The following is a 56,374-nucleotide window of genomic DNA, read 5'->3' as shown; positions in this document are numbered from 1 at the left end:
GGCGCGCTTGGCTGCTGCGGGCGCGGTACGTGCGGGGTCGGCCGCTGGCGGCGGCGCACTGCCACCGCGGCCGAGCTGCTGTTCGGCGTGCTGCAGCGAGGCCTGGCGCTGCTCGCGGCCGTGCGCGGAGCCCCACAGCCACACGGCCGCAGCCAGCAGAACGGCGACGATGCTCAGCAGCAGGAGCGCGGCGGTGCCCATCTCAGAAATCTCCGTACAGCGACTCGCGCAGCTGCTGACGGAACGGCTCCAGCTTGCGCGAATGGGGCTGGAAGCCGAGGCCGATCCAGCGGTTGACCTCTGCCCCGTTCGCGTCCACCTGCACTTCGTGGCGGAACATCTCCTGGGTGGTGATCAGGTTGTCGCTGACCCCGGTGATCTCGGTGATGGACACCAGGACGCGGCGGCCACTGGGCAGTCGCGCGATCTGCACGATGAAGTCGATCGCGCTGGCGATCTGCCGGCGCAGGCTGTCCTCGCTGCCCTGGAAGCCGGCAAAGCCAGCCAGCATCTCGATGCGGTACAGGCAGTCGCGCGGCGAGTTGGCGTGGATGGTGGCCATCGAACCGTCATGGCCGGTGTTCATCGCCTGCAGCATCTCCAGCACTTCGGCGCCACGCACCTCGCCCACCACGATACGGTCCGGGCGCATGCGCAGGCTGTTGCGCACCAGGTCGCGGATGCCGACCGCACCATGGCCATCGGCACCGCCCACGCGGCTTTCCAGGCGCACCACGTGCGGGTGGTTCAGCGACAGCTCGGCGGTGTCTTCCACGGTGATGACGCGCTCGGTTTCCGGCACGTAGCTGGTCAGCGCGTTCAGCAGCGAGGTCTTGCCCGAACTGGTGCCGCCGGAGACCAGGATGTTGCAGCGGCCCAGCACCATGGCCTTGATCAGCGCCTGCATCGGTGCGTCGAAGGTGCCCTTGGCCAGCAGCTCGTCCGGGGTGAAGGGATCCTTGCGGAACTTGCGGATGGACACCATCGGCCCGTCCACGGCCAGCGGCGAGATGATGGCGTTGAGGCGGCCGCCGTTGGGCAGGCGCGCATCCACCATCGGATTGGAATCATCCAGGCGGCGGCCGATCGGGGCCAGGATGCGGCGCAGGATGCGCAGCAGGTGGGTGTCGTCGGTGAAACGCTGGGTCGCGCGCCGCAGCACGCCGCCCTGCGAAACATGCACGTCCTTGAAGCCGTTGATCAGGATGTCCTCGATCGTCGGGTCGTGCAGCAGGTCATCCAGCGGGCCGAAACCGGTGAGCTCCTTCACCAGCCCCTGGGCGACGGCCTGCATCTCCTCCTCGTTGATGGGGATGCGCCATTCCTGGATGAAGCTGACGGTCTGCACCTGCACCCAGCGCGCGATGGTGTCCGGCGCCCAGGAGTCGATGTCGATCCGCTCGTCTTCGATGCTGTTGAGCAGGTGCTCATGCGCGGCCGACAGCACCTTCTGGTACTGCTCGGTCTGCGCGAACGGCGGGCTGGCAGGTGCGCTGTCAGGCAGCACAACGCGCGCCATGGCATTGGGAAACAGGGTCACTTTGTCTTCCATGGCGTTCCACCCAGGGCAAGGGCAAGTCTTTCCCGCAGGCCGGGCGGCAGGGCCGGGCCGGCGGCCGGGTCCAGCCGCGCCACCAGCGGGGCGAGGGCGCGCAGGTACGGATCGCGCGGGGCATCCTGCAGCAGCAGATGGCCGTGGCTGGCCGCGGCCCGCACGCGCGGGCGCTCGGGCAGGGTGGCCAGCAGCGGCAGTTCGAAGCGGCGTGCGATCTGTTCGGGGGTCAGGCCGCTGTGTTCGTCATGACGGTTGACCACCAGCTGCAGCCGGCTTTCGCGTTCACGCTGTCCGCTCAGGTGCTTGAGGGCATGGTCGAGCGAGACCAGGGTGGCGATGGCGGTGTCGGCCACCAGCCAGATCTCGTCGGCCTGTTCCAGCAGCAGCGGCGGCAGCTGGCGCAGCGGGCAACCGCCGGCATCGCAGAGCACGCTCGTGAAGACCCCGCGCAGGCGCTGCAGCAGCGCGCCGGGATCGGAGGGCGGCACCGCATCGCTGCCGCTGGCGCGGTCGAGCAGGACCAGGCCGCTGGTGTGCCGGGCCATTGCGGTGCGTGCGAGCGTGGCGTCGATGCGGCTGGCGTTGCGCAGCGCATCTTCGTAGTGGAAGCGGCTGTCGAGGTTGAGGTACAGCGCGAGATCGCCCGCCGGCTGCGCCAGCTCCATCAGCAGGCCGTCGGTTCCCGTGGCATCGTCGCCCGCATGGCTGCGCTGCTGCTGGGCGAGCACGGCCAGATGTGCGGCCAGGGTGCTGGTGCCGACGCCGGCGCGGACGCCAAGCAGCAGCACGAACCGCGCGCGGTGCGACGGTTGCGGGGCGGCGGCGGTGCGCGGGGAGAGCGCCCGACGCAGGGCGGTTTCGATTGCGCCGTTGTCGCTGTCCAGGTCGAGCACATCGCGCAGACCGGCGCGCAGGGCCATCACCACGCCTTCCACCTGGCCGGTGCCGGTGGCGCCCACGGCCATCAGGTTCAGATCGGGCTGGGTCTGCTGCAGCTGCTCGGCCAGCACGGTTGAAGACGCGGCGTATTCCGGGCGGAAGTCGAGCAGCACCAGGCTGTTGGCACCCCGCTGCAGGTCCTGTGCCGAGGTCGGCTGCGTGCTGTCCTGCCAGTGCAGCACCGCCGATGCCGGCAGCCGCAGCGCCAGCCGCGGCAGCAGTTCACGATCAATACCGTACAGGACCAGGTTCATCGCTGGTCCCGTGGCATGCAGTGGCTGGGCGGTGGCGTAGGGCATGGGCGTGGGGTCGGCAGCATCGGGTCAGCGCGAGAAGCCTGGCACCGGGTCCTGGCTGACCGGGCCCAGCAGCCACGCACCCCATTCGGGCATGTGCGGGCGCGACTCGCGGTCGCCGGGCAGCGGCAGTTCGGTGTTGCGGGCCAGCGGCTGCACCAGGCGCGGGGTGACGATGATCACCAGCTCCTTGTCCTGGCGCTTGTAGTCGAGGTTGCGGAAGAACGAGCCGATGATCGGCAGATCGCCCAGCATCGGAATCTTGTTCACCGTGGACGCGACCGTTGAACTGACCAGGCCGCCGATGACGAAGCTTTCGCCGTCGCCCAGCTCGACCGTGGTGTCGGCGCGGCGCGTGCTGATCGAGGGGATCTGCACGCCATTGAGGGCGATGGCGTTGGTGTAGTCGAGGTCGCTGGCCTCCGGTGCCACCTTCAGTGCGATGCGGTTGGGCGACAGCACGGTGGGGGTGACGGTCAGGCCGATGCCGAAGGGCTTGTAGGTGACGGTGGTGGTGCCCAGGCCTTGCGGCTCGAGAATCGGCAGCTCGCCGCCGGCCAGGAAGCTCGCGCTCTGGCCGGACAGTGCAACCAGGGTCGGCTCGGCCAGGACGCGGGCCATGCCATTGCTCTGCAGCAGGTCGACGTCGGCATTCCACAGGCCCTTGGTCGAGCCGAACACCAACCGGAACGCGGAGGAGATCGGCGACTCTGCTTCATTGCTGCTGCCGCCTTCCGCCATTCCCGGCAACACGCCGGTGTTGCCCGGCAGGATGCCGCCGGGGCGGGCGAAGCCGTAGGCGAAGCCACCGTTGCGGTTCTGGAAGCTGATGCCGATCTGCTTCAGTGCGGTCTTGTTGAACTCGACCACCTTCACTTCCACCTGCACCACGCCGCCACTGGCGATGGTGGAGGCGTCGGCCAGCATGCCGTCCTTGCCCAGGGCCATGGCCGCGGTCTTCTGCTCCTGCATGTGGGTCAGCATGCTGTCGCTGCTTCCCTGCAGCAGTCCCTGCTGGTCCTGCTGGGTGAACACCAGGCCGTTGCGGCCGGCATCCGCGGCGCCCTGCACGGCGCTCTGTACGCGCACCTGCAGGCGCTGCGGCTCGCCCTGCTTCTTGTGCCACAGCAGCAGGGTGGTGGTGCCGGGCGCCTTGCCGACCAGCAGTGCCTGGCGCTGGCCGCGCAGCATCACCACGTCGGCCACGCCCGGATCGGCGATCGCCACCCGTTCGAGATCGGCCGGCAGCGTCCAAGGACGCTGCTCGCGGGCCTGCAGCACCAGCTCATCTGCCGCCACGCCCGTGCCGGGCGCCAGCAGCACCAGCAGCAGGGCCAGCCAGCGTTGGCGGGCGGTCGGGCGGGGATGCGGGCGATGTACGGTCATGGAAGGTCTCGGGGCAGGTCAAAGGGAACCGCGGGGGGCTGCACTGTCGCCACGGATGATCTCGATGCCGGCCGGGCGCGCGGCGGCGCGGCGCGGTGCGGCCGGGCGCGTCGTCGTCTCGGCCACCGGCCGCGGTCGGGCTGCGCCGCCGGCCAGGCCATCGCCGTCGATGCCGGCGTAGGCATTGTTCTCGGGGCGCTGCAGCGCTTCCTGTTGTTCGCTGTCGAGGCCGCGCAGCGGATCCAGCACGCCGCGTGCCTGCGGGAACAGGGCAATGTCGGGCAGGCCGGCATCGGCCGGGTTGCGCAGCGCCAGGAACAGCTTGCCCTGCTGCGCGCCCAGCAGCAGGCGGTTGGCTTCGTCCACCGGCACCGCCAGCACCGCGCTGCGTGCAGGCTGGGCGGTGTCGCTGCGGCTGCCCGTGCTGGCGCTGCCGGTGATGTCGTCGGCTCGCGGGTCGTCGCCCTGCGCGCTGCCGCTGTTTTCCGTGCCGGCCTGGGCCGTGTCCACGGCGATGTCCTGCTGGCCGTAGCTGAGCACGCGCAGGCGGGACAGCAGCAGGCGGGTCTGCGCCGGTTCCGGCTTGCCGTTCGTGCTGTTGTTGGCGCTGCGCAGGTTGAGGAAGACATCGACGAAATCGCCCGGCAGGATGCGGTTGCCCGCACCCACCAGCTCATCGACCGGCACCGCCAACGCGCGCTCGCCGGGGCGAAGCTGCAGCGAGAAACCCTGCGCTAGCAGGCCACGGCTGACCGTGGTGCCCTCGGCGATGTCCTGCACCGGCACCTTGCCGAGCACCGCGGCCAGGTCGGACGAGGCGCCCGGTTCGGCGCTGGTGCGTTGCGCCAGGCGTACGCCATCGGCGCGGATCGGTTCGCCGGCCGGCAGTCGTGCCACGGCTTCCACCACGGTGATGGTGCGTGCGTCGGTGGTCGAGGCCGCCATGGGCGCGGTCGCCGTGGTGGCGGGCTTGCGCCCCACCATGAACGCCACCACCGCAAGCAGCGCGGCCAGGGCGATCAGTGCGACGGCGGCGATGCGGGTCAACTTGAGCATGGAACCATCTCCTGAAACCGATCGTCAGTTGCTGCCGAGATCGAGCTGGGCGACCGCAACGCTGCGGATCGGGGCCTTCATCACCCAGCCGTACAGCGTGCCGGTGCCGGGAAGGAAGGGGTGGCTGGAATAGTCGTAGCTGACCGTGACGGTCACGCACTGCGCGCTGGCCAGGCCGCTGCACGCCGCCGGCGGCGAGACCACGATGGTGCCGCTGCTGCTGGCCGCGCTGCAGTCAGGCTCCTGGCCCGAGAAGCGCAGCAGCCATTGCATCGAGCGGCGTGCGGCCGAGCATGCGGCGACGCGACGTTCGGCGGTGCTGCCGAAGCGCAGCGATGCGCGCGCGCCTTCGGCCGATGCGGTCGCCAGCGTCTGCTGCGCGGCCATGATCATCACGCCGGAAAAGGTGAGCATCAGCAGCGGAAGGAAGCCGAGCATCATCATCAGTGCGTACTCGACGGTGATGACGCCGCGTTGGGATCGGATCGTCTTCATGGCAGTACTCCCAGGGTCGAGGCCGCGACCCAGCCGATGGCGGCGAAGGCGAGATAGGCGGCATAGGGGATGCCCTGGCGTCCCTGGCGGGCGAGGTGCATGTCCTTGATGGCCGGGCGCGCCTGCCAGTGTGCGCTCCATCGCGCGCAGTGCAGTTGCAGGCGTGGCGATACCCAGGGCATCAGCCGTCGCGTGCTGATCACCAGAATCGAGTGCAGGCCTGCCACCAGGCTTGCGGCGATCCAGATCGGCAGCAGGGCGTTCCAGCCCAGCAGCAACCCCAGCACGGCGAAGAACTTGACGTCACCGGCACCCATCCAGCCGAGCGCGTAGAAAGGCAGCAGCGATGCCAGCCCCAGCGCGGCGCCCAGCAGGTGCCCCCACCATGGCAGGTGCGGGCCGGAAAACTGACCGGCGACAATCAACGGGAGGGCAAGCGCGCACGCTCCGACCAGCCAGGCATTGGGGACACGGCGGGCATACAGATCGCTGATCGCGATGCGCAGGCTCACACCCATGGCCAACAGCCCCAGTAACGTCATCCCACACCCTCAGCGTCCATCAATGGACCGTTTCTGTTTCAGCACTTTCAGTTCTTTCAGCGATCCGCAGCCGCGGCCGCGTGGGCCGCGTGCGGACCGTGGCGGCGAGTTACCCGCCGGCGCCGACGCCGGCGGCCTTGTCAGCCAGATCGGTCAGGTTCGAGAAGAGTTTCTGGAAAAAGTCGGTGATCTCCTTGCCGCCGATGGCGATGATCACGCCGGCAATAACCGCTGCCAGCAGGCCATATTCCAGCGCGGTCACGCCGTCTTCTTCGTTGAGGAACTTGCGGATCGATGCGTTCATGACGGTTGTCTCCCTATACCAGTCAGGTTTACGTGTATTACCCAGGTTGAATGGGCGCCCGGCTCCGCCGGGTCCATCCATGGACCCCCGCCATCCTGGCAGGGGGACATGGCGGGACAGTCCCGCCATGGTCAATCAACGTGATCCCTGTCCCCGGGAGCAGCCTGCACACGAGCGCCATCGCGCGGCGTCCTGCCGCGGGTCAGCTGTGTGCGGGTGGCGTGCATCTGCATGTTTCCCCCTGGGTGAGGCCGATGTCGCGTGGCCGGATCACCATGGCATCGACTCTTGCCCGAATGGCGCGGTGCCGCAAGCCAAATCAATATGCAAATTCGGCAGAAAGCAATTTTCGCGTGAAGGAAAACGGCCGTTCAGGTGAAGAAAAAACGTTACCCGACAAATCCGTTCATTTGGATCGAGAAAATCGCCGGGAAGCCTTGCCGCATGCGAATTCCGTGCCATTCGTGGACCCATTTCGAAAGGCTGAACATTAATGGTTTACGTAATGCATCACTGTTTACGGACGCGCATTTACACGCAATACTCCAACGCAACCGAAACGTACGCGTGGCAGCCGGCCGCATTGCAGGCAGGGCTCGCTCGGCCACGATGAATGGATTGCGGCGCGCGCCCTGTCAGGCAGTGGGGGCGGCGGATACGGACTCATGGGGGACGACACTGTCATGGAAGGTGGGGTGGGCGATATCGAAGGCGGCCAGCTCGACGACGGTGAACTCCGGTCGATCGACCTGGCGACGCTGAGCGGTGTGCTTCGCGTCTGCGATGTGGAACTGCTGCTGCTCGACGGCAACGGGCCCAAGGCTGCCTTCTCTTCGCGCGTGCACGATGAAGCGCTGTTCTGCAGCATCACCTGCGGCTTCCATTGCCGTGGGCGCTTCATGCTGCCGCCGGACTGGGCGATGCTCGGCTTCGTGCATGCCACCGATGCAGTGCAGAGCTGGTGCCACGGCGTGCCGATGGTGGCGGGCATGTCGTTCACGGTGCTGCCCGAAGGCATCAGTGAGTTCACGCTCAGCGCCGGCACCCAGATCACCGTCATGCTGCTGCCCGTAGCGCGGGTGCAGCGCAAGCTCACCGAGCTGAGCCTGCGCAGCACGCCACCGGCCGGCCAGGCCCTGAGCCTGGTGCAGCTGCCCGTCGACAGCCAGGCGCTGGCCAACCATTACCTGCAGCTGCATGCGCAGCTGGGTCAGGGTGCGGCACTGCAGCCGGAAGAGACCGACCGCCTGCTGCACGAACACATCCAGGCGCTGCTGGCGGCCGGGCCTGCCGATCGCCCCGGCTTCACCCGCGCGCGGCGGACGCATTACCTCATTGCGCAGCGCGCCGAGAACTTCATGCGCCTCAACCTGCGGCGCAACATCTATATGAATGAAATCTGTGATGCGGCCGGCGTCAGCGAACGTGGCCTGCGCTACGCGTTCGAAGATCTGTTCGGCGTGTCGCCCAACCGTTACCTGTCGATGCTTCGGCTGTGCGCCGCATGCCGCAGCCTGTCGATGGCCGACTCCAGCCGCCGCTCGGTCAAGGCCATCGCACTCAGTTGTGGCCTGTGGGATCTCTCGCGCTTTGCCGACAACTACCGCAAGGTGTTCGGCGAACTGCCGCGCGACACGTTGATGCGCTCGCCGGCACAGATGGGCCAGCCGGCCTGAAACAGGCGCGCTGCCGAATCTGCATATCCGCCTGCCGAATCCGCCCGTGGCTTTGCCGGAATGCGCGATTGCCCTGCCGGAATGAAGTGCCCCACCCACGTTGAAGACGCTGAAATATCAGTCACGTGCCAACCGGCATGCCCACTGAATTTCAAGTCGTTCGTCAACGGGGGAAGTGCTCATGAACCGCATTTACCGGCGTGTATGGAACCGCCAGCTCAACGCTCTTGTTGTGGCCTCGGAACTGGCCACCGGCGATGGTGGAGCGACCACGCTCCGCGATCCGCAATCGAAACTGCTGGTGCCCAGTGCATTGGCCCTGGCGCTGCTGAGCGTTCTTGCCAGTGGCACCGCTGCCGCCAGTGAAGCCAACCAGTCGCTGCGCGACCTGCAGGCGCTGGCGGCCAAGTACACCCAGACCATGCCGGTCAAGGTGGATGCGGAAGTGGCCCTCGCCGCCGCTGCGCGCCAGGCACAGACCAGCCCGGCCATCAGTACCGATGCACGCATCGGCCTGCAGCTGAGCACCACCGGCCTGCCGGTCGTGCGCGATGTGCTGCCGGCCACCGTCAAGGTGTCGCTGGGTGCGGGCAACACGCCGCAGCAGGTGGCCGCACCCGTCGTGGCCGCCGATGTGCGCGCTTCGGTCGGGCTGGGCAGCAGCACCCGTGTCGACACCGCGCTCGGTGCGCAGCTGGCGCCGCAGGCACAGGCACCGCTGGCACTGTCCACCACTGCCGCCGCGAAGGCGCAGGTGGGCGTGGCCGGTACGCAGGTCGCCAGTCTTGATACCAAGGCTGCCGTTGCCGCCGATGTTGCGGCGACGCCTACCACTTCACTGTCCGGCCTGAAGGCCGCGGTCGATGGCCAGGTCGATGCGAAGCTGGCGCTGGCCGGCCATGCCATCGAAGGCCAGGGCCAGGTCGGCGCGACGGCGTCGGCCACGCTGCCGGCGAAGGAAGAGCTGCCGGGTGAAACCGAAGATCGCGCACTGACCGCCGGGCTCGATGGCTCCGTCGCGGGCAAGGTGCGCGTGCTCGGCCCCGATGGCGAAGCCGTCATCGCCGACCGCAACCTGAAGCTGGCCGGCACCTCGGTGGTGGGCGCGCAGACCAGTTCGCTGGGCCTGGGCGGCCTGCTCACCGGCGTCGGCAGTGCGCTGGACGGTGTCGGCGGCGCCGTCGGCAGCCTGGTCAACGGCGATCTCAACGGCACGGTCGGCAACCTCGGCGGTGCGGTGGGTGGCCTGCTCGGCAACACGCTGGGCGGACTCGGCCTGACCCAGCCGTCGCCGATCCCGACGGACAGCCCGAAGGCCCCCGTGGCCGTCGACCGCAATGCCGGTGTCATCGTCGGCACCGGTGGCCTGGTCGGTGGTCTCAGCTCATTGATCGGCCCGACCACCGCCAGCCTGTTCGGTGGCACCGGCTACCTGACCAACGGCAACCTCAATGTCAGCACCGCCAACGTCATGCAGACGTATTCGACGGTCAACCTGCTGGGCATTCCGCTGGTCAACGCCACCCCGGTCGGCACCACGCTGAATGGCCTGGGCGGTGCGGTCACCGGCGGCAACTCGCATCTCACCCTGATCGGTGGCGTGACGTCGGACAGCTACATCTACAACATCAACAACGGCAACCCGGGCGGCCTGCTCGGCCTGCTGCTGCCGGACCAGGCGCCGGACTGGGCGGCCAAGTGCCTGGACATCGGCCTGGCCAACATCTCCTGCTGGGCGGTCAACCCGGCACAGGACTACCAGGTGCTGATGGGTGACGGCGCTTATGCCAATGGCTCGCGGGAAGTGGTGATCGGCGCCAACGCGCGCCACGAACTGCCCCAGGTCGATGCCAGCATCGCCTTCCCCGGCAACGGCACCAACGATCCGACCAACCCCACCGGTGTCCCCACCGCCGACTACGCCGCGCGCATGGGCCATTCGGTGATCGTCGGCGACAGCGCCGTCGGCACCGCCAACGGGCAGACCCTGCTCGGTGCCGAGGCCACCTCGAACCAGGCCAACTCGGTGGCCCTGGGCTACCGCTCGGCCGCACTGCGCGGGGCGCAGGCCAGCTACACCGCCTTCGGCCTGACCGCTGCGCAGGTGTCCGCCGGTGAAGTGTCGGTGGGCAGTGCCGACGGTGGCGAACGGCAGATCACCAACCTCGCGGCGGGTAGTGCCAACACCGATGCGGTCAACGTCGCGCAGCTGCGGGGCGCGATCAGCCAGATCGATGCGCTCGGCGACGTCGCCGTCACCTACGACCTCGACGAAGCCGGTGACCCGGATTACCGCCGCGTCACCCTGGGCAACGGCACCGGCACCACCACGCTGTCCAACCTGGCGGCGGGCGCGATCAGCGCCGGCAGCACCGAAGCGGTCAACGGCAGTCAGCTGTTCACCAGCAACGATGCGATCACGCGCTTCTTCGGCGGCCGCACCGCCTTCGATCCGGCCACCGGCGCCTTCACCGCGCCGCTGTTCGAGATCAGCACCATTTCCGATGACGGCGCCATCGCGCAGGGCGCCTACGAGAACGCCACCGATGCCTTCGACGCGGTCGATGGCTCGCTGGTCAACCTCAACACGCAGATCAACGATATCCGCAATGGCGGCACCAAGTACCTGCGGGTGAACTCCACCGGCGTGGAAGCCGTGGCCACCGGCGCCGATTCCATCGCCGTGGGCAGCAACGCGCAGGCCACCGCTGCCAACAGCATCGCCGTGGGTGCCGGCAGCCTGGCCGACCGGGACAACACCGTCTCCGTCGGCGCTGCCGGTGCGGAACGGCAGATCACCCACGTGGCCGCGGCCACCGAGGCGACCGATGCGGTCAACCTGGGCCAGCTGCAGGCATCGGAGGAGGGCGCGCTGCGCTATGACCTCAACGCCGATGGCAGCGTGGACTACGCCAGCGCGACGCTGGGGCAGGGCGGTACCGCCACCACGCTGCGCAACCTGGGCCCGGGCGAGGTCAGCGCGCTCAGCAGCGAGGCCATCAACGGTGCGCAGCTGTTCGCCGCCAACCAGACCGTGGCCACCCATCTGGGCGGCGGCGCAGCGGTCGATGCCAACGGCGTGGTCACCGCGCCCACCTACACCATCAACAATGTGGCTGCCAACGGCACCATCAGCCAGGGCAGCTACAACGACGTGGGCAGTGCCTTCGATGCGGTGAGCAACTCGCTGGCCAACGTGGTCGACCAGACCGATGAACTGGACATGCGCGCAGTGAAATACGATGTGGATGCAAACGGCGACATGATGGATTCGGTCACCCTCAGCGGCACCGGCGGCGCAGCGGTGCGGCTGACCAACGTGGCGGCCGGCAGCATCCAGGCGGGCAGCAGCGATGCCATCACCGGCGACCAGCTGTTCGCCACCCATGCCACCATCGCCAACTACTTCGGCGGCAGTACCACCTACGACGGCACCACCTCGCAGTGGACCGCCCCGTCCTTCAGCATCTCCAGCATCGCCACCGACGGCAGCATCTCGCTCAACGACTACAGCAACGTCACGGCCGCGTTCTCGGCGGTCGATGGTTCGCTGCGCACGCTCAACCAGCGCATCCTCAACGGCAGCGCCAGCCCGTACCTGGCGGTCAACTCGGCGGCGGCCGCCGCCACCGCGACCGGCGATGAAGCCGTGGCGGTCGGCCCGCAGGCCAGCGCGGCCGGTGCCTCCAGCGTGGCGGTCGGCAACGGCGCCAGCGCCAGCGCCGACAACAGCGTGGCCCTGGGCAGCGGTTCGGTCGCCAGCGTCGGCGCGCAGACCGGCTACACCGGTGCCTACGGCGCGGCTGGTGGCAGCAATTCGGCCGGTGAAGTGTCGGTGGGCAGCAGCGGTGCCGAGCGCAAGATCACCAACGTGGCCGATGGCTCCGATGACCACGATGCGACCAACGTGGGCCAGCTGAACAACGGCGTGAACTACGCGATCGACCAGTCCAAGGCCTACACCGACCAGAAGATCCAGAACATCACCAACGTGGCCGGCAGCTTCCGCGCCAACAACAGCAACAACCTGGCCGACCCGGCCGCGACCGGCGCCAACTCCGCCGCCGGTGGTGCCGGTTCCACCGCCGCCGGGGCCAACTCCACCGCACTGGGCAACGGTGCGCAGGCGCAGGCCGACAACTCGGTGGCACTGGGCGCCGGCTCTGTCGCCGACCGTGCCAACACCGTGTCGGTCGGCGCCGCCGGTGCCGAGCGCCAGGTGGTCAACGTGGCCGACGGTACCCAGGCCACCGACGCGGTCAACGTGCGCCAGCTGCAGGCCTCGCAGCAGGGCACGTTGCGCTATGACACCACCACCAACGGCGATACCAACTACAACAGCGTCACCCTTGGCAGCAGCACCAGCGGGCCGACCACGGTGCGCAACGTTGCGGCCGGTACGGCGGGCACCGACGCGGTCAACGTCGACCAGCTGCGCGCCGGCATGTCGCAGACCCTGGACTGGTCCAAGGCCTACACCGACGAGCGCATGGGCGGCTTCGAGCGCGAACTGCGCAAGACCGACAACCGTGCCTCGGCCGGCATTGCCTCGGCGATGGCCACCGCAGCGCTGCCGCAGCCCAGTGAAGCGGGCCGCAGCATGGCCTCGTTCGCGGCGGGCAGCTACAACGGCGAATCCGGCATGGCCCTGGGCATTTCCGGTGTCTCCGAGGGCGGCCGCTGGATCTACAAGTTCAGCGGTTCCACCAACACCCGTGGCGAAGCCGGCGTAGCCGTCGGCGCCGGCATCCAGTGGTAAGTGCCCGGGCCGGGCTGCCCGTCAGCCCGGCCGTGCCCACCACATCGACAGGGGGAATCCCAATGACGTTCCAACGCACTTCGCGCCCCGGCCCGTTCGCCGCGTCGCTCGTCCTGGTCCTGGCCGCCGGCCTGCTGGCCGGTTGCCGCAGCACCGCATCCGCCGGCGACGCGCCGGTCGCCGACACACTGGTCAGCTTCCCCGAAGCCAGCAAGGCATCGCTGAAGGAAGGCACCTATCCCGACGTCGCAGACCTGCGCCGTTTCGCCCCCGGCATGAGCAAGCGCCAGCTGTACGCGCTGCTCGGCACGCCGCACTTCAACGAAGGCATGTGGGGCGTGCGCCAGTGGAACTACCTGTTCAACTTCCGCACCGCCCAGGGCGCGGAGTACTTCACCTGCCAGTTCCAGGTGCAGTTCGATGGCAAGGGCATCGCCCAGGCCGGGCACTGGAAGCCGCAGGCCTGTGCGGCGGTGCTGGATCCACCCGCGCCGCCGCCGGTGGCCGCGGCACCGGCACCGTTGCCGGCCCAGCCGCTGCGCCTGTCGGCCGATGCGCTGTTCGGCTTCGACAGCGACGTGCTCAGCCAGGCCGGCCAGTCGGCGGTGCAGGGCGTGCTTGCACAGGTGCGTGAAGCCAGCCAGGTGCAGTCGATCCAGGTGGTCGGCTACACCGATCGTATCGGCGGCGCCGACTACAACCAGCGGCTGTCGCAGCGACGTGCCGAGTCGGTGCGGGTGGCGCTGGTGCAGGGTGGGGTACCTGCACAGACCATCAGCGCGGAAGGACGCGGCGCCGCCGACCCCCTCGTGCAGTGCACGCAGCAGAACCAGCGCGAACTGATCGCGTGCCTGGCCCCGAACCGCCGCGTGCAGATCGCCGGCACAGCCCGGCGCGACTGAGTGCCTCGCCGGCCCTGCCGGCGCCCGTGTTTCCCCCCTGATCCGCCGGCCGGCGTGGATGCGTCTCCCCCGTCATCTCCGTCCGCCGGCGGGCCAGGTTTTTTCCATGGTGCGCGCGATGAATGCCCAATTCCTGCCCTTGTCCATGAAGACGGAAACCACAGTCAGCGTGTATGGCCAGCTCGGCAACCATTCGGTGGTGCGCATTCCCGGCCGGCGCCTGCCGGGCCTGATCCTGCAGGCCGACACCGTGGCCGGGTTCCTCACCCAGCTGCAGGACGCCCAGGCCTGCCTGCGCAGCGGGCGCGCGCAGCGTGCCGACGCAGAGTTGGACATGCTGATCGACACGCTGCAGCAGTGGTACGCATTGATCGAATCACGCCTGGCCGACGCCGGCGAAGCGCTGTAGCGGTCGCGGGTTCTGCCATCCACGCATGGCGTGGATCTACTGAACCAACCGGGTCCGTGGCAGTAGATCCACGCCATGCGTGGATGAAGGTCAATCGCTGTCTTCGACGCGCTCGCCCATCAGTTCGCGCTGGCGCTTGTCCAGCTCCTCGGCGTAGCGCTTGCGTACGAAGGCTTCGGAAACTACGCCCAGCACCTGGCCATCGCTGGCCACCACCGCCAGTTCGTCGGCCTGGGTCTGGTCGAAGCGCTGCATCACCGCCACCACGTTGGCGTTGGCGGCCAGTGCGACGTCGCGGTTCTCGGCGTAGTCGCCCACCACCGCGTCCGGCTTCACGCCGTCGCCGTACATGCGCGGAATCTGCACGATGCCGGCGTAGTGCCCTTCGCTGTCGACCAGGATCACGCGGCCGCCGGAACCCAGCGGGAAGCGCTGGCGGAACGAGGCCGTGTCCAGGTCGGCGGGTGTGGTGGCCACGCCCTTGCGCATCATCCGCCCGGCATTGAGGTTCTGCACCCAGCCCACGTCGCGTGCGCTTTTGATGGTCTCGCCGCGCAAGTGCATGCGCCAGGTCGAGAACGAGTAGCCGAACCACTGCCGCACCAGGGTGCTGGACACCAGCACCGCGCTCATCACCACACTGGTCAGCAGGAAGTCGTGGGTGCCTTCCAGCACCAGCATGGCCATGGTCATCGGTCCGCCGACCACGGCGGCGGCGAGTGCGGCCATGCCGGCCAGCGCGGCCGAGGTGGCATCGATCACCGGCACGCCGGTGGCCATTGCCAGCAGGCCGGCAAACAGCGCGCCCACCAGCGTGCCCATGAACAGCGAGGCGAAGAACAGGCCGCCACGGAAGCCGAAGCCCAGCGAGATGCCGGAGGCCAGGCACTTGAGGGTCAGCAGGGCGCCGATCCAGATCAGCGGCAGGTGGGTGGTCAGGTCCAGGTGCAGGGCGCCGTGGCCGGAGGACAGCACCTGCGGGCTGGCCATCGCCAGCGGAATCAGCAGCAGTCCACCCAGCACCGGCCGGCCCCACAGCGGCAGCGGGCTGCGCTTGACCGTGCCCTCGATCGAGGCGATCAGCCGCATCACCAGGATGCCGACCATCGCGCAGCAGCAGCCGAGCAGGCCGTAGATGGCGTAGTCGGCGGCGCGCACGTCGATGGTGGACGCGGCCGGCAGCAGGTAGGCGTCGATGCCGGCCTGGTCGGCCACGAAGGCGCCGGCCAGCGCGGCCACGGCCACCGGGGCCAGCGCGGCCGGGGTATAGGCGCCGATGACGATCTCGAAGGCATAGAAGGCACCGGCCAGCGGTGCGCCGAAGGCGGCGGCGATGGCACCGGCCGAGCCGGCCCCGACCAGGATGCGCACGTCGTTGCGGCGCAGGCGCATCACCCGGCCCAGCTGCGAGCCGCTGCCAGCGCCCATCTGCGTGTACGACGCCTCCAGTCCGACCGAGGCGCCGCAGCCGTTGGAGATCAGGGTCTGGGTCAGCACGATCAGGTTGTCGCGCATCGACATGCGGCCGCCGTGCAGGGCGTTGGCTTCCACGGCATCGAGCAGGGGGCGCTTGAGGCGGGTGGCGGCCAGGGCGACCAGGCCGACCAGCAGGCCGCCAAGTGGCAGCACCAGCAGGGCGGTCCACGGCAGCGAGGGCAGGGAGCTCAGCCGGATGCCTTCATCCAGGCCGTACAGCGCGGCCTGGAGCCAGCGTGCGATGCCCGATTGCAGCAGGGTCAGGCCGCCGGCGAGCAGCCCGACCACCAGGGCGAGGGCGATGAACCACAGGTCGCTGCCGCGCAGGCGCAGGCGCAGGCCCTGGAACGCCAGATGCAGGCGTGATGGCGAAGCGTGGGAGGACATGGTGGCGGCATGATACGCCGCCACCGTGATCGCTGCCCTCACCGCATCGGGCGGCTGGGGGGCTTAGAAGCGGTAGCGGCCCTGCGCGTAGAAGGTGCGCGGCGCGGCCACCATGCGCCCGGCGTTGCCGTCGACATTGCGGGTGTACCAGCGCTTGTCGGCCAGGTTGTTCACGCCCAGCGCGATCTCGCTGTCACCCAGGCCCGGCACCTGCCAGGCCACCTGCGCGTTCAACAGGCGCACGCCCGGCACCCGGCCCACGCGCGCATCGGCGCTCTCGGCCCAGGTGTTGGCGGCATCGGAGAACTGCCCGCTCTGGTGCGTGCTGGAGACGTTGAACGTCCAGGCGGCAATGGCGTAGCGGGCGCCGATGCTGTCGGTGTCACGCGAGTAGAACGGCACGTCCAGGCCGCGGTTGTCGCCGGACTGCTGGATGGCCTTGGTCCAGGTGTAGTTGGCGTACAGCTCCAGGCCGGCCAGCGCGCTGTCCTCGGCGAAGCGGTACTCCAGCGCGCTTTCCACGCCCTTGTGGTCGGTGGCGCCGATGTTCTGGAAGGTTGGCGGGGTGATGCCCGGCACCTGCTGGATCTGGTTGTCGAAGCGCATCTTGAACACGGTCACTTCCGCGCGCAGGGCGCCGTCCTGCCAGCGCGCACCCAGTTCGGTGGTCTTGGCCACTTCCGGGTTCAGCGGGTTGCTGGCGGTCTGCGAGTTCAGCTGGATGTTCTGCACCGGCCCGAACGAGGTGGTGTAGTTGCCGAACACGGTCAGCTGCGGGGTCAGCAGGTAGGCGATGTTGATCGACGGCAGCGCCTTGTCGTTGCGGCTGCTGAAGGTGGCGCCGCCACCGGCCTGGCGGCGGTCCATGTCGATCCATTCCATGCGCACGCCCGGGGTGATGCGCCACTGGCCGACGGCGATGCGGTCGTCCACGTAGAACGCATGCGCGTCGGTGGCGTTGTCGAAGCGGGTGATCGCACTTTCCACGCCGGTGCGGCGGACCACGGTGTAGCTGCGGTCGTTGCCACGCTCGCGCAGAAAGCGGTAGCCGGCGGTGATGTCATGTACGGTGCTGCCCCAGCGCAGGCGCTGGGTGTAGCGCGGCTCGATGCCGAGCACGCGGTAGTCGCGCGGCTGCACGGTCAGCTGGGTGTTGGCGGCGTTGATCAGCGAGCTGGCGCGGTTGCTCTCGTTGTAATAGGCCAGCACCTCGAACTCGCTGTTGGCCGACAGGGTGTTGGTGTAGCCCAGGTCGATGCCGGTGCGGTGGCCCTTCCAGAAATCGGTGGGCCGGGTGTTCTGGAACGGATCGGCCTCGTACTGGGCGCGGGTCAGGCCGCCCGGGGTCAGCGAGCGCACATCGTAGTAGGACAGCTTGGCGCGCAGCTCCTGCTGTTCGTCGATGGCATAGGCGAACTTCAGCGCCAGGTCGTCGAAGCGGTCGTCGCTGCCCTGGCGCCAGCCGCGGCCATCCTGGCCGGAATACAGCAGGGCCATGCCCAGGCCGTTGTCGGCGGTGCCGCCGAGGAAGGCGTTGTACTGGGTGCTGTCGCCGCCACCGTGGTCGTTGGCGCTGTAGCGCACGCCCGCTTCGCCGTGCAGGCCGGCCTCGGTGGGAATGGCGCGGGTGCTGAAGTTGATGATGCCGCCGACGTTCTGCGGCCCGTAACGCACTGCACCGCCGCCGCGCACCACGTCGATGGACTCGATGTTGGACAGGCTGGTCGGGGCGAACGACAGCTGCGGCTGGCCATACGGCGCCACCGCCAGCGGCACGCCGTCAAGCAGCACGGTCGAGCGCGGCGAGTAACGGCCGGTCAGGCCGCGCACGCCGATGTTCAGCGAGACCGAGCTGCCGGCGGTGCCGGAGTTGTCGGTGACCTGCACGCCCGGGATGCGGCGCATGGCATCGCCGATGCTGGCCGCGCCGCTGGCGTCGATTCGCTGGCGGTCGACCACGGTGCGCGCGCCGGCAAAGCTCTTCACGCTGTCGTGCAGGCCGGTGCCCAGCCAGCTGCCGGAGACCTGGATGCTGTCCAGGGTGGTGGCACTGTCCTGCGCGAAGGCGGTGGCGGACAGGCACAGGCTGAGGGCGGCGGCCAGGGGCAGGCGGGCCGGGGGCAGGATTCGGAAGGACATGGAGGCGGGCGCGGAAGGGTCGTAAATGAGAATTATTGCTGATTCCATTCGCCAATGGAATGCACCTTTGGAGGGTTGCGGATGAACGGCGGCGGAGGGCGGTGCTAGAGTGGGCGATTGCTTCCTGACTGCCGAGATCTGCCATGTCCACTGCCGCTTTCTACCCCGTCGGAACCCCTGGCCAGCCGTGGGGCACGGCGGAGCGGGAGCAGTGGCGCGGCCGCCAGCAGCGCCTGCGCCGCTATGACGAGGAAGTGCTGCCGCGCATCGAGGCCCTGGCTGACCGCTTCGACAAGGTGGCCTATGGCCAGCTGGACTACGCCGGCGAGACCTACACCCTGTACGCGCTGCGCAGCCGCGGCTGGAACCCGGCGCTGCCGGCGGCGCTGGTCACCGGCGGCGTGCATGGCTATGAAACCAGCGGCGTGATGGGCGCGCTGGACTTCCTCGAACAGCACGCGGCGGACTACGCCGGCAAAGCCAACCTGCTGGTGGCGCCGTGCGTGAACCCGTGGGGTTTCGAGCGCATCAACCGCTGGAACTACGATGCGATCGACCCGAACCGCAACTTCCGCGCCGATGGTCCGGCCCGCGAATCGACGGCGGTCATCGAGCTGATCGCCCCGTACCAGGGCCAGTTCGTGCTGCACATCGACCTGCACGAGACCACCGACAGCGACGAGAGCGAGTTCCGCCCGGCGCTGGCCGCGCGCGATGGCAAGCCGTTCGAGCCGGGCCTGATCCCCGATGGCTTCTACCTGGTCGATGACAGCGAGAACCCGCAGCCGGCATTCCAGCAGGCAGTGATCGTCGCCGTCGAGCAGGTGACCCATATCGCCCCGGCCGATGAGAAGAACGAGATCATCGGCTCGCCGGTGGTCGCCCACGGCGTCATCGAGTACCCGCTGGTGAAGCTGGCGCTGTGCGCGGGCATCACCGGTGCGAAGTACACCACCACCACCGAGGTCTACCCGGACAGCCCGCGCGCGACGCCGGCGCAGTGCAACGAGGCACAGGTGGCGGCGGTGCGCTCGGCGCTGGAGTACGCGCTGGCCCACCGCTGACAGGTAGTGCCGGCCGATGGCCGGCAGATGCGCTGCAATGCGGTTGCCGGCCAGCGGCCGGCACTACCGTTCGCCCCGGGCGCGCGCGTAACACGCGTGGCCTGTCCCGGGGCTGTCATCGCGACCCCGCACTTCATCCTGCGTCCACTGCCATTCATGCAGACTCGGTCGGCTAATCCCTGATCGACCGGAGATGGCTGCCGATGGAAGCACTGGAGCCTCAACACACCCCGGTGCGCACCCTCCGGCCCGTCTTCGCCTTCGCTGCGATCGTCGTCGTTGCCTTCGCACTGTTTGTCAGCCTGTTCCCGCTGGGCGCCGGCCGCCTGCTGGTCAAGGCGCAGGACTGGGCCGCGCTCAACGTGGGCTGGTACTACCTGCTGGCGATGACCCTGTACCTGGTGTTCGTGGTCGGCGTGGCCCTGTCCAAGTACGGCGGCATCAAGCTGGGGGCCGACCATGACGAACCGGAATTCAGTTATCTGTCGTGGGCCGGCATGCTGTTTGCCGCTGGCATCAGCATCACCCTGTTCTTTTTCTGCGTCTCCGAACCGCTGACCCATTACCTGCAGCCACCGCAGGGCGATGCGGCCGCCGGCGAGGCGGGTGCGCGCCAGGCCATGCAGCTGCTGTTCCTGCACTGGGGTCTGCATGGCTGGGGCGTGTTCGCGCTGGCGGCGATGGCGATGGCCTACTTCGCCTACCGGCACAACCTGCCGCTGGCGCTGCGCTCGGCGCTGTACCCGCTCATCGGCAAGCGCATCAACGGGCCCATCGGCTACACGGTGGATGCACTGGGCATCGTCGCCACCGTGTTCGGCATCGGTGCGGACATGGGCTTCGGCGTGCTGCACCTCAACGCCGGCCTGACCCATCTGTTCAACGTGCCGCACTCCAACCTGGTGCAGATCATCCTGGTGGCCAGCATGATGGGCGCCGCGGTGGCGGTGGCGGTGTCCGGCGTTGAAAAAGGCGTGCGCTGGATGGCCAACATCAACATGCTGCTGGCCATCGTGCTGGTGCTGTTCATGCTGTGCGCCGGCCCCACCCAGTACCTGCTCAGCACGCTCATGCAGAACCTGGGTGATTACCTGGGCAGCGTGGTCGGCAAGAGTTTCGATGTCTACGCCTACGGCGGCCGCCCGGAATGGCTGGGCGGCTGGACGGTGTTCTACTGGGCCTGGTGGATCGGCTGGGCGCCGTTCGTGGGCCTGTTCATCGCGCGCATCTCGCGCGGCCGCACCATCCGCGAATTCGTGTTCGGCGTCCTGCTGATACCGCTCGGTTTCACCCTGGCGTGGCTGTCGATCTTCGGCAACAGCGCGCTGGACCAGGTGCTGCACCATGGCCAGCAACAGCTGGCACAGCTGGCGGTGGATGACCCACCCACGGTGCTGTACGCGCTGCTGGACGGCTACCCGTGGAGCAAGGTGGTGATCGCGGTGACCGTGCTGGTCAGCTTCATCTTCTTCGTGACCTCGGCCGATTCGGGGGCGGTGGTGCTGTCCACGCTGTCCTCGCAAGGCGGTGCGCCCGAGGACGATGGCCCGCGCTGGCTGCGCGTGTTCTGGGGCACGGTGATCGCGGTGCTGACCGCCGGGCTGCTGCTGGCCGGCAGCATCGACGCATTGAAGTCGGCCGTGGTGCTGGCCTCGCTGCCGTTCTCGGCGGTGCTGCTGCTGATGATGTGGGGCCTGACCCGCGCCTTCAGCGATGAATCGCACCGCGAGCGTGCGCAGCAGTTCCGGCCATCACCGCTGATCGGCGACGACCGCCACCACCAGGGCTGGCGCCAGCGCCTGAGCCAGGCCATGCACTTCCCGGTGCGCGACCAGGTCTACCGCTTCATGGATGACACGGTGAAGCCGGCGATGGAAGCGGTGGCCGAGCAGCTGCAGGGGCAGGGCTGGGAGGTGGTCACGCGCTTCGAGGCCGGTGACATGGAGCTGTCGGTCAACCACGGCGAGCAGCAGGACTTCCAGTACCGGGTGATCCTCAGCGGCTACCTGACCCCGTCGTTTGCCGCGCAGCAGCTGCGCAACCAGCGCTACTACCGCGCCGAGGTGCATCTGTTCGAAGGCAGCCAGGATTACGACCTGGTGGGCTACAGCCGCAAGCAGATCATCAACGACATCATCAGCCAGTACGAACGGCACCTGCAGTTCCTGCATCTGAGCCGGTGATGTAGGTGGCTGGGTAGAGTCGAGCTTGCTCGACTGCCGTTGCCAGAAGCAGTCGAGCAAGCTCGACTCTACGAAAGCGGGTGCGAACGGCGGGTCCGTCAGACCCGCAGCAGCACCTTGCCACCACGCCCCGACTGCGCGCTGGCGGTCGCGGCGGCCTTGATGTCGTCCAGCGCGAAGATGCCGTCCACCGGCAGGGTCAGTTCGCCGCTGGCCGCGCGCTGCAGCAGTTCGCCGACCAGGCGGCGCTTGTCTTCCACCGCCATTGCCTGGCTGACCTTGCTGCCCCAGAAGCCCTTCACCGTGGCTTCCTTGTAGATCAGGCCGCTGGCCGGGATGCGCATCGCCTCGCCACTCATCACGCCGAACGACACCAGCGTGCCGTGCAGGCCGAGCAGGTCGACCAGGTCGGCGCTGGCTTCGCCGCCGATGGAATCAACGGCTGCTGCTGCCTGCGCCTCACCCGTGGCTGCACGCACGCGGTCTTTCCAGCCGTCCTGCGAGGTGTCGAACACATGCTCGATGCCCAGCGCCTGCAGCTGCGCCACGGCCTTGGTGTTGCGCACCAGGTTGGCCACGTTGACGCCGCGTGCGCGGGCCAGCATCGCCAGCGATTTGCCGACAGCACCGTTGGCGGTGTTCTGCACGATCCACTGGCCGGCGCCCACCTTCAGGAACTCCAGCAGCATCAGCGCGCTCAGCGGCATCGCGATCAGCTGTGCCGCGGTTTCGTCGGCGATGGCGTCCGGCATCGGGATGACCATGCGTGCCGGCGCAATGAACGCCTCGGCCCAGGTGGCATGCACCGATGCGGCGGCCACGCGCTGGCCGACCTGCAGGCCCTCGACACCTTCACCGAGTGCATCGACCACGCCCAGGGCTTCGCTGCCACCGACGGCCGGCAGGGTCGGCTTGTAACCGTACAGGCCGCGCACGGTCAGCAGGTCGTGGTTGTGGATCGAGGCGAGCGTGGTGCGGATGCGCACTTCGCCCGGGCCGGGTTCGGGCAGGGCGACATCGGCGATGGCAAGGACGGTGGCGGGATCGCCGAAGGCGGAATAGAGGGCGGCGCGCATGGAAGCATCCATGAGTTGGGAATGTTCACTCCATCTGGGGATGTGCGCGCGGTCGACAAGGCGTCGGTGGTGCAACACGGCATCCTGCGACTGATCGTCGCGGAATGTGCCCATCACCGCATCTTGTGTTGACGATCTTCAATATCCCCACTATGTTGTGGCCGTCACTCCCGGTCAGCCGCCGCCGCCGGACATGCAGCAAACGTCCCGCGGCCCGCCCCTGAAGGCTTGCCGTGTCGACGCGGCCGCCATCGTGCGGACGCAGATCGCCCCCACGGCCCGGATACCGGCCGCAGGCGCAGGCTCATCGCCGACGGTCTGACGTTCCCGCGCAATGGCACACCAACCGATTGCCCTGGGCGCCGGTATCGCGCGCAGGGCCGCCATGGCATCGACGCTTCGAGGCGTGCGTGCCTGGAGACGCAGGACAATGACCGACAGTACCTACCGCGCGGCCGATCTGGCCGGCGCCGGCGACGCCATGCGCGCCGGTGGCGAACGTGTGCCCACCTGGATCACCAAGGAAGCCGGCAATCGCCGCCTGCCGTTCGAGGCCGAGCGCCTGCAGCGCAGCATCGACGGCGTGCATGCCGAGTTCCCGCAGCTGGATGTGAGCGACTACCGCCGCGTGGTGCAGGCGATGGTCGAGCGCAAGCCCAGCATCAGCGCCGATGACCTGGTCGACCTGCTGATCCGCGAGGCGGAATCGCGCGTGGACCTGGTGGCGCCGGAGTGGGAGCAGTTCGCGGCGAGGCTGTATCTGCGTCGGCTGTACAAGCGCGCCAGCCGCAACCGCTTCTACGATGTCAGCCTGAAGTACGGTTCCTACGTGGGCCTGCAGGAAAGCCTGGCCGACCGTGGGGTCTACAGCAACGACATCCTGCGCTGCTATTCGAAGGACGAACTGCAGCAGGCCGGGCAGATGATCGATCCCGAGCGTGACCGCTTGTTCGCCTACAACGGCCTGTACCTGCTGGCCACGCGCTATCTCGCCACCGATGGCAGCCGCGAAGTGTACGAACTGCCGCAGGAGCGCTGGCTGACCATCGCCCTGTACCTGATGCAGGACGAAAAGCCGAGGGAACGCCGCATGCAGCTGGTGGGCGAGGCCTACTGGGCGCTGTCCAACCTGTACATGACCGTGGCCACGCCCACCCTGGCCAATGCCGGCAAGGTCGGCGGGCAGCTGTCCAGCTGCTTCATCGATACGGTGGATGACAGCCTGCAGGGCATCTATGACTCCAACACCGATATCGCCCGCGTGTCCAAGCACGGTGGCGGGGTCGGCGCCTACCTGGGCTATGTGCGCAGCAGCGGCGCGCCGATCCGCGGCGTGCCCAATTCGTCCGGCGGCGTGGTGCCGTGGATCAAGCAGCTCAACAACACCGCCGTGTCGGTCGACCAGCTCGGCCAGCGCAAGGGCGCGGTGGCGGTGTACCTGGACATCTGGCACCGCGATATCGAGGCCTTCCTCGATCTGCGCCTGAACAACGGCGACCAGCGCCTGCGCGCGCACGACGTGTTCACGGCGGTGTGCGTGCCGGACCTGTTCATGGAGGCGGTGGAGCGCCGCGCCGACTGGTACCTGTTCGACCCGCACGAAGTGAAGCAGGCCAAGGGCTGGTACCTGCAGGACTTCTACGATGAAACACGCGGTGCGGGCAGCTTCCGCGACCGCTATGCCGAACTGGTGGGCGACGAGCGCATCAGCCGCCGCACTGTGCGCGCCATCGACCTGTTCAAGCGGATCATGGTCAGCCAGCTGGAAACCGGCAACCCGTTCCTGTTCTACCGCGATGAAGTGAACCGGAAGAACCCGAACAAGCACGCGGGCATGGTCTATTCCAGCAACCTGTGCACCGAGATCCTGCAGAACATGAGCCCGACGCGGATGATCCAGGAGATCGTCAGCGGCGACCAGATCGTCACCACCCGCCGCGCCGGCGATTTCGTGGTCTGCAACCTGTCCTCGATCAACCTCGGCCGGGCGATCACCGCGCCGGACGACCTGCTGGCAAAGGACGTGCTCGAGCGTCTGATCCCGATCCAGGTGCGCATGCTCGACAACGTGATCGACCTCAACGCGCTGCCGGTGCCGCAGGCCACCATCACCAACCGCAAATACCGCGCCATCGGCCTGGGCACCTTCGGCTGGCACCACCTGCTGGCCCAGCAGGGCATCCACTGGGAAACGCCCGAAGCGGAGGCGCTGTCGGACACGCTGTTCGAGCGGATCAACTTCCTGACCATCCAGGCCAGCGCGCAGCTGGCGAAGGAGAAGGGCAGCTACCCGATGTTCACCGGCAGCGACTGGCAGACCGGCGCCTACTTCCGTGACCGCCGCTACGAGGGCGCGGGCTGGGACAGCCTGGCCCGTGACGTTGCAACGCACGGCCTGCGCAATGGCTGGCTGCTGGCGGTGGCGCCGAACATGAGCACCGCGCAGATTGCCGGTTCCACCGCATCGATCGACCCGATCTACAGCGCGTTCTACTACGAGGAAAAGAAGGACTTCCGCCGTCCGGTGGCCGCACCGGGGCTGTCGCTGGAAACGTGGCCGTACTACGAAAAGGGCGCCTACAAGGTCGACCAGTTCGCCAGCGTGCGGCAGAACGCCCGTCGCCAGCGCCACGTCGACCAGGCAATCAGCTTCAACCTGTACGTGCCCAGCACCATCCGCGCCAGCACGCTGCTGGAGCTGCACCTGAGCGCGTGGCGCGAGGGCCTTAAGACCACGTACTACGTGCGCTCCAACGACATCGACATCAGCGAATGCGAGTGGTGCTCGAGCTGATCACGGGTAGTGCCGGCCGCTGGCCGGCAACACGATGAAAAAGAACGAAGGCAGATGACCATGGCAACCCCCCTCGACCGCATCAAGATCCTCGAACCGCGCCACCCCAACCGGAGCACCGGCATCATCAACGGCCGCACCAGCGGCATCCTCAACTGGAACGACATCCCGTACCCGTCGTTCTATCGGGCCTACAAAGAGCTGTCGACCAACTTCTGGATCCCCGACGAGGTGGACATGAAGCTGGACTCGCGCCAGTACGGCGAGCTGTCCGGGCGCGAGAAGAACGCCTACGACTCGATCATCGGCCTGCTGGCCACGCTCGATTCGCCGCAGACCCGTTTCATCTACAACGTGGCCGAGTACATCACCGACCCGGCCGCGCATGCCAACGCGGCGATCATCGGCCAGCAGGAGGTGATCCACAACGAGAGCTACAGCTACGTGCTGGCCTCGATCACCGACCTGCCGAACCAGAACCGCATCTTCGAGATCGCGCGCACGCACCCGACCATCATCAAGCGCAACGCGCCGATCATGGGAGCGTATGACGATTTCATGCGTGAGAAGACCGCCGAGACCCTGCTGAAGTCGCTGATCCAGTCGTCGATCCTGGAAGGCATCAACTTCTATTCCGGCTTTGCGTACTTCTACAACATGGTGCGGCAGAACCGCATGACCGGTACCGGCAAGATCATCAGCTTCATCAACCGCGACGAGCTGGCCCACACCAAGTTCATCAGCGAGCTGATCCGCGCCATCATCGGCGAGAACCCGGAGCTGCAGACCAATGAACTGACGGCCTACGTGCACCAGGCATTCGAGCATGCCATCGAGCTGGAAACGCAGTGGTCGTCGGAAGTGCTGGATGGCATCGACGGCATCGACGTGGAGGAAATGACCCGCTACGTGAAATACCGCGCCAACAAGATGGCCGGCATGCTGGGCATCGAGCGCCTGTACAGCGACACCACCGACAACGTGATGCCGTGGATCAAGGCCTACGCCGACAATTTCACCGAGACCAAGACCGACTTCTTCGAGATGCGCAATGCAAGTTACAAGAAGACCAACGTCGACAACGGCTTCGACGACCTCTGAACCCGGCGCGGCGCTGCGCATCCTGGTGGTGGTGGCCTCGCTGAGTGGCAATACCCGCGAGCTGGGCCGGCTGATCCAGGCGCGCTGTCTGGCCGCCGGGCATGCGGTGCACTGGCAGGAGGCTGATGACCTGCGTTCTGCTGCCCCGCTGGCCGCCGATGAGGCTGACCTGGTGCTGCTGGGCAGCTGGACCGACAACGCTGGGCGCACGCCGTCGGAGATGAAGGCCTGGGTGGCCGGCATCGCCGAGCGTGGCCAACGCCCGCGCCAGCTTGCGGTATTCGGTACCGGCGAGACGCAGTGGGGGCAGGAGTACTACTGCGGCGCCGTGCACCGGCTGATCCGCTATTTCAACAGCAGCTACCCGCCGCTGGAAATCGAGCAGATGCCGCATGGCGCACGCCACGCCGCGGCCATCGACGCCTGGACCGATGCGGTCCTGGCCCATTACCGGAGTACGCACGATGCAGATCATCGACGCCACCACGCCTGAGCAGTTCCAGCAGTTGCTGGCCGAACACCCTCGGGTGCTGGTGGATTTCCACAAGGACCAGTGCCCGGGCTGCCGGTTGCTGGAGATGTCGCTGCACCGCGTGGCCAACAGCGTGGCGGGGCAGGGCACGACCCTGCTGCGCGTGCAGCTGGAGGTGCTGGGCGAAGCGTTCTTCCGCGAACTGGGGCTGCGGCAGACGCCGACCCTGTCGCTGTTCCGCGATGGCGACGAGCGGCAGCGCCTGCCAGGGTTCCAGTCGCCGCAGCAGATTGAAGCCGCGATCGCGCTGCACTTGTAGAGCCGAGCCCATGCTCGGATGCCGTTCGCGCGGTGATGGGCATCCACGCACGGCGTGGATCTACTGGGGTCGGATCCCTCGCCCCAGGCGACGGCTCTGACCCCGCAACGACGCGTGGCGTGGATTTAATGACTGCAATGACCGGGGTCAGAGCCCTTGCCTGCGGCAAGGGATCCGACCCCAGGGTTCCGGATTACGCGCCGGCGAAGGTATCCACCAGCAGCTTCACATTCAACGCCACGATCACCACGGCGATCACCCAGGCGATGCTGCCCAGCCAGCGTGGAGCCACCAGTGCGCCCATCGTGGCCTTGTCGGTCACCAGCCGTACCAGCGGAATGATCGCGAACGGCAGCTGCATCGACAGCACCACCTGGCTCAGCACCAGCAGCTTCACCGCACCCTGGTCGCCGAACAGCAGGATCACCACCACCACCGGGATGATCGCCAGCGCACGGGTGATCAGGCGCCGCAGCCACGGCGGCAGCCGCAGATGCAGGAAACCTTCCATCACGATCTGCCCTGCCAGGGTGGCGGTGACCGTGGAGTTCAGGCCCGAGGCGAGCAGGGCCACCGCGAACAGGGTCGAGGCCAGGCCCACGCCCAGCATCGGGGCCAGCAGCTGGTGCGCCTGTTCGATGTCTTCCACATCAAAACGGCCATTGGCATGGAACACCGCCGCGGCCAGGATCAGGATGCTGGCGTTGATGAACAGCGCCAGGGTCAGCGCGATCGTGCTGTCGGTGACCGCCCAGCGCAGCGCACTGCGGCGGCCCTCATCGGTGCGCGGATAGGCGCGGGTCTGCACGATGGAGGAGTGCAGGTAGAGGTTGTGCGGCATCACCGTCGCGCCAATGATGCCGATGGCGATGTACAGCGCGTGCGGATCGGTGACCACCTGGGTGCGCGGGATGAAGCCGCCCAGCACCTCCATCACCGGCGGCGCGGCGAGCGCGATCTGTACCAGGAAGCAGCCGAAGATGATTATCAGCAGGGCGATGACGAAGGCTTCCAGTGCACGGAAACCGCGGTTCATCAGCAGCAGCACCAGCAGCGTGTCGAGCGCGGTGATCACCGCACCCCACAGCAGTGGCAGGTCGAACAGCAGCTTCAGCGCGATGGCGGTGCCGATCACCTCGGCCAGGTCGCAGGCGATGATCGCCGCTTCGCACAGTGCCCACAGCGCCAGGTTGACCGGCTTGGGGTAGCGCGCGCGGCAGGCCTGGGCCAGGTCCATGCCGGTGGCGATGCCCAGCCGCGCCGACAGCGCCTGCAGGATGACCGCCATCAGGTTGGAAATGAGGATGACCGAGAGCAGCAGGTAGCCGAAGCGCGAACCGCCGGCGAGGTCGGTGGCCCAGTTGCCCGGATCCATGTAGCCGACCGAGACCATGTAACCGGGGCCGATGAAGGCCAGCAGGCGGAACCACCAGTGGCCCTTGTCGGGTACGGCCACCGAGGCGTTGAGCGCGCCGAGGGTGGCTGCGGGGGCGGCCGGGGAGTCGGTGGGCGCGACGGTGTTCATGGCTACAATATAGCCACTGCTATATCCATTAGCAATGTGAAACAATCGTCTTTGCTGCGTCACTGGTCCAGAATTCAGGTTCAGATCCGGAAGTCATCGGCAGGACAGGCACTCGCGTGGGCAAGACAGGCGCTTCGACATCGGCAAAGAACCCCCCCTTGATCGAGGCCGAGCGCCAGGTCGAGAGCTTCCGGCAGGTGCGCGAGGCACACCGGATGGAGCTGGTCGAGGACTACGTGGAGTTGATTTCCGACCTGCTGGCCGACGGGGGCGAGGCGCGCCAGGTCGATATCGCCACGCGCCTGGGCGTGGCCCAGCCGACAGTGGCGAAGATGCTGCGGCGCCTGGCCCGGGATGGTTGGGTGGTGCAGCGTCCCTATCGCGGCGTGTTCCTGACGCCGGAAGGCGAGGCGCTGGCCCATGCCAGTCGCGAACGGCACCAGACGGTGGAGCGCTTCCTGCTGGCGCTGGGCGTGGACCCGGATACCGCACGGCGTGATGCCGAGGGCATCGAGCATCATGTGAGCGAGCAGACACTGGCGCTGTTCGAGGCGTTCGTGAGGAAGGCTGAGGGCTGAGGTGTGTGCGCAGGGCTTGCAGCCCTGCACCCGCAGAAGCCACGTCAACGTCAAAAGCTGGCTATTTGTGGGATGGCGGGGTGGGTCCGGTTGAGGGGGGCGCCGTGAACCCGTCCATGGGGGCTTGGTCGCGGCATCCATGCCGCTCACACCTCCTCAACCGGACCCATCCCGCCTTCGACAGTTTTCTGCGAGCTGTCGGAACGGCATGACGCTGCTGTTGGTGGGTGCCGACCGTTGGTCGGCACGGGGTCGGATCTGGTGGGTGTCGACCTTGGTCGACACAGTAGAGCCACGCCATGCGTGGATGAACTCATTCGCTATCTGACAGAGTTCATCCACGCATGGCGTGGATCTACCGGTCGGCATAGGGTCAGAGCCGTTTCCTGCGGAAACGGATCCGACCCCGGCGCTTACCTGCCGCGGCGGAACGCTGCGGGGGTGCGGGCGCCGACGATGATCATGCGGATCATCGTGGAAATCTGTTCGACCAGCTCCGGGTCTTTCTCCGGCGGCTGGTCCATCGCGGTGGCGCCCATGGCGAACACCAGGCGGGTGATGGCGGTGGCCACCAGTTCGGGCTTGTAGAGCTTGGCGCCGTCCAGTGCGGCCAGGCGCACCAGGTCGTGCTGCAGTTCTTCTTCGAAGTAGTGCAGTTCGCGTTCGACCGCGTGCTTGAAGTCATCCGAGCCCACCGCGCCTTCGCGCAGCAGCACGTGCAGCAGTTTGTCGTCTGCGCGCAGCTGCTCCATGAAGGTTTCCACCGACACGCGCACCACGCTGGTCGCGCTGGAGGTGGCGCGCTGGCGGGCCTCGCCGATGATCGTGCGCAGCGAGCGGCCGGCGACGTCGATCAGGGCCACGGCCAGTTCGTCCATGTCGCGGAACTGCCGGTAGAAACTGTTCGGGGCAATGCCCGCTTCGCGCGCGACTTCGCGCAGGCTCAGCGTGGACAGGCTGCGGTGCGGGCCGATCAGTTTCAGCGCGGCGGCCAGCAGGTCCTCGCGGCTCACCGTACGGCGGGCCGGGCTGTTGGCATCTTCGGGCGGCGTCAGGGCGGTGGCGGCGGCCATGGGACTTCCGGGGGGACGAGGCTGAATCATACCCAATCCGGTTCAATATACACATGTATACACAGGTGTATGTGCGGCCGTATAGTGCGCCCATGAGCGCTGTGATCCGTCCGTCCCTGTTTTCCCCATACCGCTGGCTGTCGCCGACGTTGTTCGATTTCTGGGCGGGCCAGCTGAATCCGTTGTGGACCCTGCGCGAGCCCCTGGCCCGCCTGGTCCGGCGCGAGCCGGCCGGCGAGGGCGCCGCCACCCTGGTCCTGCGCTGCAACCGGCACTGGGCCGGCATGCGCGCCGGCCAGCACATCACCCTGGGTGTGGAGCTTGAAGGGCGCGTATTTCGCCGCAGCTACAGCCCGACCGCGCTGGGCCGCCGCGAGCTGGCCATTACCGTCAAGGCGGTCGACGGCGGCACCATCAGCCAGCACCTGGTCCACCATGCCAGGCCGGGCGATCTGTTCCGGCTGGATGCGGCCTTTGGTGACTTCCACATGCCGGCCGCTGCACCGGTGCTGCTGCTGGCCGCCGGCAGCGGCATCACGCCCATGCGCAGCCTGCTGCGCGAGGCCTGCCAGCGCCCGCTGGCCGCGCCGGTGGACCTGTTCTACTGGGAACGCAACGCCGCCGCCTTCCAGTTCCGCGATGAACTGCTGGCCTTGGCTGCGGCCACCCCGAACCTGCGCGTGCACCTGCTGACCACCCGCGAGGGCGAGGTGCCGGCTGCGCGCATCGATACCCATTCGCTGGCCATGGCCGGCGACGATACCCCGCTGGCGCAGCGCCACGTGCTGGCCTGTGGCCCGGATGGCTTCGTCGCCGCCGCGCGGCAGCGCCTGGTGCACCAGGTCGCCGGCTTCCAGGCCGAGGCCTTCACCCCGCCGGCACCGCTCAGCGATGCCGACAGCGCCGGTGAGATCGCCCTGACCCTGGCGCGCAGCGGCCGCCAGCTGAAGGTCGCGCGCGGCCGTTCGCTGCTGGAAAGCCTGGAAGCCCAGGGCATCAAGCCCAAGCACGGCTGCCGCATGGGTATCTGCAACAGCTGCACCTGCGACCGCGTCAGTGGCACCACCCGCCACCTGCGCACCGGTGAAATGCAGTCCGAAACGGCACAGCCGGTGCGGATCTGCGTGAGCGCACCGACCACCGACCTGACTTTGGATCTCTGAGGACCTGCTGCCATGACCCGCGCTTCCGACCGTGCCCTGAGCCCCGCCGAGATGAACGCCTTCGGTGCCGAGCTCGACGCGATCCGTGACCGTATCCTGGGAAGCCTCGGCGCCTCCGACACCCGCTACATCCGCCGCGTGGCCGCCGCCGTGCGCTGGTCGGGCGTGCTGGGCCGTGGTTTGCTGTTCCTCGGTGCGTTCTCGCCGCTGTTCTGGGCGCCGCTGCTGTGGCCGGCCTGCATCGCCGGCACCCTGCTGTTGGCGCTGGCCAAGATCCTGGAAAACATGGAGCTGGGCCATAACGTGATGCACGGCCAGTACGACTGGACCGGCGACCCCAAGCTCAACGGCAACACCTACGAGTGGGACATCGTTGCCACCGGCGACAACTGGCGCAAGACCCACAATTTCCGCCACCATACCTACACCAACGTGCGTGGCATGGACGATGACATCGGCTACGGCCTGCTGCGCATCTTCCCGGAACAGCGCTGGTCGCCGTTCTACCTGATGCAGCCGATCATCGCGCCGATCTTCGCGCTGCTGTTCCAGTGGGGCGTGGCCGCGCAGGACCTGCGCTTGGGCCGCTGGTTCAAGGGCCGCATCAGCAGCCGTGCGATGTGGCTGCAGACCCGTCCGGTGGCGCGCAAGATGGTCCGCCAGGTGCTGAAGGATTACGTGTTCTTCCCGCTGCTGGCCGGCCCGTTCTTCCTGCCGGTGATGCTGGGCAACCTGGTTGCCAACGGTATGCGCAACGTCTGGACCTACGTGATCATCTTCTGCGGCCACTTCACCGCCGAGTCGGAAACCTTCCCGAAGGAATGCCTGCGCAATGAATCGCGCGGCCACTGGTACCTGCGCCAGCTGCGCGGTTCTTCGAACATCAGCGGCGGCTTCATCATCAACGTGCTGTCGGGCAACCTCAGCCACCAGATCGAGCACCACTTCTACCCGGACCTGCCGGCCAACCGCTATGCGGCCATCGCCAAGGAAGTGAAGGAAATCTGCCGCCGCTACGGCCAGCACTACAACAACGGCTCGCTGCCGCGCCAGTTCGCGCAGGTGGTCTGGCGCATCCTGCGCCATGCCTTCCCGAGCAAGCCGCGCCGCCTGCCGATGCCGGACATCATGCCGGCACCGGCGCCCGCCAACGCGGGCTGAGGGCTTCAGCTGGCTTTGGCCAGCACCGCCGGCGGATCGCCGTCCTGCGGGGCGCGGTCCAGCCGGCGCAGGAACACCTGCATCTCCTTGCGCGCCTGTTGGTCGCCCTTGCTGCCAGCCACGCTGAGCCCACGCTGCCATGCCGCGCGCGCCGCCTGCGGCTGGCCACCGGCCAGCCACGCCTTGCCGAGCAGCTTCCACGCCGCCGAATACTCCGGATCCAGCGCCACGCAGCGTGCCAGGTGGGTGGCGGCGTGCACGGGCTGGCCTGCGTCCAGCCAGCTCTTGCCCAGGCCGAAGCGCAGCAGCGCGCTGTCCTTGCCGCTGGCGAGCATGGCCTCCAGTGCTTCGATGTTCATGGCTGTACCTCATGCAGCAGTTCAAGCGGCCCGGGCAGGAAGCGGCCGCGATGGAACATCAAGGGCGCGCCACCGGTTTCCTCCGCCTCGATGATGCGGCCGGCCAGCAGCAGGTGGTCGCCCACCGGCCACTGCGCGTGGCGGCTGCAGGTGAGGTGTGTGACCGCACCGGCGATACGCGGCGGTGTGTCTTCCTCGCCTTCCAGCAACGGCACGCCGTCGAAGCGATCACGCACGCTCGGATCGGCGAAGCGTCGGGCCAGGGCTTCCTGCCCGGCACCCAGCACGCTGAGCGTGAAGCGGGTTGCATGCTGGAACACCCGCAGGGTCTTCGCGTGCAGGGCCAGGTTCCAGAGCACCAGCGGTGGCTGCAGGGAGACCGGCACGAACGAGTTGATGGTCAACCCGTGCGGGTGTCCGTGCGCGTCGCGTGCGGTGACGATGGCCACGCCGGTCGGGTAGTGGCCGAGCAGCCGGCGCAGGGCGCGCGGCGGCAGGTCGACCGAGGGCACCGGCGCCGGGGCAGGGAAGACCCCCGCCCACGGCCCGGCATAGGCACTGCCGCCGGCGTCCATCAGGCGCGCGCCTGGCGGTAGCGACGGCCGACTTCGGCCCAGTCGATGATGTTGAAGAACGCGCCGATGTAGTCGGGGCGACGGTTCTGGTAGTGCAGGTAGTAAGCGTGTTCCCAGACATCCAGGGCGAGGATCGGCGTATTGCCGGACAGGCCGACCGCCGCGCCCATCAGCGGACTGTCCTGGTTGGCGCTGCTTTCGACCTGCAGGCGTCCGTCGCGATCGCTGGTCAGCCACGCCCAGCCACTGCCGAAGCGGGTCTGCGCGGCCTTGCTGAAGGCGTCCTTGAAGGCCGCGAAACCGCCGAGATCGCGGTCGATGGCTGCGGCGAGTTCGGTATCCGGCGTGCCGCCGCTGGCGCTGAGCACGGTCCAGAACAGGCTGTGGTTGGCGTGGCCGCCGCCGTTGTTGCGCACCGCGCCGCGCACGGACTCGGGCAGCGCGTCGAGGTCGGCGATCAGGGTTTCGACCGGGGTGTCGGCGATGCCGGCCTGTTCCAGTGCGGCGTTGAGGTTGTTGATGTAGGTCTGGTGGTGCTTGCCGTGGTGGATCTCCATGGTGCGCGCATCGAAGTGCGGTTCCAGGGCGTCGTAGGCGTAGGGGAGGGCGGGAAGCGAGTAGGGCATTGCAACAGTCTCCGTGGGGAAGGCCAGGGGGTTGGCCTCGGGGAGACTGTTATCGCACCTCAACTTTGGTTGAGGTCAAGGGGGAATGGAAAGCGTGCGCTGATGGCGCTTTGGGATTTCCGTGATTGCGCGGGTGGGTGGACGCAGGCAGGACACGCCGTGAACCCGTCCATGGGGGCTCGTAGGCGCCATCCATGGCGCCTGCGGTCCTGCCTGCGCCCACCCACCCGCGCCGGACAGTTTCCTGCGCCGGCGCGGAGGCGGATTCAAAGGCAAGAGCAAAAGCAAAGCGGATTGGTAGTGCCGGCCGCTGGCCGGCATTTTGGGCATCCGTGATTGCCGGCCAGCGGCCGGCACTACCCGAATCCCCACCGGCGCGGTGATGCGCTGCCCGCGCTCGCGGAAAACTGTCCGGCGGAGGCGGGAGGGGCTGGCCAGGACCGCAGGCGCCATGGATGGCGCCTACGAGCCCCCATGGATGGATTCACGGCGTGTCCGGGCCAGCCCCTCCCGCCTCCGCAAGCCCGTATCAACAAAAGCGCCGGTCATCGCACCCACCCGCCAGCGCTTTCAAAAAAACTCAGCTCAACCAACCGCGGCACGCGCTGTCGATCTGCTCGCCACACGCCTGCTGCATGTGCTGCTGCAACCGCGCCAGCGTCTCCGCGCCCTGGTGCTTGCCACCCCAGGCCTTCAACTGCACCGCCAGCCGCTCGAAACGCTGCTTCGTGCGCTGGTGGTAGCCCGACGGCTGCGCCTGCAGTTCGGCAATCAAGGCATCGGTGGCCTGCTCGATGCGCGGGGCATCATCCGGGGCCAGCCGCAGCAGGCCTTCCACATACAGCACGCCCCACTGCACGCGCGTCGCGGGGCCCTGTGCACCGTCGTAGGCGCGCTTCAGCCACTCCAGCGCACCGGCGGTGTCGCCACGCTTCTCGGCCAGTTCGGCCAGCTCGGGCATGTAGTAGTACGGCTGCTCGCTGCGCTTCAGCTCCGCCAGCAGCAGTGCCTCGGCACCGGCGTCATCACCCACTTCGCGCAGGGCGTAGACCGCGCTGCTGATGGTCGCCTGGCGCGCGTGCGCGTCCGTGGCCGCGGCATCGGCGGCGGTTACCCGCTGCTTCACCCGCTGCACCAGCGCCGCTGGCAGTGCACCTTCGGGCTGCTGCTGGCGGGCCAGCGAGACTTCGGTCAACGCGCGCGACAACGCATCGTCGGCTCGGTTGCCGCGCTCGGCATCGGCACGGTCCAGGGCCACCAGCAGCTGCTGGCCCAGTGTATTGCTGCTGGCCGGGCCTGCACTGGCCTGCTTCACCAGGTTGGCACCGGCATAGCCCAGCAGCTCGCGGTTGCGGCGCACTTCGGTGGGTTGCGCCAGCACCGCCTGCAGCAGTTCGCGTACTTCGGTCGGCGGCGTGGTCGGCTTCTCCGCGGTGGCCAGGGCCAGCAGGGCGAAGCGACGCTGCAGGGCGGCGTCGGGCGCGGCCTTGGCCAGCTGGCGCAGCACCTCGTCGGCCTTGCGCTGGCCGGCCAGGCGGTTCGCATCCACTTCCCAGCCATAGTCGCCCAGCACCTGCCAGTCTTCCGCGCCCAGCTTGGCCGGAGTAGACAGCGCGATGGCCAGGGTCTCGGCCACCGCGCTGCGGCGGCTGGCGGCCACGGTCAGGGTGCGGGTGAGTTCGGCGGCGTCATTGCCACCGGCCACGCGGGTGATCTCGTTGCGCTGCGGGTCGAGCACGATCAGGGTCGGGTAGCCGCGCACGCCGAAGCGCTCGCCCCAGGCCTGCGCGCCCTCCTCGTCGCCACCCAGGTACACCGGCACGAACTTGCCGGTCAGCGCGATGAAGGCGGGATCCTTGAACAGGCCGGCCTTCAGCTGGTTGCACGGCGGGCACCACACCGCGCCCCAGTACAGCAGCACCGGCTTGCCGGTCTCGGCGGCTTCGTTGAAGGCATCGTCGACGTCGCCCTGGCGCCAGGCAATGGCCGCAGCCGGCGCGGCCTCGGCGGCCTTCGCGCTCGCCACCGGCGCCTGTGCGGGAGAACAGGCGCTCAGCGCGGTGGCCAGCAGCAACAGGGGAAGGGCAGCGCGCATCGGCAGCATCTCGAAGGAACGGGGGTAACGGCCATTGTAGGAAGCCCGCCCGCCCGTGCTGATGCAGTTTGCTTATGACCGGCTTGCAGGACGCTATATGCCGGGGCTGCGGCGCCGGAGCTGCCGGCCAGCGGCCGGCACTACCGCATTTCCGCTGCCAGCAGGCCGGCCAGCCAGGTCATGAATGCCTCGACCCGCCGTGGCAGGTGGCGGCGCTGCGCATAGACCAGGTTCACCGGCATCGGCTCGGCCAGGCAGTCCGGCAGTACTTCCACCAGACGGCCGTCGCGCAGCGCTTCGCGTGCGCCCATCTCCGGCACCTGGATGATGCCCAGTCCGGCCAGCGCGGCGGCGCTGTAGCCATCAGCACTGTTGACCGTCAGCGCGCCGCGCATCGGCCAGGTCTGGTAGCGCTGGCCATCGAAGTACTCGAAGCCCGGCGACCGCTGGCCGAGGGTGCCCACGTAGTGCACCAGCAGATGCTGGTCGAGGTCGGCCAGCTCGCGCGGCGTGCCGTGTGCGGCCAGGTAGGCCGGGCTGGCCACGTTGAGGATGCGCATCTGCCCCAGCGGCCGTGCAATGAGGCTGCTGTCGTCCAGTGTGCCGACCCGCAGCACGCAGTCGAATCCCTCGCGCACCACGTCCACGCGGCGGTCGGTGGCGCTCAGTTCGACCTCGATGCCCGGGTGCAGGGCGAGGAAGGCGGGCAGCTGCGGAATGACCAGGTTGCGGGCCATGCCGCCGGGCATGTCCACCCGCAGGCGGCCGCTGAGCTCGCTGGTCTCGTGGCGGAACAGGTTCTGCAGCTCATCCATGTCGTCCAGCAGGTCGTGCGCGCGTTGCTGCAGCTGCGCGCCGTCGGCGGTCAGGTGCACGCGGCGGGTGGTCCGGTGCAGCAGCTGGGTGCCCAGTTCGGCCTCCAGTCGGGCAATGGCCTGCGAGACGCTGGCCTTGGGCAGGCCCAGGCTGTCGGCGGCGCGGGTGAACGAGCCCAGTTCGGTGACGCGCAGGAAGACGCGCAGGGTGTCGAGGCGGTCCATGGATTGTTCGTCTGGCTTGAACAGTAAAATCAGGATCGCGCGATTTATGCGCGCAGGCAATCCCAATAGTCTGGCCACACTTCCTCCCAGACAGGTGCCCGCCATGACTACTTCTTCCCGCGTCGTCCTCATCACCGGTGGCAGCCGCGGCCTCGGCCGCAATGCCGCGCTGGCGCTGGCCGCCGACGGTGCCGATATCGTGATCACCTACCGCTCGCAGGCCGACGCCGCCGCCGAGGTCGTGCAGCAGGTGCAGGCGCTGGGCCGCCGTGCGCTGGCCCTGCCGCTGGACGTGGCCGACAGCTCCGCATTCCCGGCCTTCGCCACCCAGCTGCGCGATGCCCTGCAGCAGTGGGGCGTCACTGGCCTGCAGGGCCTGCTCAACAACGCCGGTGAAGCGTTGTACGCGCCCATCGCCGAGACCACCGAGGCGCAGTTCGATCACGCAGTGGCCGTGCACCTGAAGGGGCCGTACTTCCTGACCCAGGCGCTGCTGCCGCTGATCGCCGATGGCGGCCGCATCCTCAACGTGTCCAGCGGCCTGGCCCGCTTCTCGCTGCCGGGCAGCTCGGCCTACGCGATGATGAAGGGCGGCATCGAGGTGTTCAACCGTTACCTGGCCAAGGAACTGGGTGCGCGCGGAGTCACCGCCAACACGCTGGCACCGGGTGCGATCGAGACCGATTTCGGCGGCGGCCGCGTGCGTGACGACGCGCAGATGAATGCGATGGTCTCGTCGATCACCGCGCTGGGTCGCCCGGGCCTGCCCGACGACATCGGTCCGGTGGTGGTGGCACTGCTGTCGCCGTCCACCGGCTGGGTCAATGCCCAGCGCGTGGAAGCCTCCGGCGGCATGTTCGTCTGACCGCCCGCGCGGCGACGAATCAGGGGGCGGCGAGGCTCAGCGGCTGGTAGACCAGTCCGTTGAACTCGCCGATCTCGCCATCGATGACGAAGCCGTAGCGCTGGTAGGTTGGTACCGCATTCAACGAGGCGCGCACGCTCATCGCCGGCGTGCGCAGCTGCGGCAGCACCGCCTGCAGCAGGGCATGGCCGATGCCCTGGCCCTGGCAGGCGGGATCGACGAACAGCATCGCCAGGTGGCGGCCTTCCTTCAGCTCGATCACGCCGACGATGTCGCCGTCCTGCTCGGCGATCAGGATGTGGTTGTCACCCTGCAGCCGCTCGGCGAAGGCATCGGCGGCGGCCACCTGGGTGAACGTTGCCACGCCCTGTGCGCTGAGCGACGGTGCCACGGCTTCGTGGAAGGCGGCCATGCAGATCGCGCTGATCGCGGCCAGGTCGTCGGGGCGGGCGGGGCGGATGGGATGCATGCAGTGTTCCTTCCATGATGACGTGCGGGTGCACCGCACACGATAAGCTCGGCGCATGAACCACTTCAATGCGGCCCATGCACGGGTGTTCCCGCAACACGGCCTGAGCCTGGGCCTGATGACGCCGGTCGCTGCACACGGCCTTGCCGACGTTGCCGAAGCGCAACGCATCGCGCGCCTGGCCGACGATCTTGGTTTCGCTGCACTGTGGACCCGCGATGTGCCGCTGATGGTGCCGCAGGGGCCCGATGCCACGGCGAGTGCGCTGGATGATCCTTTTCTCTGGCTTGCGCTGCTGGCCGGCGCCACCACGCGTATTGCAGTGGGCACCGCCGCCATTGTGCTGCCGCTGCGGCATCCGCTGCACGTGGCGAAATCCGCGTTGAGCCTGGACCGGATCAGTGGCGGTCGTTTCGTGCTGGGCCTGGGTTCGGGTGATCGGCCGGAAGAATTCGCGGCGTTCGGTGAAGATCTGGAGGGCAGGGCGGCCACGTTCCGCGAGCGCTGGGCGTTGCTGCGTGCGGCGTTGTCGCCGGACGAGGCCGAACGGGCGCGGCTGCGCGACGCCACCGGTGGATTCGATGTGCTGCCGGCAGCGCAGGCGCGTATTCCGATGCTGGTGGTCGGCACGGCGCGGCAGAGCCTGCAGTGGATCGCCCGCGAAGCGGAAGGCTGGGCCACCTACCACCGCGAAGAGGCGGCGCAGGAGGGTCGCATCGGGTTGTGGCAGCAGGCGCAGGGCGCCGGTGAGACCAAGCCGTTCGTGCAGTCGATGCTGCTGGACCTGCAGGCCGATCCGCAGGCACCGGCGGAAGCGCTGCCGCTGGGCCTGAAGGTCGGTCGCGATGGGCTGCAGGCCTATCTGCAGCGCGTGCATGCGCAGGGCGTGGCGCATGTGATGTTCAACCTGGTCGACAACGGGCGGCCGGTGGATGAGGTGTTGGGCGAAATTGCTTCGGTAGGTGTCCACCTTGGTGGACACGTTGTTTGATTTCCGTGTCCGCCGGGCATGGCCAGGCGCTACCGTTGGCCGCGTGCATCTGCGTATCATTCGCGTTTGATCCTGTTGCCGGAGCCGCGCGTGACCCGACGTAACCCCATGCATCCGACCGGGCGGCTGTTCGCCGTGGTCGCCTTCATCGAAGCGCTGACCTGGGCTGGCCTGCTGGTCGGCATGTGGATGAAATACGGCCCTTACGCCAATGTTGCCCTGGTCAAAGTGTTCGGCCCGCTGCATGGCGTGGCCTTCATGGTCTATGTCGCGGTTACCCTGTTCGCCGCCATCCGCCTGCGTTGGCCATGGTGGGCCAGTGCGCTGGCGCTGCTGGCGGCCATCCCGCCGCTGGTGACCCTGCCGCTGGAGTGGTGGTTCCGCCGTCGCGGCCTGCTGGAGCTGCGCAGCCCTCGCTGAGACGCTGCGTTACCCAGCCGTTCAAGTGAATGGGTATCAAATGCAAATACGAGCCGTTATCATTTGAGGATGCCTTCACCCCTGCCGGGGTCGGCACCTTCTTTGAAACGGCTGGTGTTCCATGCATGCACGTCCCGTCGTCGCCGGTCTGCCGGCCCTGGTCCTTGCCGCCCTGATCGGCACGATGGCGATGATGTCGTTCGTGGCGGTGATCGGGCCGGTGGTGCGCCTGCTCGGCCTGTCCGAATGGCACGCCGGCCTCTCGGTCACTGCCGCCGGCGTGCTGTGGATGCTGGCCGCGCGCCCCTGGGGCCGGCTGAGTGACCGTATCGGCCGCAAGCGCGTGCTGATGCTGGCCATGGCCGCCTACACCGTGATTTACGTCGCCCTGGCGGTGTTCATCGATGTTGCCCTGCAGGTGCCGCCGCCGGTGCTGGTGTCGGTGCTGGTGCTGGTGGGCGCACGCGGCTTGATCGGCCTGTTCTATGCGGCCGTGCCGCCCACCGCCGCCGCCCTCATCGCCGACCAGGCTCCCACCGGACAGCGGGCGCAGTTCATGGCGCGGCTGGGTAGCGCCAATGCGCTGGGCATGGTGCTGGGGCCGGCCGCTGCTGGGTGGCTGGCGTATCGCAATCTTCCGATGGCGCTGTACGTGGCGGCGCTGCTGCCGCTGCTGTCGCTGGCATTGATCGCCTGGCGCCTGCCGGCCACGCCGCCGGTGGCCGCTGCACAGGCGCGTGCCCGCGCACCGATGTCGCGGTTCGATGCCCGCCTGCGCCTGTCGCAGCTGGCGGCCTTCCTCGGCATGGTCTCGGTGACCATCGCCCAGGTCACCGTGGGCTTCTTTGCCATTGATCGCTTCGCACTCGATGCCGCGGCCGGCGCACGCATGGCCGGCATCGCCCTCACAGCGGTCGGCGTCGGCCTGATCCTGGCGCAGGTGCTGGTGATGAAGCTGGAGGTGCATCCGCGCCGCTGGATCATGATCGGTGCGCTGATCGCCGGGCTCGGCTTTGCCTCGGTCGCTGCCGTGCAGCAGCCCTGGCAGTTGCCGGCGGCGTATGCGTTTGCGGCGTTCGGCATGGGCTTTGTCTTCCCCTCGTTCCAGGCGCTGGCCGCCGATGCAGTGCAGCCCCACGAACAGGGCGCGGCTGCCGGTACCGTTGCCGCCGCGCAGGGGCTGGGCATGGTGGCCGGCCCGATGCTGGGCACGCTGTTGTACCGCGCGGGCGCCAGCCTGCCGTATCTGCTGGTGGGCGTGCTGCTGTTGCTGCTGTGCGGCCTGGCCATGGTCCACCGCGCAAAGGAGACCGCATGAACGATTCGCTGATGCAGGGGGCGTGGCCGGAGGCTGCGCCGCCGCCTGCCCACCACGCCGACGAAGCCGCGCTGTTCCTGCTGCAGCACGCCGACCAGCAGCTGCATGCACGCGGTTGCCGCGCCAGTCTGCCGACCGGTGCGCTGGCCAGCCTGGCCGAGCGGGTGGATGCCTTCTTCGCGCAGCAGCGCGGCGGCCCGGGCCTGCTGGTGGGGGCGGTGCCGTTCGAGCCGCGTGCGGACGATGCGCTGTACCAGCCCGAGCGCGTGCTGCCCGGGCTGCGACCGCAGCATGTCGCCGCGCCGGCCCTGCGCGGCGCGCTGCAGCCGCAGCCTACGGCGCAGGACTATGCGGCGGCCGTGGCCACGGCCGTGCAGGCGATGCGTGCGCCCGATGCCAACCTGCACAAGGTGGTGCTGGCGCGCAGCCTGTTGGCGCACACCGATCTCCCCGTGGCACCGGACAGGCTGCTGGCACGCCTCGGCGCCGATCCCTTGGTGGCGACCTACGCTGTGCCGCTGCCGGTCGAGCCGGGCCAGGCGCCAGCGTGGCTGGTCGGCGCAACGCCGGAACTGCTGCTGCGCAAGCGCGGCGCGCAGGTGCTGTCGCACCCGTTGGCCGGCTCCGCCCGTCGCAGCAGTGATCCTGCCGAAGACCAGCGCGTCGCGCAGGCACTGCTGGCCTCGCGCAAGGACCATGACGAACACCGCCACGTGGTCGAGGCCATCGTCGATGGCCTGGCGCCGTGGTGCAGCCGCGTCGAAGCGCAGGCACAGCCGGTGCTGCATGCCACGGCCAGCATGTGGCACCTCGGCACGCGCATCCACGCCACGCTGAAGGATCCCGCGACGCCCGCCGCCACGCTGCTGGCCGAACTGCACCCGACGCCTGCGGTCTGCGGGACGCCACGCCAGGCCGCACTGCAGCGCATCCGCGAACTGGAACCGGTGCCGCGCGGCTTCTATGCAGGTGCGGTCGGCTGGCTGGATGCGCAGGGTGATGGCGACTGGTACGTGGCGATCCGCTGCGCACGCCTGCAGGGCACGCAGCTGCGGCTGTTCGCCGGTGCCGGCATCGTTGCCGACTCGCAGCCGGAGGCCGAAGCGGCCGAGACCGGCGCGAAATTCACTGCCTTGTTGAACGCCCTGGGTGTGCATGACCCGGCGCCCCTGATCGAGCCCATGCCATGAACAACGCTGTCTCCCCGCGGCTGCCGCTGCAGCAGGTCTGGCCCGAGGATCGGGTCGCGCGCTACCGCGCCGCCGGCCATTGGCGCGGCGAGACTTTCCCGGCCTTCCTGCGTGAGCGGGCAGAGCAGTATGCCGACGAGATCGCGGTGGTGGCCGGTGACGTGCGCCTGAGCTATGCACAGCTGTGGCACGAGGCCGGCCGAATCGGTGCCGGCCTGCTGGGCCAGGGCCTGCAGCCGGGTGACCGCGTGCTGGTGCAGCTGGGCAACACCGCCGGCTTCATCACCACGGTGTGCGGGCTGTTCCGTGCCGGCCTGGTGCCGGTGTACGTGCTGCCGGCGCATCGCCTTACCGAGCTGGTGCACTTCGCGCGCAAGGCCGAAGCCAGTGCCTACATCACCACCGATGTGCATGAAAACTTCGACCACCGCGGACTGGCGCGTGCGTTGCAGGCGGAAGTGCCGGGCATCGCGCATGTGGTCATCGATGGCGAGGCGGACGGGTTCATCGCGCTGGATGCGCTGCAGGGTGACCGCAGCGCATTGCCGCCGGACCCCGACCCGCAGTCGGTGGCCTTCCTGCAGATTTCCGGTGGCAGCACCGGGCTGTCCAAGCTGATCCCGCGCACCCACGACGACTACATCTATTCGTTCCGCGCCAGCAACGCGATCTGCGGCATCGACCGCGACAGCGTCTACCTGGTCGCGCTGCCGGCGGCGCACAACTTCCCGATGAGCTCGCCGGGCTTCTTTGGCGCACTGTATGCCGGTGCCCGCGTGGTGCTCAGCCCCGGCCCCGGCCCGGATGCCGCGTTCCCGCTGATCGCCCGCGAACGGGTGACCTGCTGCGGCCTGGTGCCGCCGCTGGCCCTGCTGTGGGCGCAGGCCGCGGCGACCAGCAAGCACGACCTGTCCAGCCTGCAGGTGCTGCAGGTGGGCGGTGCCAAGCTGGTGCCGGAAGCGGCGCGGCGGGTGATCGATGGCCTGCGCTGCACCCTGCAGCAGGTGTTCGGCATGGCCGAAGGCCTGGTCAACTACACGCGGCTGGATGACCCCGAAGACCTGGTCGTGGCCTGCCAGGGGCGACCGATCAGCCCGGATGACGAGGTGCGCGTGGTCGATGATCACGACCAGCCCGTGGCCGAAGGCGAGGTGGGGCATCTGCTGACCCGTGGTCCTTACACCATCGGTGCGTACCACAACGATGAGGTGGCCAACGCGCGCGCCTTCACCGACGACGGCTTCTATCGCACCGGTGATCGTGTGCAGCAGCTGCCGGACGGCTACCTGGTGGTGCAGGGCCGCGCGGGCGACCACATCAACCGTGCCGGCGAGAAGATCTCCGCCGAGGAGATCGAAGACCATCTGCTGGCCCATCCCGCCGTGTTCGACGCGGCGGTGGTGTCCATTCCCGATGACTACCTGGGCGAGCGCAGCTGCGCCTTCGTCATCCAGCAGGGCGAGCCGATCAAGGGGCCTGCATTGAAGAACTGGATGCGCGGCCGCGGCCTGGCCGCGTTCAAGGTGCCCGACCAGGTCGTGTTCGTGGACAGTTTCGATACCACGGCGGTCGGCAAGATCAGCCGCCGTGAACTGCGTGCGCAGCTGCGTGCGCGTCATCTGCAACAGACAGGAGGAACGCGCTGATGGCGCTGCCCCGCATTACCCCATACCCCTTGCCGACTGCCGCCGAACTGCCGGCCCCGCGCGGCCCGTGGCGTCCGCAGCGTGACCGCATCGCCTTGCTGGTGCACGACATGCAGCGCTATTTCCTGGCGGCGTTCGACGCCGGTGCCGAACCGCTGCAGCCGGCGGTGGCCAACATCGCGCGCCTGCTGGCGCATTGCCGTGCACACGGCATTCCGGTGTTCTACACCGCCCAGCATGGTGACCAGGACCGGCGCGACCGCGGCCTGCAGGCCGACCTGTGGGGCCCGGGCATGCGCCGCGGCGAGGAGCACGAACCGATCATCGATCCACTTGCCCCGCAGGCGGGTGAGCACGTGCTGGTCAAGCATCGTTACAGCGCCTTCCAGCGCAGCAACCTGGAAACCCTGATGCGCGTGCGCGGCCGCGACCAGCTGCTGGTGACCGGCGTGTATGCGCATATCGGCTGCACGGCCACCGTGGTCGAGGCGTTCCAGCGTGACATCGAGGCCTTCATCGCCGCCGATGCGGTCGCCGATTTCTCGCGCGGCGACCATGACCAGGCGCTGCACTGGATCGCCCGCACCAGCGGCGTACCGATGACCACCGCGCAGCTGATGGAGGTGCTCTGATGGCCGCGACCAATGATGTGCTCGACCTTGAGCGCATGCGGGCCGACGTGGCGCGCGTGCTCGACTGCGAGCCGGCCGACATCGGCGACGACGACAACCTGATGGACCTCGACCTGGATTCGATGCGGATGCTCGGCCTGGTCCTGGCCTGGGGCAATACCGGGCTGCCGCTGGAGTTCTCGCAGCTGGCCGAGCACAGCACGCTGCGCCAGTGGTGGGCGGTGGTGCAGAAGCTGCAGGCGGCGCAGCAGGCATGAACGCTGCGGGGCTGGCGACCCCGGTGGCGCTGACCGAGGCGCAGTCGGGCCTGTGGTTTGCCCAGCGCCTGGCACCGGACAATCCTTCGTTCAATACGGCCCATGCCGTGTGGATCGAGGGTGCGTTGGACGTCGACGCGTTCGTGGCGGCCGCCAACCAGGCTGCTGCTGAAGCGCAGGCGTTCGCGCTGCGTTTTGCCGAGGGTGAGGACGGTCAGCCGCTGCAGTGGCACGACGCCGCCCATGTACCGTTGTTGTCAGTGCGCGATGTGTCTGCTGAGGCCGATCCCGCAGCCGTGGCGCGTGCCGCGATGCAGGCCGATCGCCTGGCGCCGGTGGATCCCAGCCGAGACCGCATCAGCCAGCAGGTGCTGTTCGATCTGGGCGGGCGGCGCTGGGTCTGGTACCTGCGCGTGCACCACCTGGCTGCCGACGGCTATGGCATGGCGTTGTTCAGTGATCGCGTGTGTGCGCTGTATGCGGGACGCGAGGGCGAGCCATTGCCGCCGCTGGTTGGGGTGCTGGCCGATGACGCCGCCTATCGTGAAGACTCCCGTCGCGGCCTGGCGGGCCAGTGGTGGCGCGAACAACTGCAGGGCGCGCCTGCCGGTGCGGGGCTGGCCGGGACAGTAGCAGCCAGCGACGATGCGCTGCGTTTCGTGCAGCCGCTCGATGCATCCTTCCGTGACCTGCTGCTGCAGACCGCGGTGCGCTGGCTGCAGCCGTGGCCGGACGTGCTGGCCGCGCTGTCGGCCGAGTACCTGCGGCGGATGAGCGCGACCGAGGAAGTCGTGCTGGGCGTGCCCTACATGGGGCGCCTGGGCAATGCCTCGGCACGGGTGCCGGCCATGGTGATGAACGTGCTGCCGCTGCGGGTCGAGGCGGGCGAGGGCAGCGTCGAAGACGTTGTGCGCGGCATCGGCCGGCAGTTGAGCCAGGGGCGCAAGCAGGGGCGCTACCGGGGCGAACAGCTGCGTCGTGACCTCGGCCTGGTCGGTGCGCTGCAGCGCCTGCACGGCCCGCTGGTGAACGTGCAGCCGTTCTACAGGCCGCTGGCGCTGCCCGGCGTTGCGGCCACGCTGGAGGTGCTGTGCACCGGCCCGGTGGATGACCTGACCCTGGGCTTCCGCGGCGACGGTCAGACCCTGCTGGATCTGGAGATCGAGGCCAATCCCGCGTTGTACAGCCGCGACGACGTGCAGGCGCACGCCACCCGGCTGCTGCATTTCGTGGCGGCCGCGTTGCAGGCGCCCGCCATCGCCGACGTGCCCTTGGCAACGCCCGAGGAGGCGCAGCGCACGGTGCATGGGTTCAATGCCACCGCCCACACGCTGCCCGAAACCACACTGGTGGAGCTGCTGCAGCAGGGCATGGATCGTGATCCGCAGGCGACGGCGCTGGTCTTCGCTGACACCGCACTCGACCACGGGACGCTGGAAGCGCGCAGCTTCGCGCTGGCGGCCCAGTTGCGCGCGCTGGGCGTCGGCCCGGGCAGCGTGGTCGCGGTAGCGTTGCCGCGCTCTCTGGAGCTGGTGGTCGCGCTGGTGGCCGTGCTGCGTGCCGGCGCCGCTTACCTGCCGCTGGATCTTGCCCATCCCGATGAACGCCTGGCGCGCATCCTCGCCTCGGCACGACCGGCCTGCGTGCTGGCCGAGGCCAGCGTACAGGCACGGCTGGGCGAGGTGCCGGTGCTGGCGCCCACGCAGTGGACCGCAGTGAGTTTTGCCGCGCCGTGGGTCCCGCCATCGCCGGACGATGCGGCCTATGTCATCTACACCTCCGGTTCGACCGGTGAGCCCAAGGGCGTGGTCATCGAGCACCGCGCCATCGTCAATCGCCTGCTGTGGATGCGCGAGCACTACGGCTTCACCGCCGATGACCGCGTGCTGCAGAAGACCCCGGCCACGTTCGACGTGTCGGTCTGGGAGTTCTTCCTGCCGCTGCTGTGTGGCGCCACCCTGGTGCTGGCCGGCCCGGAGGCGCATCGGGACCCGACCGAGCTGGCGCGGCTGATCCGCAGCCATGACATCACCACGGCGCATTTCGTGCCGTCCATGCTCGACGCCTTCCTTGCCGCGCCGGCATCGCAGGGCCTGCAGCTGCGGCGGGTGTTCACCAGTGGCGAGGCGCTGGACGCCGCGCTGCGTGATCGCTTCCACGGCCGGGTGCAGGCGGAACTGCACAACCTGTATGGCCCGACCGAGGCCGCGGTCGATGTGAGCTGGTGGCCGGCGTCCGCCGAGGATCGCTCGCGGCCGGTGCCGATCGGCTTCCCGGTGTGGAATACCCGCCTGTATGTGCTGGATGCGCGCATGCAGCCGTTGCCGGTCGGCGTGCCGGGTGACCTGTACCTGGGCGGCGTGCAGCTGGCACGTGGCTACCTGGGCCGCGATGACCTGACCGCCGAGCGCTTCCTGGCCGATCCTTTCCTGCCGGGGGAGCGCATCTACCGCACCGGCGACGTCGCGCGCTGGCGCGCCGATGGCGCGGTGGACTACCTCGGCCGCAGCGACCACCAGGTCAAGCTGCGCGGCCTGCGTATCGAGCTGGGCGAGATCGAGGCCGCGCTGCGCGAACTGCCTGGCATGGACCGGGTGGAAGTGCTGCTGCGCCATGACGCGCCGGGCGATGCGCGGCTGGTGGCCTACGTCCCATCGTCGTGCGCGGATGCCGCGGTGCTGCGCAGCCATCTGGCCACGCGCGTACCGGATTACATGCTGCCCTCGGCCTTCGTCGGCGTGGACCACTGGCCGGTAACGGCCAACGGCAAGCTGGACCGCACGGCGTTGCCGAAGCCGCCGCAGCAGGATGTCGCCGGGCTGGCGCCGCGTACGCCGCTGGAGCAGGAACTGGCAGAGCTGTTTGCACGCGCGCTGGGCCGCGAGCTGCCGGTGGCCGTTGACGCGGATTTCTTCAGCCTGGGGGGCGATTCGCTGTCGGCGGTGCACCTGCTGCTGGCCATCGAACAACGCTGGCGCTGCGATCTTGGTCTGGGTGCACTGTTTGCGCAGCCGACCGTCGCCGCGCTGGCCGCACGCATTGCCGAGCCACCGGCGCTGGCCGACCACGCGCTGGGCCCGGTGATTGCACTGGCCACGGCGGAAAATGCTGCGCCGCCGCTGTTCGTGGTGCACCCGGCCGGTGGCATTGCCTGGAACTACCGCACGCTGGCACGTGCGCTGCAGCCTGCGCGCACGGTCTACGGCCTGCAGTCGCCGGCGCTGGACCCGCAGCAGGCCATGCCGTCCAGCATCGAGGTGATGGCCAACGACTACGTGCGCCGCATCGCCGAACTGCAACCGCAGGGGCCGGTGCATCTGCTGGGCTGGTCGGTGGGCGGCATCCTGGCCCAGGCCATGGCGGTGCGCCTGCACGAGATCGGTCGCGAAGTGGGTGAGCTGGTGCTGCTGGATGCCTATCCCAGTGAATGCTGGCGGGCCGAGCCGGAACCGGATGCCATCGCGGCGCTGCGCGCGCTGCTGGCTATTGCCGGGCATGATCCCGATGCGCACCCGGAACTGGACAGCCGCGAGCGCATTCTTGCCTTCCTGCGCCGCGGTGGCAGCGCACTGGGCAGCCTGCCGGACGTGGTGCTGGACGGGGTGGTGCGTGCCGTCACCGGTACCAATCGTCTGATCCGCGAGCACCACCATCGCCCGTACGATGGAACGCTGGTGCATGTGCGTGCAGGCCGTGACCACCAGGCACGGCCGCAGCTGCAGTCGGCGCTGTGGATGGCACATGCGCGCAAGGTGCAGGCGCTGGAGCTGCCGTTCCTGCACGCCGAACTGACCGGCCGCGATGCGGTGGCACAGCTGGCGCCGTGGTTGTCGACACGGCTGCGGCAGTGGGATGAAGAACAGGAGATCGCAGCATGCAGTTGACCGGTTTTGAAGGGCGCGTGGCGCTGGTGACCGGCGCCGCCGGTGGCATCGGTGCGGCGCTGGTGCGGCTGCTGGCCGATGCGGGCTGCACGGTGGTGGCGACGGATCGCGAACGTCCTGCGCTGGACGACCCACGGGTTCGCGCGCTCACGCTGGACGTGACCGACAGCGCGGCGGTGGACGCGGTGGTGGCGGATGTCGAGGCGACGGTTGGCCCGATTGCGCTGGCCGCCAGCGTGGCCGGCGTGCTGCACGTGGGTGAGGTGGCCGGCACCAGCGATGAGGACTGGCGACGCGTGTTCGCGGTCAATGCCGATGGTGTGTTCCATGTCGGCCGTGCGCTGGCGCGGGTGATGTCACCGCGGCGCCAGGGGGCGATCGTCACCGTCAGTTCGAATGCGGCCGGCGTGCCTCGCCATGGCATGGCCGCCTACGCAGCATCGAAAGCCGCAGCGACCATGTTCACCCGCTGCCTGGGGCTGGAGCTGGCGCCGCTGGGCATCCGCTGCAACATCGTCGCCCCGGGTTCCACCCTGACCCCGATGCAGACCGGCATGTGGGAGGACGCGCACGGCGCCGAGCGCGTGATTGCAGGCAACCTGGACACCTACAAGGCTGGCATCCCTCTGCGCAAGCTTGCCACCCCGGAGGACATCGCCCACTCGGTGATGTTCCTGCTCTCCGAACAGGCCGGCCACGTAGCGATGAGCGACCTCTACGTCGACGGCGGCGCCACCCTCCGCGGCTGACCGAACGCGGTAGTGCCGGCCGCTGGCCGGCAACCGCAACCTGGTAGTGCAGGCCGCTGGCCGGCAACCCCGATCAATTCCAGATAATTCCGAACCCCCGCCACGGCAGACCCTGACGTTCAACCCTCAGCTGCCTGGCCCACCATGAGCCATGAGCAGCCATCGCCTCCGCCTCGGTCGTCGCTCGATCATCGGCCAGACCTATGTTCTGACAACAACAACCCATCAGCGCCGCCGCATTCTTGCCAGCTCCGCTGCAGCAGCCTGCGTCATCGCTCAGTTTCGATACATTGAGGAGAGGGGACTGGTGCAGTCCTTCGCCTGGGTGGTCATGCCGGATCACGTGCACTGGATGTTCCAGCTGCAGGCGTCGGAGCTTGCTGACATCGCCCGTCGATTGAAGTCATCCAGTGCGCTGGCGCTGAATCGACTGGCCGACCGGCGCAGTACGGTATGGCAGTCAGGCTACTTCGATCACGCGGTGAGAGCCGAGGAGTCGCTGGTGAAACAGGCGCTGTACATCCTGGGGAACCCGATCCGGGCCGGTCTCGCCAGGCAGATCGGCGAGTATCCGCACGCGTGGTCGGCGTGGACGTGATGCCGGCCAGCGGCCGGTACTACCAGCTTTTGACTGAGCGAGCCCGGTAGTGCCGGCCGCTGGCCGGCAAACGCATGGCGATGCACGGCTGCCGGCCAGCGGCCGGCACTACCAAGGCAACGGGCTCAGCCCGCGTTGCGCGGCTTGCGCGGGCGCTTGGGTTTCGTGGTCTCCGCGGCGCTCGCTGCACCGCTCCGAGCACTCGCGCTGGACCTGATGCAGCCTTGATGCCTGCGGATAGTGCGGCAGCGACCGCGACTACCCGCATGCTTGGTCGGCGTGGACGTGATGCCGGCCAGCGGCCGGCACTACCAGCGTTTGACTGAGCGAGCCCGGTAGTGCCGGCCGCTGGCCGGCAAACGCAAATTAGCAACGAGCTCAGCCCGCAGTACGGGGCTTGCGCGTGCGCTTGGGCTTGGCGGTGTCCGCGGCGCTGGCTGCACCATCCTGCAACGCCTGCAACCAGGACAGCGTGTCGATGTAATCGATGAAGTGCCGCAGGTAGCCGGGGCTGGTGGCCTGCATCGTATCCAGCATGCGCTGCACCAGCACCGCGGAATTCAAGGGGCCGCCATCGGCCGGGGCCTCCGCGCGCAGCGAACGGCGCACCTGCACTTCACTGCGCAGCGCGCTCCACTCGCGGCGCACCTGGTCCAGCATCGGCAGCTGCGGGTAATGCGGCAGGCTGTGCGAGCCCGCATCCAGGTCGCGCACCAGTGCGCGCAGGCCGTCCCGTGGCGGCTGCGGCTTACTTGCCATCAGCGGCCTTCGGTTTGGGAATCGGCGCGATCTCCACGCGGCGGTTGCGCGCACGGCCGGCTTCGTCGGCGTTGGAACTGACCGGCTGCTCGCTGCCGAACGCGGCGGCAAACACCGCATCGGCTGGAACACCATCGGCAATCAGCGTGCGGGTCACCGTCAGCGAACGCTGCGCGGACAGCTCCCAGTTGTCGGCGAAGCGGCGGTTGCCATCGCGGATCGGCGCGTCATCGGTGAAGCCGCTGACCATCAGGATCTCTTCACGCGAGCCCAGGTACGCCGCCAGCGGTGCGGCCAAACTGCGCAGCAGCTCCTGGCCTTCCGGCTGCAGCTGGTCCGAGTTGAGCGCGAACAGCACGCTGCCGCTGATGCCGATCCGGCCATCGACCAGGGTCACGCGGCCAGCAGCCAGGGGGCCGGCCAGCGCCTGCTCCAGGGTCTGCAGTCGCTTGGCTTCGGCCTGGCGCTGCTTCACTTCCTGGTCCAGCCGCTGCGAAAGTTCCAGCTGCACGGCGACCACGCCGACCAGGATCAGCACGAAGGCGCCCAGCAGCACCGACATCAAGTCGCCGAATGCGGCCCAGATCGGGGCGTGTGAGCCGCCGTCGACCTCCAGTTCGTCGCTCATGCGCTGCCGGCCTTGCCACGGCGCGTGGCCAGCTGCTGCAGTTCCTCCATCACCTGCTTCTGCGACAACAGGCTGAGGTCGACCACCTCGCGCGCCTGCGCCACGTAGTAGGCCAGCTGCTCATCGCTGCGCGCCAGCGAAGCGTCCAGTGCGCCGCCGATCTGTTCCAGGCGCCCGGACAGCTCGGTGGAGGCCGCGCCGAACTGCTCGACGGCGGCGCCGAAGGTGCCGGCCAGTTGGCCGACCTCCGCCGCGCTGCCGCTGAGGTGCTCGGCGATGCCGTCGAGCTTGCCGGTCTCGGCGGCGATGTGGTCGGTGAAGCGGCTGCCGACCCGTTCCAGCAGCTCGGCCGATCCGCCCACCAGTGCGTCCACGGCGCTGCGCTGTTCGTGCGAGGCGTGGTTGATCGCCTCCAGCAGCGTCTGCACGGTAGCCAGCAGGTGGCCGCGTTCTTCCAGCATCTTGTTGTCGCGCACCAGGCTCTCGGACAGGGTGCTGCGCAGTTCGTTGATGACCTCGGCCGCAGCCTTGGGGGCGTCGGCGGCGGTCTGCAGCAGGGTGGAGACTTCGGCCAGGGTAGCGCTGGCCTGCGCGCGGCCGTTCTCGCCGATCTGCTGCGCGGTGCTGGCCAGGGTCTCGCAGACCTGCTGCTGGCGCTCGGCCAGGCCCTGCGCGATGGCATCGAGTGCCGTGCTCCACTGCTGCAGGCGCTGCGCGTCACCGGCCTGCAGTTGGGTCTGCAGGCTGGCATGTGCCTGCTGCAGCTCGGTGGCCACCGCATCCCAGCGCGCCTGGCGCTGCTGTTCGCGTGCGTCCAGGCCCGCCTGCAGCTCGGCATGTGCGTTGGCGGCGGCGGCCTGTGCGGCCTGCCAGTCCTGCGAACGCTGCGCCTCGTGATCCTGCAGCAGCGACTGGCCCGCGGCATGGCGCTCGTCCAATGCCTGCAGCAGGGCTTGCGCCTGCGTGTCCAGCTGTGCGCCGACCGCCTGCAGTGCCTGCTGCTGGCGCTCCACCAGCGCGGCGTTCACTGCCCGCTGCTGTTCCGCGGCAGCACGCCACGCTTCGGTGTTGCCGGCGGCGTCGGCCTGCAGGCGCTCGCCGATGCGTGCGAGCACGGTCTCGGCCTGCGCGCCCTGGCCCTCGCTGAAGGCCTGCAGGTGCTGGCGCAGATCGGCCACCAGTGCCTGCTGGGCCTGGGTCTGCTCGGCCACGATCCGGGCCCAGCTCGCTTCGGTAGCCACGCGGCTGCGCTCGAAGCCTTCGCTGAGGCCGGCCAGCTGCTGCTGCACAGCGCTTTCGACGCGCGCATGCAGCGCCTGGCCATGGTTGGCCAGTCCTGCCAGCGTGGTTTCAGCCATCGACTGCAGCGCGCCGGCAATGGCGGCGGCACTGGCCTCGGCGCCTTCGCGCAGCGACTGCTGCAGCGAGACCGCCAGTCGTTCCTGCAATGCCTGGCTGTGGGTGAGGAAGTCGGATTGGCCGTTCAGCAGGCGCTCGTTGGCGGCCGTGCTGTGCTGTTCAAAGGCGCTGGTCATCGCCTGCAGGCGGTCTACCAGGGCGGGCAGGGCGGCCGACTGCGCCTGCAGCAGGCGCAGCGACTCGGCGCGCTGCCAGGCCTGCGAATACGGGTGCAGCTCGCCGGCGATGGCGCGGTCCAGCTGCTGCACGACCTGCAGGCGGTCGCGGCGCAGCAGCGCGGACAGCAGGCCGAGCATCGCCGAGCTGGCCACACCGGCAATCGAGGTGCCGAAGGCCACGGCCAGGCCCTGCACCGGCGAGGCCAGCGAGCCGCGGATGGCGGCCATGTCGGTGGCGCTCTGCAGCGCAAGGCCGGTGCCGCGCAGCGTATCCATCATGCCCAGCAGGGTGCCGAGCATGCCCAGCAGCACCAGCAGGCCGACCAGGTACGGGGTCAGCACCGGGCCGGGCAGGGCGATGCGCTCGCCTTCCACGCGCAGGCGCACAGCGTTGCGCAGGCCCACCGGCACGCGCTCCAGCCACGGCGCCAGGGCGTCCTTCGCCGCACCCAGGTCGTTCAGTGCGGTGCGCAGCCCGTTGCTGGCCTGGCGATAGCGGTACAGCTCCACGCCGCCAGCGATGTAGCAGGCCGCGACGATCGCCGCCACCGCAGCGCCCAGCGGGTGCACCGCCACGTAGCCGATGCCGATCCAGCACACGGCCAGCAGGCCGACAAGGAAAACAACGACATGGAATGCAGTTCTGGACATGGTGTTCCGGTCAGTGGGAGCGCAGGGCTGCAAGCAGCCCGTGGATCGGGTGGAAGCGCAGTTCAAGCTCGGCCAGCAGCAGGTTGCGCATGTCATTGCGGAAGGACGCGCGCCAGCCGGGCTGGCCGTGCACGCGTTCGAAACGGGCGGCCAGCACCGTTGGCGCGGTGGCCAGCAGGCTGTGCTCGCGCGGGGTCAGGGTCCGTTCCATCACCGCGTCGACCTCGGCCAGCCGCGCCAGGTCCGGCGAGGCCTGCACCAGCTGGTCGCGCAGGCGCCCGCGCAGGCGTCCGGTGGCGGTCTGGATGGCCTGCTGCAGCACGCGGTAGCGCTGGCGCAGCGAGGCGAAGTTGGCCTGCGCGGCGGCCTCGGCCAGGTCCAGCAGGCGTTCGGCCTCGGCATCCTCGCGGATCGAGGCCAGCAGGCTGGACTCGGCCTGGGCGCAGTCAGCCAGCAGGTCCTCCACCGCTTCGGCGGCCTCGCCCGGTTCCGGCAGGCGGCCGTCCAGCGCCCCGGACAGCGCCACGGCACGGCTCCAGTCCACCCACTGGCCGAGGCGATCGGTCAGGGCGGGACTGCTGGCCGGCATCGCACCGTCGCTGAGACGGGCAAGCAGGCGGAGGAACTCCGGTCCACCCAGGACCGGCTGCGCGGCGTTCGCCATCAAGTAGCCAGGGGGCAAAAACCGTTGATTTTACAACCAGATGACCGCCTCTGGATGAAGGGGGCGGGCGGCCCGTGGCGCGCATGGCAGGGGAGGGTGTCGGCCGGGGCGGGCAGACGGCTTAGAATGGTCGGCTGCACTAACGCAACTGGACCTTCTGGAGCTCCTGCATGACCCTCGCGCCGTTCTATCCCATCGGTACCCCCGGCCAGCCCTGGGGCGATGCTGAACGCGCACAGTGGCGGGCCGCCCAGCAGCGCCAGCGCAGCTACCACGATGATGTGGTGGCCGCCCTGGAGCGCCTGGACGACGGTTTCGACGTGATCCAGTACGGCCAGCTCGACTATGCCCCGGACCACTACCCGCTGTTTGCCGTGGTCAACCACGACTGGAACCCGGCGCTGCCGACCGCCCTGGTCACCGGCGGCGTGCATGGGTATGAGACCAGTGGTGTGCATGGCGCCCTGCAGTTCCTCGAAGAACAGGCCGAGCGCTACCTGGGCCGGATGAACCTGATCGTGGCGCCGTGCGTCAGCCCGTGGGGCTACGAGCGCATCCAGCGCTGGAACCCGGATGCGATCGACCCTAACCGCAGCTTCCGTGACGGCGGCCTGATCGAGGAAGCCGCCTCGCTGATGCGCTGGGTGGCCGAGCGCAAGGCCGATATCCGCGTGCACCTGGACCTGCACGAGACCACCGACAGCGACCTGCACGAGTTCGACCCGGCGCGCTGCGCCCGCGACGGCAAGCCGTTCGAGCGTGACACCATCCCTGATGGCTTCTACGTGATCGGCAACAGCGAAGATCCGCAGCACGGCTTCCAGAAGGCGCTGATCGAGGCCGTTGCGCCGATCACCCACATCGCCCCGGCCGACGCCGAGGGCAACCTGGTGGGCCTGCCGCTGCAGTCGCCCGGCGTGGTCTGGGGCGAGTCGCGTTCGATCGGTGCGTGCGCCGGTTTCACCGACGCGCGCTATGCCACCACCACCGAGGTCTTCCCGGACAGCCCGCGTACCAACCCGCAGGAATGCAACGACGCCCAGGTGGCGGCGGTGTGCGCCGGCCTGGATTACGCGCTGGCGCAGTGAGGCAGCGCCGGGCCATGCCCGGCGACTGACCTGGATGCGTAGCGTCGAGCTTGCTCGACTGCCGTCCGCGTGGGAGCCGCGCCCGTGCCAGCCTCAACGAGCGCGAAAGTCGCTTTCAGCACCTTCTTGCGTCAGCGATAACGCCGCTGCTGCGCGTCGACCTCCCAGGAAGCTTGGTTTTTCTCCAATAACCGCAGAATGTGCGGCTGGTTCCTTGCGCCCGCCCGAATCATCTGGTTTTCTTTCGCCTTCGGATGCAATCGCCCGGTTCGGGCTGTGAGATCTGCGCGCGCGGCGCGCTCAAGGACGAGGAATGCCAATGAAGGAACATTCATGGGCCCGGCAGGGCGCCGGGTGGGTTGCTCTTGCGCTATCCGCCGTGTGCGCGGGCGGGGCGTCGGCACAGGAAGTCACCCACACCTGGTACAGAATCGGCACGCCAGCCCCGCTGGAATACAGGAGC

At 68.6% G+C, this 56,374-nt stretch carries 50 protein-coding genes (1 of these 50 cut by a window edge); 26 read left to right on the top strand and 24 right to left on the bottom strand.

Annotation, left to right across the window (positions count from 1 at the left end):
* The 8 genes from C1925_RS12075 to C1925_RS12040 form a co-directional block, all read right to left on the bottom strand.
* On the bottom strand, positions 1 to 201 hold the 5' end (the start) of the coding sequence (locus tag C1925_RS12075) for a type II secretion system F family protein (RefSeq protein WP_108769098.1). It extends 732 nt beyond the left edge of the window; only the first 201 of its 933 coding nucleotides appear in the window; the start codon lies at positions 199 to 201; its stop codon lies beyond the left edge, outside the window.
* A gap of 1 nt (position 202) precedes the next feature.
* The gene (locus C1925_RS12070; RefSeq protein WP_108769097.1) at positions 203 to 1,552 is read right to left on the bottom strand and encodes a CpaF family protein; all 1,350 of its coding nucleotides are present in this window, start codon (positions 1,550 to 1,552) and stop codon (positions 203 to 205) included.
* The gene (locus C1925_RS12065) at positions 1,537 to 2,748 is read right to left on the bottom strand and encodes a fimbrial protein (protein WP_254051316.1); all 1,212 of its coding nucleotides are present in this window, start codon (positions 2,746 to 2,748) and stop codon (positions 1,537 to 1,539) included. The genes C1925_RS12070 and C1925_RS12065 overlap by 16 nt, the downstream gene beginning before the upstream one ends.
* Before the next feature lie 69 nt (positions 2,749 to 2,817).
* Positions 2,818 to 4,176, bottom strand: coding sequence for a type II and III secretion system protein family protein (locus tag C1925_RS12060; protein ID WP_108769095.1), 1,359 nt, complete (start codon positions 4,174 to 4,176; stop codon positions 2,818 to 2,820).
* 18 nt (positions 4,177 to 4,194) lie between these two features.
* Complete coding sequence (cpaB, locus tag C1925_RS12055; protein WP_108769094.1) at positions 4,195 to 5,232, bottom strand: Flp pilus assembly protein CpaB; 1,038 nt, start codon at positions 5,230 to 5,232, stop codon at positions 4,195 to 4,197.
* 24 nt (positions 5,233 to 5,256) lie between these two features.
* Positions 5,257 to 5,727, bottom strand: a complete 471-nt coding sequence (locus C1925_RS12050; RefSeq protein ID WP_108769093.1) for a TadE/TadG family type IV pilus assembly protein — start codon at positions 5,725 to 5,727, stop codon at positions 5,257 to 5,259.
* Positions 5,724 to 6,269, bottom strand: a complete 546-nt coding sequence (locus C1925_RS12045) for a prepilin peptidase (RefSeq protein ID WP_108769092.1) — start codon at positions 6,267 to 6,269, stop codon at positions 5,724 to 5,726. The genes C1925_RS12050 and C1925_RS12045 overlap by 4 nt, the downstream gene beginning before the upstream one ends.
* Positions 6,270 to 6,378: 109 nt before the next feature.
* Positions 6,379 to 6,573: a Flp family type IVb pilin gene (locus tag C1925_RS12040; protein WP_108769091.1), complete on the bottom strand. Its 195-nt coding sequence runs from the start codon at positions 6,571 to 6,573 to the stop codon at positions 6,379 to 6,381.
* Positions 6,574 to 6,848: 275 nt separating this feature from the next.
* On the opposite strand from C1925_RS12040, the gene C1925_RS20980 reads away from it, so the two are divergent.
* The 5 genes from C1925_RS20980 to C1925_RS12020 all read left to right on the top strand — a co-directional run bounded on the left by C1925_RS20980 (position 6,849) and on the right by C1925_RS12020 (position 14,319).
* Positions 6,849 to 7,067 (top strand): hypothetical protein, encoded by a 219-nt coding sequence (locus C1925_RS20980; protein ID WP_159097520.1) that lies wholly within the window; start codon positions 6,849 to 6,851, stop codon positions 7,065 to 7,067.
* Positions 7,068 to 7,238: 171 nt separating this feature from the next.
* Entirely contained in the window at positions 7,239 to 8,249 is a 1,011-nt protein-coding gene (locus C1925_RS12035; protein WP_108769090.1) for an AraC family transcriptional regulator, read from the top strand.
* A gap of 181 nt (positions 8,250 to 8,430) precedes the next feature.
* Positions 8,431 to 13,008 carry a YadA-like family protein gene (locus tag C1925_RS12030; RefSeq protein WP_108769089.1) on the top strand — a complete coding sequence of 1,526 codons (4,578 nt, stop codon included), beginning with the start codon at positions 8,431 to 8,433 and terminating at the stop codon, positions 13,006 to 13,008.
* 62 nt (positions 13,009 to 13,070) lie between these two features.
* Positions 13,071 to 13,910, top strand: coding sequence for an OmpA family protein (locus C1925_RS12025; RefSeq protein WP_108769088.1), 840 nt, complete (start codon positions 13,071 to 13,073; stop codon positions 13,908 to 13,910).
* 106 nt (positions 13,911 to 14,016) lie between these two features.
* A complete protein-coding gene (locus tag C1925_RS12020; RefSeq protein WP_108769087.1) occupies positions 14,017 to 14,319 on the top strand; it encodes a hypothetical protein in 303 nt (100 codons plus the stop codon).
* A 90-nt stretch (positions 14,320 to 14,409) separates the two neighbouring features.
* Here C1925_RS12020 and C1925_RS12015 read toward each other — a convergent pair whose 3' ends face one another.
* Positions 14,410 to 16,182, bottom strand: coding sequence for a chloride channel protein (locus C1925_RS12015; protein WP_254051315.1), 1,773 nt, complete (start codon positions 16,180 to 16,182; stop codon positions 14,410 to 14,412).
* Positions 16,183 to 16,245: 63 nt separating this feature from the next.
* Positions 16,246 to 18,321, bottom strand: coding sequence for a TonB-dependent siderophore receptor (locus tag C1925_RS12010; RefSeq protein ID WP_108769085.1), 2,076 nt, complete (start codon positions 18,319 to 18,321; stop codon positions 16,246 to 16,248).
* 143 nt (positions 18,322 to 18,464) lie between these two features.
* Here C1925_RS12010 and C1925_RS12005 point away from each other — a divergent pair, with 143 nt between their 5' ends.
* A complete protein-coding gene (locus C1925_RS12005) occupies positions 18,465 to 19,385 on the top strand; it encodes a M14 family metallocarboxypeptidase (RefSeq protein ID WP_108769084.1) in 921 nt (306 codons plus the stop codon).
* Between the two features lie 203 nt (positions 19,386 to 19,588).
* The gene (betT, locus tag C1925_RS12000; protein WP_108769083.1) at positions 19,589 to 21,568 is read left to right on the top strand and encodes a choline BCCT transporter BetT; all 1,980 of its coding nucleotides are present in this window, start codon (positions 19,589 to 19,591) and stop codon (positions 21,566 to 21,568) included.
* 98 nt (positions 21,569 to 21,666) lie between these two features.
* Here the strand turns inward: betT and C1925_RS11995 are convergent, their stop codons facing one another.
* Positions 21,667 to 22,644: a zinc-binding dehydrogenase gene (locus C1925_RS11995; RefSeq protein WP_108770700.1), complete on the bottom strand. Its 978-nt coding sequence runs from the start codon at positions 22,642 to 22,644 to the stop codon at positions 21,667 to 21,669.
* Positions 22,645 to 23,125: 481 nt separating this feature from the next.
* Here C1925_RS11995 and C1925_RS11990 point away from each other — a divergent pair, with 481 nt between their 5' ends.
* Genes C1925_RS11990 through C1925_RS11975 form a run of 4 tightly spaced genes read left to right on the top strand, consistent with a single transcriptional unit; the run spans position 23,126 to position 27,330 of the window.
* Complete coding sequence (locus C1925_RS11990; RefSeq protein ID WP_254051434.1) at positions 23,126 to 25,438, top strand: ribonucleoside-diphosphate reductase subunit alpha; 2,313 nt, start codon at positions 23,126 to 23,128, stop codon at positions 25,436 to 25,438.
* A gap of 60 nt (positions 25,439 to 25,498) precedes the next feature.
* Positions 25,499 to 26,539 (top strand): ribonucleotide-diphosphate reductase subunit beta, encoded by a 1,041-nt coding sequence (locus tag C1925_RS11985; protein WP_108770699.1) that lies wholly within the window; start codon positions 25,499 to 25,501, stop codon positions 26,537 to 26,539.
* Between the two features lie 13 nt (positions 26,540 to 26,552).
* A complete protein-coding gene (locus tag C1925_RS11980; RefSeq protein WP_234456009.1) occupies positions 26,553 to 27,032 on the top strand; it encodes a flavodoxin in 480 nt (159 codons plus the stop codon).
* Positions 27,004 to 27,330, top strand: coding sequence for a thioredoxin family protein (locus C1925_RS11975; RefSeq protein WP_108769080.1), 327 nt, complete (start codon positions 27,004 to 27,006; stop codon positions 27,328 to 27,330). The genes C1925_RS11980 and C1925_RS11975 overlap by 29 nt, the downstream gene beginning before the upstream one ends.
* A gap of 193 nt (positions 27,331 to 27,523) precedes the next feature.
* On the opposite strand, the gene C1925_RS11970 is transcribed toward C1925_RS11975, so the two are convergent.
* The gene (locus tag C1925_RS11970) at positions 27,524 to 28,855 is read right to left on the bottom strand and encodes an Nramp family divalent metal transporter (RefSeq protein WP_108769079.1); all 1,332 of its coding nucleotides are present in this window, start codon (positions 28,853 to 28,855) and stop codon (positions 27,524 to 27,526) included.
* A 116-nt stretch (positions 28,856 to 28,971) separates the two neighbouring features.
* Here C1925_RS11970 and mntR point away from each other — a divergent pair, with 116 nt between their 5' ends.
* A complete protein-coding gene (gene mntR / locus C1925_RS11965) occupies positions 28,972 to 29,433 on the top strand; it encodes a manganese-binding transcriptional regulator MntR (protein WP_108769078.1) in 462 nt (153 codons plus the stop codon).
* A gap of 413 nt (positions 29,434 to 29,846) precedes the next feature.
* Here mntR and fabR read toward each other — a convergent pair whose 3' ends face one another.
* Positions 29,847 to 30,506: an HTH-type transcriptional repressor FabR gene (fabR, locus tag C1925_RS11960; protein ID WP_108769077.1), complete on the bottom strand. Its 660-nt coding sequence runs from the start codon at positions 30,504 to 30,506 to the stop codon at positions 29,847 to 29,849.
* A gap of 92 nt (positions 30,507 to 30,598) precedes the next feature.
* Between fabR and C1925_RS11955 the strand changes: the two genes are divergently transcribed.
* Together C1925_RS11955 and C1925_RS11950 are read left to right on the top strand one after the other, a co-directional pair.
* Complete coding sequence (locus tag C1925_RS11955) at positions 30,599 to 31,669, top strand: ferredoxin reductase (RefSeq protein ID WP_254051314.1); 1,071 nt, start codon at positions 30,599 to 30,601, stop codon at positions 31,667 to 31,669.
* Positions 31,670 to 31,681: 12 nt separating this feature from the next.
* On the top strand, positions 31,682 to 32,830 hold the full coding sequence (locus C1925_RS11950; protein WP_108769075.1) for an acyl-CoA desaturase: 1,149 nt from the start codon (positions 31,682 to 31,684) through the stop codon (positions 32,828 to 32,830).
* Positions 32,831 to 32,835: 5 nt separating this feature from the next.
* Here the strand turns inward: C1925_RS11950 and C1925_RS11945 are convergent, their stop codons facing one another.
* The 5 genes from C1925_RS11945 to C1925_RS11925 all read right to left on the bottom strand — a co-directional run bounded on the left by C1925_RS11945 (position 32,836) and on the right by C1925_RS11925 (position 37,591).
* Entirely contained in the window at positions 32,836 to 33,189 is a 354-nt protein-coding gene (locus tag C1925_RS11945; protein ID WP_108769074.1) for a tetratricopeptide repeat protein, read from the bottom strand.
* Positions 33,186 to 33,764, bottom strand: a complete 579-nt coding sequence (locus C1925_RS11940; RefSeq protein WP_108769073.1) for a flavin reductase family protein — start codon at positions 33,762 to 33,764, stop codon at positions 33,186 to 33,188. Before C1925_RS11940 ends, C1925_RS11945 begins: the two co-directional genes overlap by 4 nt.
* A complete protein-coding gene (locus C1925_RS11935) occupies positions 33,764 to 34,390 on the bottom strand; it encodes a superoxide dismutase (RefSeq protein WP_108769072.1) in 627 nt (208 codons plus the stop codon). The genes C1925_RS11940 and C1925_RS11935 overlap by 1 nt, the downstream gene beginning before the upstream one ends.
* A gap of 580 nt (positions 34,391 to 34,970) precedes the next feature.
* Positions 34,971 to 36,494 carry a thioredoxin family protein gene (locus C1925_RS11930; protein WP_108769071.1) on the bottom strand — a complete coding sequence of 508 codons (1,524 nt, stop codon included), beginning with the start codon at positions 36,492 to 36,494 and terminating at the stop codon, positions 34,971 to 34,973.
* A 131-nt stretch (positions 36,495 to 36,625) separates the two neighbouring features.
* On the bottom strand, positions 36,626 to 37,591 hold the full coding sequence (locus C1925_RS11925; protein WP_234456082.1) for a LysR family transcriptional regulator: 966 nt from the start codon (positions 37,589 to 37,591) through the stop codon (positions 36,626 to 36,628).
* Between the two features lie 37 nt (positions 37,592 to 37,628).
* Between C1925_RS11925 and C1925_RS11920 the strand changes: the two genes are divergently transcribed.
* Complete coding sequence (locus C1925_RS11920) at positions 37,629 to 38,390, top strand: SDR family oxidoreductase (RefSeq protein ID WP_108769069.1); 762 nt, start codon at positions 37,629 to 37,631, stop codon at positions 38,388 to 38,390.
* 19 nt (positions 38,391 to 38,409) lie between these two features.
* On the opposite strand, the gene C1925_RS11915 is transcribed toward C1925_RS11920, so the two are convergent.
* Entirely contained in the window at positions 38,410 to 38,859 is a 450-nt protein-coding gene (locus C1925_RS11915) for a GNAT family N-acetyltransferase (protein ID WP_108769068.1), read from the bottom strand.
* A 55-nt stretch (positions 38,860 to 38,914) separates the two neighbouring features.
* Here C1925_RS11915 and C1925_RS11910 point away from each other — a divergent pair, with 55 nt between their 5' ends.
* The 10 genes from C1925_RS11910 to C1925_RS11865 all read left to right on the top strand — a co-directional run bounded on the left by C1925_RS11910 (position 38,915) and on the right by C1925_RS11865 (position 50,544).
* Complete coding sequence (locus C1925_RS11910) at positions 38,915 to 39,850, top strand: TIGR03571 family LLM class oxidoreductase (RefSeq protein ID WP_108769067.1); 936 nt, start codon at positions 38,915 to 38,917, stop codon at positions 39,848 to 39,850.
* Positions 39,851 to 39,958: 108 nt separating this feature from the next.
* The gene (locus C1925_RS11905) at positions 39,959 to 40,270 is read left to right on the top strand and encodes a DUF3817 domain-containing protein (RefSeq protein ID WP_108769066.1); all 312 of its coding nucleotides are present in this window, start codon (positions 39,959 to 39,961) and stop codon (positions 40,268 to 40,270) included.
* A 121-nt stretch (positions 40,271 to 40,391) separates the two neighbouring features.
* A complete protein-coding gene (locus C1925_RS11900) occupies positions 40,392 to 41,588 on the top strand; it encodes an MFS transporter (protein WP_108769065.1) in 1,197 nt (398 codons plus the stop codon).
* Positions 41,585 to 42,778 carry an isochorismate synthase gene (locus tag C1925_RS11895; RefSeq protein ID WP_108769064.1) on the top strand — a complete coding sequence of 398 codons (1,194 nt, stop codon included), beginning with the start codon at positions 41,585 to 41,587 and terminating at the stop codon, positions 42,776 to 42,778. Before C1925_RS11900 ends, C1925_RS11895 begins: the two co-directional genes overlap by 4 nt.
* Positions 42,775 to 44,424: an AMP-binding protein gene (locus C1925_RS11890; RefSeq protein WP_108769063.1), complete on the top strand. Its 1,650-nt coding sequence runs from the start codon at positions 42,775 to 42,777 to the stop codon at positions 44,422 to 44,424. The genes C1925_RS11895 and C1925_RS11890 overlap by 4 nt, the downstream gene beginning before the upstream one ends.
* Positions 44,424 to 45,056: an isochorismatase family protein gene (locus C1925_RS11885; RefSeq protein WP_108769062.1), complete on the top strand. Its 633-nt coding sequence runs from the start codon at positions 44,424 to 44,426 to the stop codon at positions 45,054 to 45,056. The genes C1925_RS11890 and C1925_RS11885 overlap by 1 nt, the downstream gene beginning before the upstream one ends.
* Positions 45,056 to 45,313, top strand: coding sequence for a phosphopantetheine-binding protein (locus C1925_RS11880; RefSeq protein WP_108769061.1), 258 nt, complete (start codon positions 45,056 to 45,058; stop codon positions 45,311 to 45,313). The genes C1925_RS11885 and C1925_RS11880 overlap by 1 nt, the downstream gene beginning before the upstream one ends.
* The gene (locus tag C1925_RS11875; protein ID WP_108769060.1) at positions 45,310 to 49,197 is read left to right on the top strand and encodes a non-ribosomal peptide synthetase; all 3,888 of its coding nucleotides are present in this window, start codon (positions 45,310 to 45,312) and stop codon (positions 49,195 to 49,197) included. The genes C1925_RS11880 and C1925_RS11875 overlap by 4 nt, the downstream gene beginning before the upstream one ends.
* Positions 49,188 to 49,946 carry a 2,3-dihydro-2,3-dihydroxybenzoate dehydrogenase gene (locus C1925_RS11870; RefSeq protein ID WP_108769059.1) on the top strand — a complete coding sequence of 253 codons (759 nt, stop codon included), beginning with the start codon at positions 49,188 to 49,190 and terminating at the stop codon, positions 49,944 to 49,946. The genes C1925_RS11875 and C1925_RS11870 overlap by 10 nt, the downstream gene beginning before the upstream one ends.
* Positions 49,947 to 50,097: 151 nt before the next feature.
* A complete protein-coding gene (locus C1925_RS11865) occupies positions 50,098 to 50,544 on the top strand; it encodes a transposase (RefSeq protein ID WP_108769058.1) in 447 nt (148 codons plus the stop codon).
* A gap of 378 nt (positions 50,545 to 50,922) precedes the next feature.
* On the opposite strand, the gene C1925_RS11860 is transcribed toward C1925_RS11865, so the two are convergent.
* From C1925_RS11860 to C1925_RS11845, 4 genes are read right to left on the bottom strand one after another with little or no spacing between them, the layout of a single operon-like run.
* Positions 50,923 to 51,303 (bottom strand): DUF2894 domain-containing protein, encoded by a 381-nt coding sequence (locus C1925_RS11860; protein ID WP_108769057.1) that lies wholly within the window; start codon positions 51,301 to 51,303, stop codon positions 50,923 to 50,925.
* Positions 51,293 to 51,931 carry an OmpA family protein gene (locus C1925_RS11855; RefSeq protein WP_108769056.1) on the bottom strand — a complete coding sequence of 213 codons (639 nt, stop codon included), beginning with the start codon at positions 51,929 to 51,931 and terminating at the stop codon, positions 51,293 to 51,295. The genes C1925_RS11860 and C1925_RS11855 overlap by 11 nt, the downstream gene beginning before the upstream one ends.
* Positions 51,928 to 54,159, bottom strand: coding sequence for a DUF802 domain-containing protein (locus C1925_RS11850; RefSeq protein ID WP_108769055.1), 2,232 nt, complete (start codon positions 54,157 to 54,159; stop codon positions 51,928 to 51,930). The genes C1925_RS11855 and C1925_RS11850 overlap by 4 nt, the downstream gene beginning before the upstream one ends.
* A gap of 10 nt (positions 54,160 to 54,169) precedes the next feature.
* Complete coding sequence (locus tag C1925_RS11845) at positions 54,170 to 54,823, bottom strand: DUF3348 family protein (protein WP_108769054.1); 654 nt, start codon at positions 54,821 to 54,823, stop codon at positions 54,170 to 54,172.
* Positions 54,824 to 54,993: 170 nt separating this feature from the next.
* Here C1925_RS11845 and C1925_RS11840 point away from each other — a divergent pair, with 170 nt between their 5' ends.
* Positions 54,994 to 55,911, top strand: a complete 918-nt coding sequence (locus C1925_RS11840) for a M14 family metallocarboxypeptidase (protein ID WP_108769053.1) — start codon at positions 54,994 to 54,996, stop codon at positions 55,909 to 55,911.
* A 131-nt stretch (positions 55,912 to 56,042) separates the two neighbouring features.
* Here the strand turns inward: C1925_RS11840 and C1925_RS21125 are convergent, their stop codons facing one another.
* Positions 56,043 to 56,246 carry a hypothetical protein gene (locus tag C1925_RS21125; protein WP_174213469.1) on the bottom strand — a complete coding sequence of 68 codons (204 nt, stop codon included), beginning with the start codon at positions 56,244 to 56,246 and terminating at the stop codon, positions 56,043 to 56,045.
* Positions 56,247 to 56,374 lie beyond the last annotated feature (128 nt).

The organism is Stenotrophomonas sp. SAU14A_NAIMI4_5 (genome assembly GCF_003086795.1).
GTDB lineage: Bacteria > Pseudomonadota > Gammaproteobacteria > Xanthomonadales > Xanthomonadaceae > Stenotrophomonas.
Note: the sequence above shows the minus strand (reverse complement) of the source record. Positions and strands in the feature narration are given on the sequence as shown.

Bases quoted from the DNA above. Each gene is read 5' to 3' on its own strand.
- C1925_RS12035 (WP_108769090.1), top strand. From the start codon at position 7,239: ATGGGGGACGACACTGTCATGGAAGGTGGGGTGGGCGATATCGAAGGC.
- C1925_RS11905 (WP_108769066.1), top strand. From the start codon at position 39,959: ATGCATCCGACCGGGCGGCTGTTCGCCGTGGTCGCCTTCATCGAAGCG.
- betT (WP_108769083.1), top strand. From the start codon at position 19,589: ATGGAAGCACTGGAGCCTCAACACACCCCGGTGCGCACCCTCCGGCCC.
- C1925_RS11915 (WP_108769068.1), bottom strand. From the start codon at position 38,859: ATGCATCCCATCCGCCCCGCCCGCCCCGACGACCTGGCCGCGATCAGC.
- C1925_RS11890 (WP_108769063.1), top strand. From the start codon at position 42,775: ATGAACAACGCTGTCTCCCCGCGGCTGCCGCTGCAGCAGGTCTGGCCC.
- C1925_RS11930 (WP_108769071.1), bottom strand. From the start codon at position 36,494: ATGCTGCCGATGCGCGCTGCCCTTCCCCTGTTGCTGCTGGCCACCGCG.
- C1925_RS11860 (WP_108769057.1), bottom strand. From the start codon at position 51,303: ATGGCAAGTAAGCCGCAGCCGCCACGGGACGGCCTGCGCGCACTGGTG.
- C1925_RS11900 (WP_108769065.1), top strand. From the start codon at position 40,392: ATGCATGCACGTCCCGTCGTCGCCGGTCTGCCGGCCCTGGTCCTTGCC.
- C1925_RS11955 (WP_254051314.1), top strand. From the start codon at position 30,599: ATGAGCGCTGTGATCCGTCCGTCCCTGTTTTCCCCATACCGCTGGCTG.
- C1925_RS11940 (WP_108769073.1), bottom strand. From the start codon at position 33,764: ATGGACGCCGGCGGCAGTGCCTATGCCGGGCCGTGGGCGGGGGTCTTC.
- fabR (WP_108769077.1), bottom strand. From the start codon at position 30,506: ATGGCCGCCGCCACCGCCCTGACGCCGCCCGAAGATGCCAACAGCCCG.
- C1925_RS11885 (WP_108769062.1), top strand. From the start codon at position 44,424: ATGGCGCTGCCCCGCATTACCCCATACCCCTTGCCGACTGCCGCCGAA.
- C1925_RS12060 (WP_108769095.1), bottom strand. From the start codon at position 4,176: ATGACCGTACATCGCCCGCATCCCCGCCCGACCGCCCGCCAACGCTGG.
- C1925_RS11985 (WP_108770699.1), top strand. From the start codon at position 25,499: ATGGCAACCCCCCTCGACCGCATCAAGATCCTCGAACCGCGCCACCCC.
- C1925_RS11865 (WP_108769058.1), top strand. From the start codon at position 50,098: ATGAGCAGCCATCGCCTCCGCCTCGGTCGTCGCTCGATCATCGGCCAG.
- C1925_RS11945 (WP_108769074.1), bottom strand. From the start codon at position 33,189: ATGAACATCGAAGCACTGGAGGCCATGCTCGCCAGCGGCAAGGACAGC.
- C1925_RS12045 (WP_108769092.1), bottom strand. From the start codon at position 6,269: ATGACGTTACTGGGGCTGTTGGCCATGGGTGTGAGCCTGCGCATCGCG.
- C1925_RS12070 (WP_108769097.1), bottom strand. From the start codon at position 1,552: ATGGAAGACAAAGTGACCCTGTTTCCCAATGCCATGGCGCGCGTTGTG.
- C1925_RS12065 (WP_254051316.1), bottom strand. From the start codon at position 2,748: ATGAACCTGGTCCTGTACGGTATTGATCGTGAACTGCTGCCGCGGCTG.
- C1925_RS11975 (WP_108769080.1), top strand. From the start codon at position 27,004: ATGCAGATCATCGACGCCACCACGCCTGAGCAGTTCCAGCAGTTGCTG.
- C1925_RS11935 (WP_108769072.1), bottom strand. From the start codon at position 34,390: ATGCCCTACTCGCTTCCCGCCCTCCCCTACGCCTACGACGCCCTGGAA.
- cpaB (WP_108769094.1), bottom strand. From the start codon at position 5,232: ATGCTCAAGTTGACCCGCATCGCCGCCGTCGCACTGATCGCCCTGGCC.
- C1925_RS12025 (WP_108769088.1), top strand. From the start codon at position 13,071: ATGACGTTCCAACGCACTTCGCGCCCCGGCCCGTTCGCCGCGTCGCTC.
- C1925_RS21125 (WP_174213469.1), bottom strand. From the start codon at position 56,246: ATGAATGTTCCTTCATTGGCATTCCTCGTCCTTGAGCGCGCCGCGCGC.
- C1925_RS12005 (WP_108769084.1), top strand. From the start codon at position 18,465: ATGTCCACTGCCGCTTTCTACCCCGTCGGAACCCCTGGCCAGCCGTGG.
- C1925_RS11875 (WP_108769060.1), top strand. From the start codon at position 45,310: ATGAACGCTGCGGGGCTGGCGACCCCGGTGGCGCTGACCGAGGCGCAG.
- C1925_RS11895 (WP_108769064.1), top strand. From the start codon at position 41,585: ATGAACGATTCGCTGATGCAGGGGGCGTGGCCGGAGGCTGCGCCGCCG.
- C1925_RS12015 (WP_254051315.1), bottom strand. From the start codon at position 16,182: ATGTCCTCCCACGCTTCGCCATCACGCCTGCATCTGGCGTTCCAGGGC.
- C1925_RS11840 (WP_108769053.1), top strand. From the start codon at position 54,994: ATGACCCTCGCGCCGTTCTATCCCATCGGTACCCCCGGCCAGCCCTGG.
- C1925_RS11855 (WP_108769056.1), bottom strand. From the start codon at position 51,931: ATGAGCGACGAACTGGAGGTCGACGGCGGCTCACACGCCCCGATCTGG.
- C1925_RS11970 (WP_108769079.1), bottom strand. From the start codon at position 28,855: ATGAACACCGTCGCGCCCACCGACTCCCCGGCCGCCCCCGCAGCCACC.
- C1925_RS11950 (WP_108769075.1), top strand. From the start codon at position 31,682: ATGACCCGCGCTTCCGACCGTGCCCTGAGCCCCGCCGAGATGAACGCC.
- C1925_RS11850 (WP_108769055.1), bottom strand. From the start codon at position 54,159: ATGTCCAGAACTGCATTCCATGTCGTTGTTTTCCTTGTCGGCCTGCTG.
- C1925_RS12030 (WP_108769089.1), top strand. From the start codon at position 8,431: ATGAACCGCATTTACCGGCGTGTATGGAACCGCCAGCTCAACGCTCTT.
- C1925_RS12040 (WP_108769091.1), bottom strand. From the start codon at position 6,573: ATGAACGCATCGATCCGCAAGTTCCTCAACGAAGAAGACGGCGTGACC.
- C1925_RS11910 (WP_108769067.1), top strand. From the start codon at position 38,915: ATGAACCACTTCAATGCGGCCCATGCACGGGTGTTCCCGCAACACGGC.
- C1925_RS11845 (WP_108769054.1), bottom strand. From the start codon at position 54,823: ATGGCGAACGCCGCGCAGCCGGTCCTGGGTGGACCGGAGTTCCTCCGC.
- C1925_RS11920 (WP_108769069.1), top strand. From the start codon at position 37,629: ATGACTACTTCTTCCCGCGTCGTCCTCATCACCGGTGGCAGCCGCGGC.
- C1925_RS11995 (WP_108770700.1), bottom strand. From the start codon at position 22,644: ATGCGCGCCGCCCTCTATTCCGCCTTCGGCGATCCCGCCACCGTCCTT.
- C1925_RS11880 (WP_108769061.1), top strand. From the start codon at position 45,056: ATGGCCGCGACCAATGATGTGCTCGACCTTGAGCGCATGCGGGCCGAC.
- C1925_RS12010 (WP_108769085.1), bottom strand. From the start codon at position 18,321: ATGTCCTTCCGAATCCTGCCCCCGGCCCGCCTGCCCCTGGCCGCCGCC.
- C1925_RS12020 (WP_108769087.1), top strand. From the start codon at position 14,017: ATGGTGCGCGCGATGAATGCCCAATTCCTGCCCTTGTCCATGAAGACG.
- C1925_RS11990 (WP_254051434.1), top strand. From the start codon at position 23,126: ATGCGCGCCGGTGGCGAACGTGTGCCCACCTGGATCACCAAGGAAGCC.
- C1925_RS11870 (WP_108769059.1), top strand. From the start codon at position 49,188: ATGCAGTTGACCGGTTTTGAAGGGCGCGTGGCGCTGGTGACCGGCGCC.
- C1925_RS20980 (WP_159097520.1), top strand. From the start codon at position 6,849: ATGGCATCGACTCTTGCCCGAATGGCGCGGTGCCGCAAGCCAAATCAA.
- C1925_RS12050 (WP_108769093.1), bottom strand. From the start codon at position 5,727: ATGAAGACGATCCGATCCCAACGCGGCGTCATCACCGTCGAGTACGCA.